64 protein-coding genes (2 of these 64 only partly in view) are annotated in these 57,671 nt (G+C 41.6%); all 64 read left to right on the plus strand.

Annotated features, from left to right (window positions below):
• Window positions 1-1,770, plus strand: the 3' portion of a protein-coding gene (gene smc / locus MHB66_RS07615; protein ID WP_046310911.1) for a chromosome segregation protein SMC. The gene continues 1,791 nt to the left of window position 1, outside the view; only the last 1,770 of its 3,561 coding nucleotides appear in the window; its start codon lies beyond the left edge, outside the window; its stop codon occupies window positions 1,768-1,770.
• 21 nt (window positions 1,771-1,791) lie between these two features.
• Window positions 1,792-2,778 (plus strand): signal recognition particle-docking protein FtsY, encoded by a 987-nt coding sequence (gene ftsY / locus MHB66_RS07620; RefSeq protein ID WP_024424194.1) that lies wholly within the window; start codon window positions 1,792-1,794, stop codon window positions 2,776-2,778.
• Window positions 2,779-2,921: 143 nt separating this feature from the next.
• Entirely contained in the window at window positions 2,922-3,254 is a 333-nt protein-coding gene (locus tag MHB66_RS07625) for a putative DNA-binding protein (RefSeq protein ID WP_012009935.1), read from the plus strand.
• A gap of 13 nt (window positions 3,255-3,267) precedes the next feature.
• Window positions 3,268-4,608, plus strand: a complete 1,341-nt coding sequence (gene ffh / locus MHB66_RS07630; RefSeq protein ID WP_034281763.1) for a signal recognition particle protein — start codon at window positions 3,268-3,270, stop codon at window positions 4,606-4,608.
• Window positions 4,609-4,713: 105 nt separating this feature from the next.
• Window positions 4,714-4,986 carry a 30S ribosomal protein S16 gene (gene rpsP, locus MHB66_RS07635; protein WP_008344841.1) on the plus strand — a complete coding sequence of 91 codons (273 nt, stop codon included), beginning with the start codon at window positions 4,714-4,716 and terminating at the stop codon, window positions 4,984-4,986.
• Window positions 4,986-5,231, plus strand: coding sequence for a KH domain-containing protein (locus tag MHB66_RS07640; protein WP_024424192.1), 246 nt, complete (start codon window positions 4,986-4,988; stop codon window positions 5,229-5,231). The genes rpsP and MHB66_RS07640 overlap by 1 nt, the downstream gene beginning before the upstream one ends.
• A 103-nt stretch (window positions 5,232-5,334) precedes the next feature.
• Window positions 5,335-5,721, plus strand: coding sequence for a YlqD family protein (locus MHB66_RS07645; protein WP_024424191.1), 387 nt, complete (start codon window positions 5,335-5,337; stop codon window positions 5,719-5,721).
• A gap of 8 nt (window positions 5,722-5,729) precedes the next feature.
• Window positions 5,730-6,254, plus strand: coding sequence for a ribosome maturation factor RimM (gene rimM, locus MHB66_RS07650; protein WP_024424190.1), 525 nt, complete (start codon window positions 5,730-5,732; stop codon window positions 6,252-6,254).
• The gene (gene trmD, locus MHB66_RS07655; RefSeq protein WP_024424189.1) at window positions 6,251-6,985 is read left to right on the plus strand and encodes a tRNA (guanosine(37)-N1)-methyltransferase TrmD; all 735 of its coding nucleotides are present in this window, start codon (window positions 6,251-6,253) and stop codon (window positions 6,983-6,985) included. The genes rimM and trmD overlap by 4 nt, the downstream gene beginning before the upstream one ends.
• Window positions 6,986-7,122: 137 nt before the next feature.
• On the plus strand, window positions 7,123-7,470 hold the full coding sequence (gene rplS, locus MHB66_RS07660) for a 50S ribosomal protein L19 (protein WP_008354510.1): 348 nt from the start codon (window positions 7,123-7,125) through the stop codon (window positions 7,468-7,470).
• 90 nt (window positions 7,471-7,560) lie between these two features.
• Window positions 7,561-8,409 carry a ribosome biogenesis GTPase YlqF gene (gene ylqF / locus MHB66_RS07665; protein WP_046310915.1) on the plus strand — a complete coding sequence of 283 codons (849 nt, stop codon included), beginning with the start codon at window positions 7,561-7,563 and terminating at the stop codon, window positions 8,407-8,409.
• Between the two features lie 76 nt (window positions 8,410-8,485).
• Window positions 8,486-9,250 carry a ribonuclease HII gene (locus MHB66_RS07670; RefSeq protein ID WP_046310918.1) on the plus strand — a complete coding sequence of 255 codons (765 nt, stop codon included), beginning with the start codon at window positions 8,486-8,488 and terminating at the stop codon, window positions 9,248-9,250.
• A gap of 26 nt (window positions 9,251-9,276) precedes the next feature.
• Window positions 9,277-11,016 carry a hypothetical protein gene (locus MHB66_RS07675; protein WP_046310920.1) on the plus strand — a complete coding sequence of 580 codons (1,740 nt, stop codon included), beginning with the start codon at window positions 9,277-9,279 and terminating at the stop codon, window positions 11,014-11,016.
• Window positions 11,013-11,288, plus strand: a complete 276-nt coding sequence (locus MHB66_RS07680; RefSeq protein WP_003211418.1) for a FlhB-like flagellar biosynthesis protein — start codon at window positions 11,013-11,015, stop codon at window positions 11,286-11,288. Before MHB66_RS07675 ends, MHB66_RS07680 begins: the two co-directional genes overlap by 4 nt.
• A 175-nt stretch (window positions 11,289-11,463) precedes the next feature.
• A complete protein-coding gene (gene sucC / locus MHB66_RS07685; protein ID WP_024426972.1) occupies window positions 11,464-12,624 on the plus strand; it encodes an ADP-forming succinate--CoA ligase subunit beta in 1,161 nt (386 codons plus the stop codon).
• Between the two features lie 22 nt (window positions 12,625-12,646).
• Window positions 12,647-13,549 carry a succinate--CoA ligase subunit alpha gene (sucD, locus tag MHB66_RS07690; RefSeq protein ID WP_007499624.1) on the plus strand — a complete coding sequence of 301 codons (903 nt, stop codon included), beginning with the start codon at window positions 12,647-12,649 and terminating at the stop codon, window positions 13,547-13,549.
• A 63-nt stretch (window positions 13,550-13,612) separates the two neighbouring features.
• Window positions 13,613-14,515: a DNA-processing protein DprA gene (gene dprA, locus MHB66_RS07695; protein WP_046310923.1), complete on the plus strand. Its 903-nt coding sequence runs from the start codon at window positions 13,613-13,615 to the stop codon at window positions 14,513-14,515.
• A 193-nt stretch (window positions 14,516-14,708) separates the two neighbouring features.
• Window positions 14,709-16,784, plus strand: a complete 2,076-nt coding sequence (gene topA / locus MHB66_RS07700; RefSeq protein ID WP_041108973.1) for a type I DNA topoisomerase — start codon at window positions 14,709-14,711, stop codon at window positions 16,782-16,784.
• 70 nt (window positions 16,785-16,854) lie between these two features.
• Window positions 16,855-18,159 carry an FADH(2)-oxidizing methylenetetrahydrofolate--tRNA-(uracil(54)-C(5))-methyltransferase TrmFO gene (trmFO, locus tag MHB66_RS07705; protein ID WP_024424183.1) on the plus strand — a complete coding sequence of 435 codons (1,305 nt, stop codon included), beginning with the start codon at window positions 16,855-16,857 and terminating at the stop codon, window positions 18,157-18,159.
• A 62-nt stretch (window positions 18,160-18,221) separates the two neighbouring features.
• Window positions 18,222-19,139 (plus strand): tyrosine recombinase XerC, encoded by a 918-nt coding sequence (xerC, locus tag MHB66_RS07710; RefSeq protein ID WP_034281771.1) that lies wholly within the window; start codon window positions 18,222-18,224, stop codon window positions 19,137-19,139.
• Window positions 19,140-19,153: 14 nt separating this feature from the next.
• Window positions 19,154-19,699, plus strand: coding sequence for an ATP-dependent protease subunit HslV (gene hslV / locus MHB66_RS07715; RefSeq protein ID WP_034281773.1), 546 nt, complete (start codon window positions 19,154-19,156; stop codon window positions 19,697-19,699).
• 16 nt (window positions 19,700-19,715) lie between these two features.
• Entirely contained in the window at window positions 19,716-21,116 is a 1,401-nt protein-coding gene (hslU, locus tag MHB66_RS07720; RefSeq protein ID WP_024424180.1) for an HslU--HslV peptidase ATPase subunit, read from the plus strand.
• A gap of 34 nt (window positions 21,117-21,150) precedes the next feature.
• Window positions 21,151-21,930 (plus strand): GTP-sensing pleiotropic transcriptional regulator CodY, encoded by a 780-nt coding sequence (gene codY / locus MHB66_RS07725; protein WP_007499612.1) that lies wholly within the window; start codon window positions 21,151-21,153, stop codon window positions 21,928-21,930.
• 288 nt (window positions 21,931-22,218) lie between these two features.
• Window positions 22,219-22,608 (plus strand): flagellar basal body rod protein FlgB, encoded by a 390-nt coding sequence (gene flgB, locus MHB66_RS07730; protein WP_046310927.1) that lies wholly within the window; start codon window positions 22,219-22,221, stop codon window positions 22,606-22,608.
• The gene (flgC, locus tag MHB66_RS07735) at window positions 22,608-23,060 is read left to right on the plus strand and encodes a flagellar basal body rod protein FlgC (protein ID WP_024424179.1); all 453 of its coding nucleotides are present in this window, start codon (window positions 22,608-22,610) and stop codon (window positions 23,058-23,060) included. The genes flgB and flgC overlap by 1 nt, the downstream gene beginning before the upstream one ends.
• Window positions 23,061-23,071: 11 nt before the next feature.
• Window positions 23,072-23,389 (plus strand): flagellar hook-basal body complex protein FliE, encoded by a 318-nt coding sequence (fliE, locus tag MHB66_RS07740; protein WP_034281774.1) that lies wholly within the window; start codon window positions 23,072-23,074, stop codon window positions 23,387-23,389.
• A gap of 49 nt (window positions 23,390-23,438) precedes the next feature.
• The gene (fliF, locus tag MHB66_RS07745; protein ID WP_024424177.1) at window positions 23,439-25,031 is read left to right on the plus strand and encodes a flagellar basal-body MS-ring/collar protein FliF; all 1,593 of its coding nucleotides are present in this window, start codon (window positions 23,439-23,441) and stop codon (window positions 25,029-25,031) included.
• 11 nt (window positions 25,032-25,042) lie between these two features.
• The gene (gene fliG, locus MHB66_RS07750; protein ID WP_034281776.1) at window positions 25,043-26,059 is read left to right on the plus strand and encodes a flagellar motor switch protein FliG; all 1,017 of its coding nucleotides are present in this window, start codon (window positions 25,043-25,045) and stop codon (window positions 26,057-26,059) included.
• Window positions 26,052-26,816 (plus strand): flagellar assembly protein FliH, encoded by a 765-nt coding sequence (fliH, locus tag MHB66_RS07755; RefSeq protein ID WP_034281779.1) that lies wholly within the window; start codon window positions 26,052-26,054, stop codon window positions 26,814-26,816. The genes fliG and fliH overlap by 8 nt, the downstream gene beginning before the upstream one ends.
• The gene (fliI, locus tag MHB66_RS07760) at window positions 26,813-28,129 is read left to right on the plus strand and encodes a flagellar protein export ATPase FliI (protein WP_046310930.1); all 1,317 of its coding nucleotides are present in this window, start codon (window positions 26,813-26,815) and stop codon (window positions 28,127-28,129) included. The genes fliH and fliI overlap by 4 nt, the downstream gene beginning before the upstream one ends.
• An 8-nt stretch (window positions 28,130-28,137) precedes the next feature.
• Window positions 28,138-28,581: a flagellar export protein FliJ gene (fliJ, locus tag MHB66_RS07765; RefSeq protein WP_024424173.1), complete on the plus strand. Its 444-nt coding sequence runs from the start codon at window positions 28,138-28,140 to the stop codon at window positions 28,579-28,581.
• A 12-nt stretch (window positions 28,582-28,593) separates the two neighbouring features.
• Window positions 28,594-29,295 (plus strand): MotE family protein, encoded by a 702-nt coding sequence (locus MHB66_RS07770; protein ID WP_046310932.1) that lies wholly within the window; start codon window positions 28,594-28,596, stop codon window positions 29,293-29,295.
• Window positions 29,296-30,621, plus strand: a complete 1,326-nt coding sequence (locus tag MHB66_RS07775) for a flagellar hook-length control protein FliK (protein WP_041117386.1) — start codon at window positions 29,296-29,298, stop codon at window positions 30,619-30,621. It begins immediately after the preceding gene.
• Window positions 30,621-31,067 (plus strand): flagellar hook assembly protein FlgD, encoded by a 447-nt coding sequence (gene flgD / locus MHB66_RS07780; protein ID WP_024426978.1) that lies wholly within the window; start codon window positions 30,621-30,623, stop codon window positions 31,065-31,067. The genes MHB66_RS07775 and flgD overlap by 1 nt, the downstream gene beginning before the upstream one ends.
• A 17-nt stretch (window positions 31,068-31,084) precedes the next feature.
• The gene (flgG, locus tag MHB66_RS07785) at window positions 31,085-31,876 is read left to right on the plus strand and encodes a flagellar basal body rod protein FlgG (RefSeq protein WP_024426979.1); all 792 of its coding nucleotides are present in this window, start codon (window positions 31,085-31,087) and stop codon (window positions 31,874-31,876) included.
• A 37-nt stretch (window positions 31,877-31,913) separates the two neighbouring features.
• Window positions 31,914-32,129 (plus strand): flagellar FlbD family protein, encoded by a 216-nt coding sequence (locus MHB66_RS07790; RefSeq protein ID WP_008344794.1) that lies wholly within the window; start codon window positions 31,914-31,916, stop codon window positions 32,127-32,129.
• Window positions 32,126-32,554, plus strand: a complete 429-nt coding sequence (gene fliL, locus MHB66_RS07795; protein WP_024424168.1) for a flagellar basal body-associated protein FliL — start codon at window positions 32,126-32,128, stop codon at window positions 32,552-32,554. Before MHB66_RS07790 ends, fliL begins: the two co-directional genes overlap by 4 nt.
• Before the next feature lie 32 nt (window positions 32,555-32,586).
• On the plus strand, window positions 32,587-33,585 hold the full coding sequence (gene fliM / locus MHB66_RS07800) for a flagellar motor switch protein FliM (protein ID WP_024424167.1): 999 nt from the start codon (window positions 32,587-32,589) through the stop codon (window positions 33,583-33,585).
• The gene (gene fliY / locus MHB66_RS07805) at window positions 33,575-34,696 is read left to right on the plus strand and encodes a flagellar motor switch phosphatase FliY (RefSeq protein WP_034281787.1); all 1,122 of its coding nucleotides are present in this window, start codon (window positions 33,575-33,577) and stop codon (window positions 34,694-34,696) included. The genes fliM and fliY overlap by 11 nt, the downstream gene beginning before the upstream one ends.
• Before the next feature lie 27 nt (window positions 34,697-34,723).
• A complete protein-coding gene (locus MHB66_RS07810) occupies window positions 34,724-35,086 on the plus strand; it encodes a response regulator (protein WP_007499584.1) in 363 nt (120 codons plus the stop codon).
• A gap of 57 nt (window positions 35,087-35,143) precedes the next feature.
• Window positions 35,144-35,764, plus strand: a complete 621-nt coding sequence (gene fliZ / locus MHB66_RS07815) for a flagella biosynthesis regulatory protein FliZ (protein WP_235362298.1) — start codon at window positions 35,144-35,146, stop codon at window positions 35,762-35,764.
• Window positions 35,757-36,422, plus strand: a complete 666-nt coding sequence (gene fliP / locus MHB66_RS07820; protein WP_008354479.1) for a flagellar type III secretion system pore protein FliP — start codon at window positions 35,757-35,759, stop codon at window positions 36,420-36,422. Before fliZ ends, fliP begins: the two co-directional genes overlap by 8 nt.
• 16 nt (window positions 36,423-36,438) lie before the next feature.
• Window positions 36,439-36,708 (plus strand): flagellar biosynthesis protein FliQ, encoded by a 270-nt coding sequence (gene fliQ, locus MHB66_RS07825; RefSeq protein ID WP_003211206.1) that lies wholly within the window; start codon window positions 36,439-36,441, stop codon window positions 36,706-36,708.
• A gap of 6 nt (window positions 36,709-36,714) precedes the next feature.
• Entirely contained in the window at window positions 36,715-37,494 is a 780-nt protein-coding gene (gene fliR, locus MHB66_RS07830; RefSeq protein ID WP_025092585.1) for a flagellar biosynthetic protein FliR, read from the plus strand.
• Entirely contained in the window at window positions 37,491-38,579 is a 1,089-nt protein-coding gene (gene flhB, locus MHB66_RS07835) for a flagellar biosynthesis protein FlhB (RefSeq protein ID WP_029707677.1), read from the plus strand. Before fliR ends, flhB begins: the two co-directional genes overlap by 4 nt.
• A gap of 29 nt (window positions 38,580-38,608) precedes the next feature.
• The gene (flhA, locus tag MHB66_RS07840) at window positions 38,609-40,642 is read left to right on the plus strand and encodes a flagellar biosynthesis protein FlhA (protein ID WP_034281791.1); all 2,034 of its coding nucleotides are present in this window, start codon (window positions 38,609-38,611) and stop codon (window positions 40,640-40,642) included.
• Complete coding sequence (gene flhF, locus MHB66_RS07845) at window positions 40,642-41,751, plus strand: flagellar biosynthesis protein FlhF (protein ID WP_046310940.1); 1,110 nt, start codon at window positions 40,642-40,644, stop codon at window positions 41,749-41,751. Before flhA ends, flhF begins: the two co-directional genes overlap by 1 nt.
• Window positions 41,745-42,650, plus strand: a complete 906-nt coding sequence (locus MHB66_RS07850; protein ID WP_051627337.1) for a MinD/ParA family protein — start codon at window positions 41,745-41,747, stop codon at window positions 42,648-42,650. The genes flhF and MHB66_RS07850 overlap by 7 nt, the downstream gene beginning before the upstream one ends.
• Window positions 42,647-43,720: a chemotaxis response regulator protein-glutamate methylesterase gene (locus MHB66_RS07855; protein WP_034281797.1), complete on the plus strand. Its 1,074-nt coding sequence runs from the start codon at window positions 42,647-42,649 to the stop codon at window positions 43,718-43,720. Before MHB66_RS07850 ends, MHB66_RS07855 begins: the two co-directional genes overlap by 4 nt.
• Before the next feature lie 5 nt (window positions 43,721-43,725).
• Window positions 43,726-45,753: a chemotaxis protein CheA gene (locus MHB66_RS07860; protein WP_041117392.1), complete on the plus strand. Its 2,028-nt coding sequence runs from the start codon at window positions 43,726-43,728 to the stop codon at window positions 45,751-45,753.
• A 24-nt stretch (window positions 45,754-45,777) separates the two neighbouring features.
• The gene (locus MHB66_RS07865; protein ID WP_024424157.1) at window positions 45,778-46,239 is read left to right on the plus strand and encodes a chemotaxis protein CheW; all 462 of its coding nucleotides are present in this window, start codon (window positions 45,778-45,780) and stop codon (window positions 46,237-46,239) included.
• A gap of 12 nt (window positions 46,240-46,251) precedes the next feature.
• Window positions 46,252-46,878 carry a chemotaxis protein CheC gene (locus MHB66_RS07870; protein ID WP_024424156.1) on the plus strand — a complete coding sequence of 209 codons (627 nt, stop codon included), beginning with the start codon at window positions 46,252-46,254 and terminating at the stop codon, window positions 46,876-46,878.
• Window positions 46,878-47,378 (plus strand): chemotaxis protein CheD, encoded by a 501-nt coding sequence (locus tag MHB66_RS07875; protein WP_024426989.1) that lies wholly within the window; start codon window positions 46,878-46,880, stop codon window positions 47,376-47,378. The genes MHB66_RS07870 and MHB66_RS07875 overlap by 1 nt, the downstream gene beginning before the upstream one ends.
• A gap of 24 nt (window positions 47,379-47,402) precedes the next feature.
• Window positions 47,403-48,170: a FliA/WhiG family RNA polymerase sigma factor gene (locus MHB66_RS07880; RefSeq protein WP_024424154.1), complete on the plus strand. Its 768-nt coding sequence runs from the start codon at window positions 47,403-47,405 to the stop codon at window positions 48,168-48,170.
• Between the two features lie 21 nt (window positions 48,171-48,191).
• Entirely contained in the window at window positions 48,192-48,731 is a 540-nt protein-coding gene (locus MHB66_RS07885) for a hypothetical protein (protein ID WP_024426990.1), read from the plus strand.
• Between the two features lie 155 nt (window positions 48,732-48,886).
• On the plus strand, window positions 48,887-49,621 hold the full coding sequence (gene rpsB, locus MHB66_RS07890) for a 30S ribosomal protein S2 (protein ID WP_024426991.1): 735 nt from the start codon (window positions 48,887-48,889) through the stop codon (window positions 49,619-49,621).
• 91 nt (window positions 49,622-49,712) lie between these two features.
• Window positions 49,713-50,594 (plus strand): translation elongation factor Ts, encoded by an 882-nt coding sequence (gene tsf / locus MHB66_RS07895; protein WP_046310945.1) that lies wholly within the window; start codon window positions 49,713-49,715, stop codon window positions 50,592-50,594.
• 134 nt (window positions 50,595-50,728) lie between these two features.
• Window positions 50,729-51,451, plus strand: a complete 723-nt coding sequence (gene pyrH, locus MHB66_RS07900; RefSeq protein WP_008344767.1) for a UMP kinase — start codon at window positions 50,729-50,731, stop codon at window positions 51,449-51,451.
• Window position 51,452: 1 nt separating this feature from the next.
• Window positions 51,453-52,010, plus strand: coding sequence for a ribosome recycling factor (gene frr, locus MHB66_RS07905; RefSeq protein WP_024424150.1), 558 nt, complete (start codon window positions 51,453-51,455; stop codon window positions 52,008-52,010).
• A gap of 130 nt (window positions 52,011-52,140) precedes the next feature.
• Window positions 52,141-52,923: an isoprenyl transferase gene (locus MHB66_RS07910; RefSeq protein WP_034281803.1), complete on the plus strand. Its 783-nt coding sequence runs from the start codon at window positions 52,141-52,143 to the stop codon at window positions 52,921-52,923.
• 12 nt (window positions 52,924-52,935) lie between these two features.
• The gene (locus MHB66_RS07915) at window positions 52,936-53,730 is read left to right on the plus strand and encodes a phosphatidate cytidylyltransferase (protein ID WP_024424148.1); all 795 of its coding nucleotides are present in this window, start codon (window positions 52,936-52,938) and stop codon (window positions 53,728-53,730) included.
• 39 nt (window positions 53,731-53,769) lie between these two features.
• Complete coding sequence (dxr, locus tag MHB66_RS07920; protein WP_046310947.1) at window positions 53,770-54,921, plus strand: 1-deoxy-D-xylulose-5-phosphate reductoisomerase; 1,152 nt, start codon at window positions 53,770-53,772, stop codon at window positions 54,919-54,921.
• 6 nt (window positions 54,922-54,927) lie between these two features.
• On the plus strand, window positions 54,928-56,193 hold the full coding sequence (gene rseP, locus MHB66_RS07925; protein ID WP_101677204.1) for an RIP metalloprotease RseP: 1,266 nt from the start codon (window positions 54,928-54,930) through the stop codon (window positions 56,191-56,193).
• A gap of 80 nt (window positions 56,194-56,273) precedes the next feature.
• On the plus strand, window positions 56,274-57,671 hold the 5' portion of the coding sequence (locus MHB66_RS07930) for a proline--tRNA ligase (protein ID WP_034281811.1). The gene runs 300 nt beyond the window's last position; only the first 1,398 of its 1,698 coding nucleotides appear in the window; it begins with the start codon at window positions 56,274-56,276; the stop codon falls past the right edge of the window.

The raw sequence follows: 57,671 nt of genomic DNA on the forward strand, positions 1-57,671 counted from the left end.
GCATTTATCGGCGTAGCGAGTCACCTTGTTTTCTTTGACGAAAAGTATCAAAAGGTGATTCAGAATTTGCTTGGAACTGTGCTGATCGTTAGAGACTTAAAAGGCGCCAATGAACTGGCGAAAATGCTTGGACATCGTTACCGCATCGTGACCCTTGATGGAGATGTCGTAAACCCCGGCGGTTCAATGACCGGTGGCGGCGTAAAGAAAAAGAACAACTCTCTTCTTTCAAGAAACCGGGAGATCGAAACGTTAACAAAGCAGCTCGTTGAAATGGAAGAGAAAACAACGATCCTTGAAAAGGAAACAAAAGAAACGAAGCAATTGATCGGAGCAAACGAAAGCCAATTAAACGAACTGCGTCAGCGCGGCGAAACGCTTCGTGAAAAGCAGCAAGATCTCAAAGGGAAGCTATACGAACTGCAAGTTGCAGAAAAAAATATCAATGCTCATCTTGAACTCTATGATCAAGAAAAAGAAGAATTGCAGCAGCGTTCTACTGAACTCGCGGAGAAGGACAAAAAGCAGGTCGCTCTTGAAGCCTCTATAGGTGAGAAACTGACGGCTCTTGATCAAGAAATCAATACATTAACAAAGCGTAAGCAGACGCAAAGCTCAACGAAGGAAACCATTTCTGCTGAATTAACTGAGCTGAAAATCTCGCTTGCCAAAAAAGAGCAGTCCTTAGCGAATGAACAAGAAAAGCTTTCGAGCTTAATGGCTGAATTAGAAGAAGCAGAACAGACGCTGATGGAAACAAAAGAAGATCTGTCACTCTTAACAAGTGAAATGTCATCTAGTTCAAGCGGAGCCGAACAGCTGGAAGAAGCGGCGAAAGAGAAGCTGGAAAACAAAAACAAAACAACCGCACTCATTTCAGAGCGCCGTAAGCAGCGTCTCGCTCTTTCTGAAACATTAGAATTTGCTGAACGTGAGCTTAAAGAACAAAAACGTTTGTATAAGCAGCTCACCACAAGCTTAAAAGATGAAGAAATTAAGCTTGGCCGTATGGAAGTCGAGCTCGATAACCTGATCGCTTATTTGAACGATGAATATGCTCTTTCATTTGAAGGAGCAAAAGAGATGTATCAGTTGACGTTATCGCCAGATGAAGCAAGAAAACGAGTGAAGCTGATCAAACTAGCCATTGAAGAGCTTGGAACAGTAAACTTAGGCAGCATTGACGAGTATGAACGTGTGAATGAACGCTATCTTTTCTTAACAGAACAGCGAAATGATCTGACAGAAGCGAAAAATACATTATTCCAAGTCATCGAAGAAATGGATCAAGAGATGACAAAGCGTTTCTCTGAGACATTCTCTCAAATCCGTAGGCACTTTGAATCTGTTTTCCAAGCATTATTTGGCGGCGGAAGAGCAGATCTTAAACTGACAGATCCAAATGATTTACTTAACTCTGGCGTTGATATTGTCGCGCAGCCGCCAGGGAAAAAACTGCAAAACTTAAGCCTTCTTTCAGGCGGAGAGAGAGCCTTAACAGCGATCGCTTTACTATTCTCTATCTTAAAAGTGAGACCTGTTCCATTCTGCGTGTTAGATGAGGTAGAAGCGGCGCTTGATGAAGCAAATGTTTTCCGTTTTGCGCAATATTTAAAGAAATACAGCCAGGAAACACAGTTCATTGTCATTACGCACCGCAAGGGAACAATGGAAGAAGCCGATGTGCTCTACGGCGTGACCATGCAGGAATCAGGTGTTTCTAAGCTTGTATCTGTCAAACTAGAAGAAACGAAAGAGCTTGTCCAGTAATTAAAGGAGGTTTTTGAACCAATGAGCTTTTTTAAGAAATTAAAAGAAAAATTTACGCAGCAAACCGATTCAGTATCAGAAAAGTTTAAAGATGGACTCGAAAAAACGAGAAACTCCTTCCAAGGAAAAGTAAATGAACTGATTTCCCGCTACCGCAAAGTCGACGAAGACTTTTTTGAAGAGCTGGAAGAGGTTCTGATCGGCGCTGATGTCGGTTTCACAACTGTGATGGAACTGATTGATGAGCTGAAAAAAGAAGTGAAATTAAGAAACATTCAAGACCCAAGCGAAGTACAAGCGGTCATTTCTGAAAAACTGGTTGATATCTACAATAGCGGAGAGGAACAAATCTCTGCGCTGAACATTGAAGACGGGCGTTTGAATATCATTTTATTTGTAGGCGTCAACGGTGTTGGGAAAACAACGACTATCGGCAAGCTTGCAAATAAGCTGAAAAATGAAGGGAAATCCGTCATTTTAGCAGCAGGTGATACGTTCCGTGCCGGTGCCATCGAGCAGCTTGAAGTGTGGGGAGAACGTTCAGGTGTTCCTGTCGTCAAACAAACGGCAGGCTCTGATCCAGCAGCGGTGATCTATGATGCCGTTCAATCAGCAAAAGCGAAAAATGCGGATGTCCTCATCTGCGATACAGCAGGAAGACTTCAAAACAAAGTCAACTTGATGAAAGAGCTGGAGAAGGTCAAGAGAGTCATTGAACGCGAGGTTCCAGATGCACCTCATGAAGTATTGCTCGCTCTTGATGCGACAACGGGTCAAAACGCCATGGCACAAGCTAAGGAATTTTCTAAAGCGACAAATGTGACAGGGATTGCTTTAACAAAGCTTGACGGTACTGCAAAAGGCGGAATTGTTCTTGCGATTCGAAATGAGCTGAACATTCCCGTGAAGCTTGTCGGTTTAGGTGAAAAGGTGGACGATCTGCAAGAGTTTGATGCAGAATCGTATGTGTATGGATTATTCTCAGACGTAATTGATCAACAAGACTAACAAAAAAATGCCGGCAAATCTGCTGGCATTTTTATTTATGCGTAGCTTCATGAAGTGACAAGATAAAAACTTGACACACAGAAGAGAACCGTGTAAACTTAGTTGATGTAAAGGGAATGAACTTAACAAAGGGGAGAGAGCCCATGACGCTTGAAAAAACAACGAGAATGAATTACTTGTTTGACTTCTATCAATCGTTGTTGACCGCAAAGCAAAAGAGCTACATGTCGCTTTACTACCTAGACGATTTTTCCCTCGGTGAAATTGCGGATGAATATGAAGTATCAAGGCAGGCTGTTTATGATAATATTAAACGGACTGAAGCGATGCTTGAACAATATGAAGAAAAGCTGCTCTTGTTTAAGAAATTTAAAGAGCGTAAAGAACTTCTCAAAAAAATGAGAGAGCTTGTAGCTGATTCTGCGCAAACAGAAGAAGCAGAAGCTTTAATTGAATCGCTTGAGAAATTAGATTAGGAGGCGGCACAGTATGGCATTTGAAGGATTAGCCGACCGACTGCAGCAGACGATTTCAAAAATCCGCGGCAAAGGAAAAGTGTCAGAACAAGATGTAAAAGAAATGATGCGCGAGGTACGCCTTGCCCTTCTTGAAGCTGACGTCAATTTTAAAGTAGTCAAAGACTTTGTGAAAAAAGTAAGTGAGCGGGCAGTTGGACAAGAGGTCATGAAAAGCCTTACCCCTGGACAGCAGGTCATTAAAGTTGTAAAAGAAGAACTCACTGAATTAATGGGCGGAGAAGAGAGTAAGATCGCTGTAGCGAAAAAATCTCCAACAGTCATTATGATGGTTGGTCTTCAAGGGGCAGGTAAAACAACCACAACAGGGAAGCTTGCCAATTTACTTCGCAAAAAACATAATCGCAAGCCGATGATGGTAGCTGCTGATATTTACCGACCAGCAGCGATCCAGCAGCTTCAAACGCTTGGGAAACAGCTTGATATGCCGGTGTTTTCATTAGGTGATCAAGTCAGCCCTGTCGAAATTGCCAAACAGGCAATTGAAAAAGCGAAAGAAGAACACCATGATTATGTCATTTTAGATACAGCAGGACGTCTTCATATCGATGAAGAATTAATGGATGAACTTCAGCAAGTAAAAGAAGTAGCAAATCCAGAAGAAATTTTCCTAGTTGTTGACTCTATGACAGGTCAAGATGCGGTCAATGTCGCGAAAAGCTTTAATGAACAGCTTGGTTTAACAGGTGTCGTTCTAACAAAACTAGACGGTGATACAAGAGGCGGTGCAGCACTTTCTATTCGAGCTGTCACCAATACGCCGATTAAATTCGCTGCACTAGGAGAAAAGCTTGACGCGATTGAACCATTCCATCCAGAGCGGATGGCATCAAGAATTCTTGGCATGGGAGATGTGCTCACGCTGATTGAAAAAGCACAGGCAAACGTCGACCAAGATAAAGCGAAAGAGCTTGAGCAAAAAATGCGGACAATGAGCTTCACGCTCGATGATTTCCTCGAGCAGCTTGGCCAAGTTCGAAATATGGGTCCACTTGATGAACTGATCCAAATGATGCCGGGAGCCGGTAAAATGAAAGGGCTCAAAAACGTCCAAGTAGACGAAAAGCAGCTCAATCATATCGAAGCGATCATTAAATCAATGACGACCGAGGAAAAAGAACAGCCAGAGGTCATCAATGCAAGCCGAAGAAAACGGATTGCAAAGGGAAGCGGAACATCTGTACAGGAAGTCAATCGCCTTTTAAAGCAATTTGATGAAATGAAAAAGATGATGAAGCAAATGACCAACATGTCCAAAGGAAAGAAAAAGGGCTTTAAATTACCATTTATGTAATTGGTTATACATGATAAAACCGTTGTTAAGAAAAAACACTTTACAAACCCTTTTATCATTGTTAATATACTATCTTGTTGAAATATTTTCGGAGGTGCTAGTAAAATGGCAGTAAAAATTCGTTTAAAACGTATGGGAGCAAAAAAATCTCCTTTCTATCGTATTGTTGTAGCAGATTCTCGTTCACCACGTGACGGTCGTTTCATCGAAACAGTTGGAACTTACAACCCAGTGGTATCACCAGCTGAGGTGAAAATCAACGAAGAATTAGCGCTTAAATGGCTTCAAAATGGTGCGAAACCATCTGATACAGTTCGCAATCTTTTCTCAAGCCAAGGAATTCTTGAAAAATTTCATAATGCGAAAAACAGCAAATAATGAATGAGCTGTCCTTGGAAGAATTGATTGTGTCCATCGTCGAGCCACTTGTTGATTTCCCTGAAGATATTCACGTATCTTCATTAGAAAAAGATGAGCAGGTGATTTACACACTGTCTGTCAATGCTGAAGATACCGGAAAAGTGATCGGAAAGCAGGGACGTACAGCAAAAGCGATACGAACAGTCATTTTTGCAGCAAGTGCAGAGTCTTCTAAGAAAGTTCAACTTGAGATTGCTGACTAAAAAGGGAGAGGGCTTAGGACCTCCCCTTTTTTTACACGTTTAAATCTATTTTTCGTTATACTGTAGAGGACAAATGCCTTCGGATAGGGGGACAAAAAGGAAGATGCAGATCATTCAACATGTCACCGTGATGCAAGTATTAACTGAAAGCAGTAAGGACAAACTGTTAACGACTTTTTTGGAGAAAAAAGAAAGACTAGAACGTGAATGCAATCAACTATATTTTCAACTAAAAAAACATGAAAAAGAACCACATCAGCAAGAAGCCATCCCTCAATTTCAAAAAGCGATCGATAAAAGGCAAGAGAAGATCCGGCAAATTGATTTTCAAGTAGAGCAGCTGCATATTTTGCCGCTTGGAAGTGAAATGAAAGAAACAGAAGTGGATGCACTGGTTGAAGTAAAAATAGGTGATAAATGGGATGACAAGATGCAAGATAATGTCATCGTCGTGAAAGACGGCACCATTGTGGAAATACGTCAGGGGTGATTTAGAACATGGAGCTAGAATGGTTGAATGTTGGAAAGATCGTCAATACACACGGAGTGCGCGGAGAAGTACGCGTCGTGTCAAAGACAGATTTCCCAGAAGAGCGCTACAAAAAGGGAAGCGTCCTCTATATTTTTAAGCAAGGTCAAAGCGAGCCGCTGAAAGTAACTGTCGCATCGCATCGCCAGCACAAACAGTTTGATTTGCTCACATTTGAAGAAATCAACTCATTAAATGAAGCAGAGCATTTGAAAGAATCAATCTTAAAGGTAGAAAAAGAACATCTTGGGTCATTAGACGAAGGAGAATTTTATTTCCACCAAATCATCGGCTGTGAAGTATACGATGAAGAGGACAAGCTGATCGGCCAAATCAAAGAAATCCTTACGCCAGGGGCAAATGATGTGTGGGTGGTTGGAAGAAAAGGCAAAAAAGATGCCCTCATTCCATATATACCATCTGTCGTCAAAAAGATCGATATCTCATCCAAAACCGTACACATTGAAGTGATGGAAGGACTTATTGACGAATGAAAATCGATTTCTTAACCCTTTTTCCTGAAATGTTCGAAGGTGTGCTTCACTCATCGATCTTAAAAAAAGCACAGGAGAAAGAAGCTGTCTCATTTCAAGTCGTCAATTTTAGAGAGTATTCGGATCATAAGCATAAAACAGTGGATGACTATCCGTATGGCGGTGGTGCTGGTATGGTACTGAAAGCGCAGCCCGTATTTGATGCGGTAGAAGATTTAACGAAGAAAGCAAGCACGAAACCCCGAATCATTCTTGTCTGTCCTCAAGGGGAAAGATATACACAAAAGAAAGCAGAAGAACTTGCAAAAGAAGAGCATCTTATGTTCATTTGCGGCCACTATGAAGGCTACGATGAGCGCATCAGGGAGCATCTTGTCACAGATGAGATCTCAATCGGAGATTTCGTCCTCACAGGCGGAGAGCTGCCAGCGATGATGATTGCAGACAGTGTGGTCAGGCTTTTGCCTCATGTGCTTGGAAAAGAAGCGTCTCACATCGAAGATTCATTCAGTACAGGTCTGCTTGAGCACCCGCACTATACAAGGCCGGCGGATTATAAAGGACTAAAAGTGCCGGATGTGCTCCTCTCTGGAAATCATGCCAAAATTGAAGAGTGGCGGCGCAAAGAATCCTTGAAGCGAACCTATACAAGACGGCCAGATTTGATCGATTCTTGCAAAACATTAACGGATGAAGAAAAAAGATGGCTTTGGCAGCTTCATAATGACTAGATTGTATTGCACACGGCATAGAGGTATGATATGATACTACTTGTGACTTGGACGGCTTGCTGATCCAAGTTTGAAAACGATGTTCCGCTGCAATGAAGAAAGAGGACATGAGCATCTGTTGGAAGGAGTTGAAAACGATGCAACATTTGATTGAAGAAATCACAAAAGAACAATTACGCACTGATCTTCCTGCGTTCCGTCCTGGTGACACTTTACGTGTACATGTTAAAGTTGTCGAGGGTACTCGTGAGCGTATCCAGATCTTTGAAGGTGTTGTAATTAAGCGTCGTGGTGGTGGAATCAGCGAAACTTTCACAGTTCGTAAGATCTCTTACGGTGTAGGCGTTGAGCGTACATTCCCTGTACACACACCAAAAATCGCTAAGATCGAAGTTGTACGTCACGGTAAGGTACGTCGTGCGAAACTTTACTACCTACGTGAACTTCGCGGTAAAGCGGCTCGTATCAAAGAAATCAGACGATAATGATATCAAAGGAAAGAGCTTGTTACCTGTAACAGGCTCTTTTTTTGTACAATGTATAGAGATAACAGGTAGAAGAAAGAAGGTGCACATATGACGATTCAATGGTTTCCAGGCCATATGGCAAAAGCAAGACGTGAAGTCACAGAAAAATTAAAACTCATCGACATCGTATTTGAATTAACCGATGCAAGAATTCCGATGTCCTCTAGAAACCCAATGATCGAAGAAATCCTTCAAAACAAACCCAAAATCATGCTCTTAAACAAAGCAGATAAAGCAGATCCTCGTATGACAAAGGAGTGGCAGGCGCACTTTGAGCAGCAAGGCGTTCGGTCACTTGCCATTAACTCAGTCGATGGACAAGGGTTAAATCAGATCATCACGACTTCAAAAGAAATTTTAAAAGAAAAATTCGACCGCATGAAAGCAAAAGGCGTCAAACCACGTGCCATTCGAGCACTGATTATCGGGATTCCCAACGTCGGAAAATCGACCTTAATCAATCGTTTAGCAAAAAGGAACATTGCCAAAACAGGAGACAGGCCTGGTATTACGACATCACAGCAATGGGTGAAGGTAGGGAAAGAACTAGAACTGCTCGATACCCCTGGAATCCTCTGGCCGAAGTTTGAAGATGAGCAGGTAGGACTCAGGCTTGCGGTGACTGGAGCGATCAAAGATTCGATCATCAACTTACAGGATGTCGCTGTGTATGCACTTCGTTTTCTAGAAGAGAATTACCCAGAGCGATTAAAAAAACGCTATGACCTAGCGGAGATACCTGAAGATACGGTTGAGCTGTTTGATGCAATTGGCACTAAGCGCGGCTGTCTAATGAGCGGGGGATTCATAAACTATGACAAAACCACCGAAATTATTATTCGGGATATTCGAACAGAAAAATTTGGTCCCCTCACTTTTGAGAAGCCTGAAAGCTAAAAGACACGCAGCTCATGCGGGTCTTTATTTTTTGCGAAAAACTGCCGATATAAAGAAGGAGGCTGCGAAAAAGCCTATGTACACGGTGAAGCAAATAAAAGAACTAATAGAAAAGCATGAAGGCGACGAGTCATACATTCGCGAGCTTGTGAAAGATGATACGAGAAAAAGTGTCCAAAAACTGATAGAAAAGTGGCGCAAAGAGAGAGAAAAGCAGCAAGCACTTCACGCAGCATGGCATGACATGCTGCAATTTGAAAACAAAGCAAAGGCGCAGGGATACACATGTATTGCTGGAATAGATGAAGCAGGAAGAGGACCGCTTGCCGGCCCAGTTGTGGCAGCAGCCGTTATATTAAAGGAAGAGACAGTCCTGCTCGGTTTAAACGACTCAAAGCAATTATCTGAGAAAAAAAGATTGGCTTATTATGATTTAATTCAAAAAGAAGCACTTGATATCGGAATCGGCATTGTTGATGCGGCTACGATCGATGAAATCAATATTTATGAAGCATCAAGACTGGCGATGGTAAGAGCTGTAGAGCAGTTAACTCATACACCTGATTATCTACTCATAGATGCCATGACACTCCCGCTTTCTACCCACCAAGAGAATATTATCAAAGGAGATGCAAAAAGTGCATCCATTGCAGCAGGTGCATGTATTGCGAAGGTGACAAGGGATCAAATGATGGGAGAGTACGGGCGTAAATATCCTGAGTATCAATTTGAAAAACATAAAGGGTACGGAACAAAAGAGCACCTGGCTGCGATTCAAACACATGGTGCTACCCCAATCCACCGATTATCGTTTGCGCCGGTGAAATCTGTTATATCATAAATTTTAATCTAAGGAGGCTGCCTGTGATGACAAGAGTTGAGGACATACATACAGCACTGAATAGCCGGCTGAATACGGCCGAATCGGTTCCATTAAACACCGAAGGGAAGGATAATGTTCATCGGCTGATTCTCGGCAAGGTACTAAAAATGCTTGGAGATGATACAGCCCTTGTTCAAATAGGCTCAACGAAAATAAAAGCACAGCTGGCGGCTCAGCTTAAAGCAGACGCGTTTTATTGGTTCCAATTTGAACAAGAGGGTGGAGGCAGCCTCAATAAACTAAGACCCGTTCAGCAATTTGATCAAGATCCTAAGACATTAAAGGATGCAGCAGCCAAACTATTAGAAGGTCTCTCACTGAAAAATGGGATTGAAAACATGCTGACGGCTACAGCTTTTTTAAAGGAAAAGCCGGTCATCAACGAAGGAGAGTTAAAAACGGCAGTGAAGTGGATCGAACAGCTTCAAGGAGCTGATGTGAAGAAAGGGCTCCAGGCACTTCTCTTTGCTTTAAAGAAAGATTTACCGATCCAGCAAGGGGTGCTTCAATCTATTTTAGCCGTAAAATCATCCTCTGCCCTTCACCAGGATATAACAGCGCTATTAAATCAATTAACACAGCTTCCGAAGCACACAGATGCCACACAGACCCTTATACAAGCCGTTCGGTCAGTTGTAGATGCAGAGACAGCTGTCCATGCAGAAAAGCTCTTATCGGTCCTTCTAGCAGCGAGAGAAGGCGTGGCGAAGCAAGACGGGAATTCACCAATAACGACTCCGCTCAATCCGTCTCAGCAAAAAGAAAATAGTCTTGCCTCAATTGTTCAAGAGCGTCAGCCGTCCCAAGTCCTTCAGACAAACGTGCAGCAGCAGTCAACAAGTCCAACAGCGCTGCAAATTCCGCTTCAGCAAATTGAGCGGATACTGACAAGCTTGATGAAACAAGGTGCAGACGGGCAGAAAGAGCCCAACTTAAAACAGCTCACAGCATTGCTGCAAGAGCTCCAGCAGGCAGGATCTCAGCCTGACGCAAAAGGAGCTGTGCTTCAAAAAGAGTTTCCCTTCCTGTCAAAAAGAGAGGCAAAAGCTTTGGCCCAGGTGGTGCAGCAGACTGAACCAACATTAAGCAATAAAACTGATGTGCTCGATTTACTTATGACGATGAAAAAGGCAATTGGTGTACGTGATGAAATCGGTATGCTGAAACTGCTCGAAAAAGGCAGCCAGGATGTCAAAAGTCAGGAGCTGCACCAATTAAAGCTTGTGCTGAATGATGTGAAGCAGGCGGATTTACCAGAGCCCATTAAAAAAGAAGTGGATCAATTATTTCATAGATTGAATGGGCAGTTATTTGTGCAGCAGGAGAACCAAACCGTCAGTCAAATGATGGTTTCCTATCCTCTTTTCTCAAAACATAGTGTTCAAGATTTAACCTTTATACTAAAGGGACATAAGAAAAAAGATGGCTCTATTGATATTTCTCAGTGCCGCCTGATGTTTTATCTAAACATGGAAAACCTTGAAGAAACCTTAATAGACTGTACGATTCAGCAAAAGGTCATGTCCATTACTGTCGAGACAGCCCATGAACTGCAAGGAACCATTAATCCGATGATTCCGGCTGTTCGGGAGAATTTAAATGCTCTAGGATACAGTTTAACGGGAATTACAGCAAAAAAGAGACAAGAGCCAGTAGATCCGTCTCAATTTCTAGATGAACACTTTCATAAAATCAGCGAGAAAGGGCTGGACTTACGAGTATGAAGGATTCAAAACCGCTTAGAAGAGCGGTCGCTCTGCATTACGATGAAGAAAAACAAAAGGCGCCAAAAGTCGTTGCAACAGGCAGCGGCTATGTGGCAGATCATATTATTGAAGAAGCAAAAAAGTCGGGAGTCCCAATCCAGGAAGACCGTAATTTAGTCGAACTCATGCGCCACTTAACATTAGATGAGGAGATCCCCGAAGCGTTATACGATACTGTAGCAGAAATTTTTTCGTTTATCTACAGATTAGATCAAAAAATGAAAAAATAAGGTAAAAAAGTGATTTGGCTGAAAAATTTATATTTTTAATAAAATAAAAGTTTGAATGTTTAGAAGGATTTTACGATTTTACATAGAACCCTAGACATTCTCTTTTTTATTCTTTAAAATGAAAGCGCAGTCTATTTTATAATTTTTGTTTCTACATATGTTGGGAGGATGGGAAATGAATATCCATGAGTACCAAGGAAAAGAAATCCTAAGAAAATATGGGGTTTCAGTTCCAAATGGTAAAGTAGCATTTACACCTGATGAAGCAGTGAAAGCATCAGAAGAGCTAGGGAGCTCTGTATATGTCGTAAAAGCACAGATTCATGCAGGCGGCCGTGGTAAAGCAGGCGGGGTAAAAATTGCAAAAACGAAAGATGAAGTGAAAGGGTTTGCAGAGGAATTGCTCGGCAAGACACTTGTCACACATCAAACAGGGCCTGAAGGGCGCGAAATAAAACGCTTACTTATTGAAGAAGGCTGCGATATTCAAAAGGAATACTATGTTGGACTAGTTTTGGACAGAGCGACATCAAGAATTGTATTGATGGCATCTGAAGAAGGCGGTACTGAAATTGAAGAAGTAGCAGAAAAAACGCCAGAAAAAATCGTCAAAGTGGTCATCGACCCAGCGATTGGCCTGCAAGGCTATCAGGCGAGAGAAGTAGCATTTAAAATTAATATTCCAACAAAATTAGTTGGCCAAGCTGTTAAGTTTATGACAAGCCTTTACAATGCGTTTATTGAAAAAGATTGTTCAATTGCTGAGATTAATCCACTTGTTGTAACAGGCGATGGAAAAGTCATGGCACTTGATGCAAAATTAAACTTTGATAGCAATGCCTTATATAGACAAAAAGATATATTAGAATACCGTGACCTTGATGAAGAGGATCCAAAAGAAATTGAAGCATCTAAATATGACTTAAGCTACATTTCTTTAGATGGAAATATTGGCTGTATGGTCAATGGAGCAGGACTTGCGATGTCTACAATGGATATCATCAAGCATTACGGCGGGGACCCTGCAAACTTCCTAGATGTTGGCGGCGGTGCAACAGCTGAAAAAGTAACGGAAGCATTTAAAATCATCTTATCTGATCAAAATGTCAAAGGGATTTTCGTGAACATTTTTGGCGGCATCATGAAATGTGATGTGATTGCAGAAGGTGTTGTTGAAGCGACGAAACAGGTCGGCTTAACATTACCACTTGTTGTACGTCTTGAAGGAACAAACGTTGAATTAGGGAAGAAAATCCTGAGTGATTCAGGCTTAAATATCACTTCTGCTGAGTCTATGGCTGACGGGGCAGAAAAGATTGTATCTTTAGTCAAGTAGAGCAGAAAGGCAGGGAACCTAAATGAGTGTATTTATTAATAAAAATACGAGAGTAATTGTTCAGGGGATTACCGGTTCAACCGCATTGTTCCATACAAAACAAATGATTGAGTACGGAACAAATATCGTTGGCGGTGTCACACCTGGAAAAGGTGGAACTGAAGTAGAAGGAGTTCCTGTATTTAATACTGTATCTGAAGCAGTGCAGACAACTGGAGCGAACGCTTCTGTTATCTATGTACCAGCACCATTTGCGGCAGATGCCATTTTAGAGGCTGTTGACGCAGAAGTCGATCTCGTCATTTGTATCACTGAACATATTCCAGTGCTTGACATGGTCAAAGTGAAACGGTATATGGAAGGGAAAAAGACAAGACTAGTTGGGCCAAACTGCCCAGGTGTCATCACACCTGAAGAATGTAAAATTGGTATCATGCCTGGCTACATTCATAAAAAAGGTCATGTGGGTGTTGTTTCTCGTTCTGGAACGCTTACATATGAAGCGGTACATCAGCTTTCAGAAGCTGGTGTTGGACAATCGACAGCTGTAGGAATCGGGGGAGACCCGGTAAATGGGACAAACTTTATTGATGTTTTAAAAGCATTCAATGAAGACCCTGAAACGCATGCTGTGATTATGATCGGTGAAATCGGCGGTACGGCTGAAGAAGAAGCAGCTGAGTGGGTAAAAGCAAATATGACTAAGCCAGTCGTTGGCTTTATTGGCGGTAAAACGGCGCCTCCAGGAAAACGTATGGGACATGCTGGTGCCATTATTTCTGGTGGTAAAGGAACAGCTGATGAAAAGGTAAAAACAATGCGTGAATGTGGAATTGAAGTGGCAGAAACACCATCTGTCATGGGAGAAACGTTGATTAAAGTATTAAAAGAGAAGAATCTCTTCGAAGCTTGTAAAACGCATTAATGACACAAGAAGACTTGTTCTTTGGCAAGTCTTCTTCTTTCTATCTTAAACTGGAGGAATGGTATGTACAACGTGTCCGAAAGAATGATTTTTCACCGCTTAAAAGGCCTCATCTCACCCTCATTATTAACAAAATGGTGGAAAGTCGATCCTGAGCTATATATAAATGAAGAAACACATCATTTTAAACAGGATCGAGAGTTACAAACGATCGACTTTACCCGCTTAAAAAAAGCTGAAGAAAATGAATTCCCCATTTTTCAACACATCGTTCAAGCCTATTTAAAGCAAAACATTCACATGATTCCCATCACATCACCCTTATATCCCAGCACACTAAAAAATATTTATGATCCTCCCCCTGTGTTATTCCTAAAAGGAAACGTATCATATTTAAATGAAGAAAAAAGTTTAGGTGTAGTCGGCACGCGAGTTCCATCGTCTTATGGAGAAGCATGTGTGAAGAAAATTGTTGGTGAGCTTGTAAAGGAAGATTGGATGATTGTCAGTGGTTTAGCTAAAGGAATTGATGGACTTGCACATAAAGAGTGCATCAGGAAAAAAGGAAAAACGATCGGCATTATAGCAGGCGGTTTTCAGCATTTATACCCAAAAGAGCATGAGCAAATGGCTCAATACATGGGCGAGCATCATTTGCTTTTGTCAGAGCACCCTCCTTATGTCAAACCAGAAAAGTGGCATTTTCCAATGAGAAATCGTTTAATTAGTGCACTGACGAAAGGAACCATCGTGATACAGTGCAAAGAAAAGAGCGGTTCTCTTATTACAGCCTATCAAGCACTTGAGCAAGGAAAAGAGGTATTTGCGGTTGCTGGATCCATCTTTGATCCTAATTCCACAGGTCCGGCAAGACTCATTCAGCAGGGAGCAAAGCTTGTTCATTCAACAAAAGATATTTTAGAGGAATTCTCCTTCCGCAGCGTTCAATATACTGAACCAACATAAAAATATCGTTTGACAAAAGACATCGGAATATTTAATAATAGTGAGGATTTAAGTTTACACTTTGTTTTTCGTGTTTATAATGATGTTCATCATAAAGAATTTTTAATAATTGCCTGTTAGATAGGTGCAATTAACATAAATATGAATTGGGAAATGTATAAAGAGAGAACACCTCTTAAGGGGGATTTTGAGTATGGCTGATTATTTAGTCATCGTTGAGTCGCCAGCAAAGGCGAAAACGATTGAGCGTTATTTAGGAAAAAAGTATAAAGTAAAAGCTTCAATGGGGCACGTAAGGGATTTACCGAAAAGTCAGCTCGGTGTTGATACTGAGCATGACTTCGAACCGAGATATATTACGATTCGCGGGAAAGGCCCGGTTTTAAAAGAATTAAAAACAGCGGCGAAAAAAGCAAAAAAAGTCTATCTCGCAGCTGACCCCGATAGAGAGGGAGAAGCGATTGCTTGGCATTTGGCACACAGCCTTGACCTTGACCTCTCTTCTGACTGCCGCGTTGTTTTTAACGAGATTACAAAAGATGCGATTAAGGATTCCTTTAAGCATCCACGTATGATCAATATGGACTTAGTTGATGCGCAGCAGGCAAGACGGATTTTAGATCGTCTCGTTGGGTATAAAATCAGTCCGATTTTATGGAAGAAAGTGAAAAAGGGCTTAAGTGCCGGACGTGTTCAATCAGTTGCACTCCGCCTGATTATTGATCGCGAGAATGAAATTAATGAATTTAAACCAGAAGAATACTGGACAATTGACGGTACATTCCTTAAAGGAAAAGAAAGCTTCGAAGCGAGTTTCTTTGGCCTCAATGGCAAAAAACATCCATTGAAAACAAAAGAAGATGTAAAAGAAATCCTTTCGAAATTAAAAGGAAGCAAATTCTCTGTAGAGAAAGTAACGAAAAAAGAGAGGAAACGTAATCCAGCCGTTCCGTTTACGACTTCTACTTTACAGCAGGAAGCTGCAAGAAAATTAAACTTCCGTGCGAAAAAAACAATGATGATTGCACAGCAATTATATGAAGGAATTGATCTTGGTAAAGAAGGTACAGTCGGTCTCATTACATATATGAGAACGGACTCAACACGTATTTCCAATACGGCGATTGAAGAAGTATCTGCTTTCATTGATCAGACGTACGGCAAGAATTTCTTAAACACAACAAAACGACCGGCCAAAAAGAATGAAAATGCACAAGATGCTCACGAAGCCATCCGCCCGACTTCTACGTTAAGAAAACCGGCAGATGTCAAGCATGTGCTAAGCCGCGATCAGCTTCGTCTGTATAAATTGATTTGGGAACGATTCGTGGCAAGCCAAATGGCGCCGGCTGTTCTTGATACAATGAGTGTGGATCTTGATCATAACGGTCTTACTTTCCGTGCGAATGGCAGTAAAGTGAAATTTCCTGGGTTTATGAAGGTTTATGTGGAAGGAAAGGACGACCAGCTAGAGGAAAAGGACAAAATGCTTCCTGATCTCAAAGAAGGGGATACAGTTCTTTCAAAAGATATCGAACCTGAACAGCACTTCACACAGCCGCCTCCGCGTTACACTGAGGCAAGATTGGTCAAAACACTTGAAGAGCTCGGTATAGGCCGTCCATCTACGTATGCACCAACATTAGATACGATTCAAAAGCGCGGCTATGTCGCACTTGATAATAAACGATTTACTCCGACAGAGCTTGGAGAGATTGTACTCAACTTAATCATTGAATTCTTCCCTGAAATCATTAACGTTGAATTTACAGCGAAAATGGAAAAGGAACTTGATAGTGTTGAAGAAGGTACGATCGAATGGGTTCGTATTATCGACAGCTTCTATCAAGACTTTGCAAAACGGGTAGAAAAAGCTGAAGCAGAGATGCAAGAAGTTGAGATTGAGCCGGAATACGCCGGAGTTGATTGTGAAGAGTGCGGACATCCGATGGTGTACAAAATGGGTCGATACGGTAAGTTCATGGCTTGCTCTAACTTTCCTGACTGCCGTAACACAAAACCAATTGTCAAAGATATCGGTGTCAAATGCCCGTCATGTCATGAAGGAAACATTGTTGAACGAAAATCGAAGAAACGCCGCATTTTTTACGGCTGTGATCGTTTTCCAGAGTGTGAATTCGTCTCTTGGGACAAACCAATTGAAAGAAAGTGTCCAAAATGCGAAAATATGCTTGTAGAGAAAAAGCTGAAAAAAGGCGTTCAAGTTCAATGTGTGAACTGTGATTATAAAGAGGAACAACAAAAATAGCGGTGAGCAGCCTTGTTCACCTGCTTTTTTATGTCATCAAACAGACCTTACGAAATAGGAGAGTTGTACAATGAGTCAATTTGTAAATGTGATCGGAGCCGGTTTAGCTGGAAGTGAAGCAGCATGGCAAATCGCTAAACGAGGCATTAAAGTCAATTTATATGAAATGAGACCTGTGAAACAAACGCCGGCTCACCACACAGATAAATTTGCGGAGCTTGTATGCAGCAACTCACTGCGTGCGAATGCTTTGACGAATGCAGTAGGTGTATTAAAGGAAGAAATGCGTCATTTAGATTCAGCTATTATCGCAGCAGCAGATGAAAGCTCAGTTCCTGCTGGCGGCGCGCTTGCAGTAGACCGTCATGAATTTGCAGCAAACGTGACAGACCGCGTGAAAAATCATCCGAATGTTACTGTCTTTCAAGAAGAGGTGCAGAGCATTCCAGAAGGTCCGACAATTATCGCGACTGGCCCGCTGACATCTGAAGCACTTTCCAAAGAATTAAAATCGTTAACAGGAGAAGAATATCTCTATTTCTACGATGCAGCAGCACCTATTCTAGAGAAAGACAGCATTGATATGGATAAGGTGTACTTGAAATCTCGCTATGACAAAGGAGAAGCTGCTTATTTAAACTGTCCAATGACAGAAGAAGAATTCGATCGTTTTTATGAGGCGCTCATTTCTGCTGAAACTGTACCATTAAAAGAATTTGAAAAAGAAATCTTCTTTGAAGGCTGTATGCCAATTGAAGTCATGGCGAAAAGAGGAAAGAAAACGATGCTGTTTGGTCCGATGAAGCCAGTAGGACTTGAAGATCCGAAAACAGGCAAAAGACCTTACGCTGTTGTTCAATTAAGACAGGATGATGCAGCAGGTACTTTATATAACATCGTTGGCTTCCAGACACATCTGAAGTGGGGCGATCAAAAGGAAGTATTCCGTTTGATTCCAGGTCTTGAAGAAGCAGAGATTGTCCGTTACGGCGTGATGCACCGTAATACATTTATTAACTCGCCAAGCCTTTTAAGACCGACTTATCAGTTTAAAAATAGAGATGATCTATTCTTTGCCGGACAAATGACAGGCGTTGAAGGGTATGTCGAGTCCGCAGCGTCGGGACTAGTGGCTGGTATTAACGCCGCTCGTTTTGTCAAAGGAGAAGAGCTTGTGACACTTCCGGAGGAAACAGCGATTGGCAGTATGGCTCACTACATCACATCGACAAACAAGAAAAGCTTCCAGCCGATGAATGCGAATTTTGGTTTGCTGAAAGATCTAGGAGTTCGAATTAAAAACAAACAAGAACGTTATGCAGAGTACGCTAAGCGTGCAATCGAAACTATTCAAACTATTTCGAAATCTCTGTAGTAAAACATTGCACGGAAAGCAAGATATGTGATACCATTTAAAAGCCTTAAAGAGGTGTAAAAATGACGAATAAACAGCGTCTTGTCCACTTATTCATTGAATATCTGCAAATTGAAAAAAACTATTCAGCTTTAACGATCTCAGGATATACAGAAGCCATTGAAGAGTTTGTCAGATTTATGAACATTCAAGGAATAGACGGTTTTGAAGAGGTATCCTATCAAGATACGAGAATTTATTTAACAGAAGCTTATGAAAAAGGCCTGACAAGAAGAACGATTAGTAAGAAAGTCTCTGCGCTTCGCAGCTTTTATAAATTTCTATTAAGAGAACAGCTTGTGAAAGAAAATCCTTTTTTACTCGTTAGCTTACCAAAGCAGGATAAGCGGATTCCTTCATTTTTGTATGAAGAGGAACTAAAAGAGCTTTTTACAGTTTCTGATGTCAGCACACCACTTGGGCAAAGAAATCAAGCCATTTTAGAACTTCTTTATGCAACAGGTATGAGGGTCAGTGAGTTATGTTCATTAAAAGAATCTGATCTTGATTTATCGATGGATACAGTGCTTGTTCATGGGAAAGGCAGCAAACAGCGGTATGTTCCTTTCGGGTCATATGCTCATGAAGCGCTCATTACTTATTTAGAGGATGGAAGGCAGAAGCTGAAAGCTAAGGGGAAAGACCGTGCTGATACTCATGTGTTTTTGAATCAGCGCGGGACGCCTCTTACAGACAGAGGTGTTCGATTCATTCTCACTGAATTAATGAAAAAGGCGTCAGGTACATTACATATCCATCCTCACATGTTGAGGCACACCTTTGCCACGCATCTCTTAAACGAGGGAGCAGATTTGAGAAGTGTTCAAGAACTTCTCGGTCATTCAAATTTATCATCTACACAGGTGTACACGCATGTATCAAAAGATTCTTTAAGAAACACGTACATGTCTCATCACCCAAGGGCTTTTAAACGATCCTAAAAGGAGGTTTTTTCATGTCATCATTTCATGCAACAACCATCTTTGCCGTTCAACATAAAGGAAAAAGTGCAATGGCTGGCGACGGTCAAGTTACTTTCGGGCAGGCTGTCGTGATGAAACACACAGCAAAAAAAGTGCGCCGTCTTTTCGGAGGCAAGGTGCTTGCAGGTTTTGCAGGTTCAGTAGCAGATGCTTTTACACTCTTTGAAAAGTTTGAAACAAAGCTTGAAGAATATGGTGGTAACTTAAAGCGGGCAGCCGTAGAACTAGCGAAGGAATGGCGAAGTGACAAGATGCTAAGGCAGCTTGAGGCTATGCTCATCGTCATGAATAAAGAAAGTATTTTGCTCGTCTCTGGAACTGGAGAGGTCATTGAACCAGATGATGGGATTTTGGCAATTGGCTCAGGCGGCAACTATGCGCTTAGCGCCGGGAGAGCTCTCAAAACCCATGCAGGTGATCATCTCACAGCGAGAGAAATTGCAAAGGCCGCTCTTGAAACGGCCGGAGAAATCTGTGTCTACACGAACGATCAAATCACTTTAGAAGAGCTTGAATAGAAAGGACATGAGACGTATGGAGAAAAAGCCGTTTACCCCAAGAGAGATAGTTGAAAAGCTTGATCAATACATCATTGGTCAGCTTGATGCGAAAAAAGCAGTGGCGGTGGCTTTAAGAAACCGTTACAGAAGAAGTCTTTTACATGATAAGCTAAAGGATGAAGTCGTTCCTAAAAACATTTTAATGATCGGCCCAACAGGTGTGGGGAAAACAGAAATTGCCCGCAGAATTGCTCGAATTTCTGGTGCGCCTTTTATTAAAGTGGAAGCGACGAAGTTTACTGAAGTGGGTTATGTCGGCCGTGACGTAGAGTCCATGGTGAGAGATTTAGTTGAAACAGCGATTAGACTTGTCAAAGAAGAAAAGATGAAAGATGTTCAAGAAGAAGCAGAAAAACAAGCAAATAAACGTCTTGTTCATTTACTTGTTCCTGGTAAGAAAAAGAGCCAGTCTGTGAAAAATCCTTTTGAGATGCTGTTTGGCGGTTCTGATGAAGATGACCGTGATCGAGATCATTCAAATGAAGAAGTGGAACTCGAATCGACAAGAAAGCGAATCGCTCATCAGCTGGCTATGGGAGAACTTGAAGATCATTACGTCACGATTGAAGTAGAAGAACAGCAGCCTTCCATGTTTGATATGCTTCAAGGCTCGGGTATGGAGCAAATGGGTATGAACATGCAGGATGCGCTCGGCAATCTCATGCCTAAAAAGAAAAAACGCAGAAAGCTGACTGTCAGAGAAGCAAGAAAGGCGTTAACGGCTGAGGAAGCTTCAAAACTGATTGATATGGATGAAGTCAGTCAGGAAGCGGTCTACAAAGCAGAGCAGCAAGGAATTATTTTTATCGATGAAATCGACAAAATTGCCAAAAGCGGTGGTGCATCATCTGCAGATGTTTCTCGTGAAGGGGTTCAGCGTGATATTTTACCGATTGTAGAAGGTTCAACTGTGATGACGAAATATGGTGCCGTTAAAACTGATCATGTGCTGTTTGTTGCAGCAGGTGCATTTCATATGGCAAAGCCATCAGATTTGATTCCGGAGCTTCAGGGACGTTTCCCAATCCGTGTAGAATTAGATAAATTAAGTATAGAAGACTTTGTGAAAATCTTAACGGAACCAGATAATGCATTATTAAAGCAATATAAAGCTTTACTTGAAACAGAAGGTATATCTCTTGAATTTTCTGACGATGCTATTCATAAGATTGCCGAAGTGGCTTATCATGTCAATCAGGAGACAGATAACATCGGTGCAAGAAGGCTTCATACCATACTTGAGAAGCTGCTTGAAGAGCTTTCATTTGAGGCGCCTGATATTACGATGGAGACAGTGACCATTACCCCTCAGTATGTCGAAGAGAAGCTAGGAAAGATTGCAAATAACAAAGATTTAAGTCAATTTATACTTTAACAAATGAATAAAGTAATCTAGGAGGATCATTATTATGGCGTTACTACAAAAAACAAGGATTATTAACTCAATGCTGCAAGATGCAGCGGGGAAACCAGTTAATTTTAAAGAAATGGCAGAAACACTAAGAGATGTCATTGATTCAAACATTTTCGTATTAAGCAGAAGGGGAAAGCTTCTTGGCTACTCCATTAATCAGCAGATCGAAAATGCACGTATGAAAAAAATGCTAGAAGATCGTCAGTTCCCTGAGGAATATACAAAGAGTCTATTCAATGTCCCTGAAACGTCTTCAAACCTTGATATTAACAGTGAATATACAGCTTTCCCGATTGAGAACCGTGACTTATTCCAATCAGGCTTAACAACAATTGTCCCAATTATCGGCGGAGGAGATCGTTTAGGTACGTTAATCCTGTCCCGCTTACAAGATACATTCACAGATGATGATTTAATTCTTGCTGAATACGGGGCAACAGTTGTTGGAATGGAGATTCTTCGCGAGAAAGCAGAGGAAATCGAAGAAGAAGCAAGAAGCAAAGCGGTTGTCCAAATGGCGATTAGCTCTCTTTCATATAGTGAGCTTGAAGCGATTGAGCACATTTTTGAAGAGCTGGATGGAAACGAAGGTCTTCTTGTCGCAAGTAAAATTGCAGATCGTGTAGGGATTACGCGTTCAGTGATCGTAAACGCCTTACGTAAGTTAGAAAGTGCAGGCGTAATCGAATCTCGTTCTCTTGGAATGAAAGGAACGTACATCAAAGTGTTAAACAACAAATTTTTAATTGAACTCGAAAATTTAAAATCTCATTAATCAAAAACCCTTTTTGGCCGAAATAAATGCTGAAAAGGGTTTTTTTATGTGAAAAAATGAGGATTTGTCCGAAAAATGTCACTCTTTTTTCCAAGAAACCCCTTACAAATCTGTAGTGCTTTGAATCTAGGCCTTTATACCTATTCGTAAAATAGATATATATTACGAGTTTTTTTTACATATACATCATAGACTTTAATCCTATTATTTCTTACAATGAACATATGGTTTTACAAATCTCGACATGATTAAATGGAATGAAATACATATGATTGGAGGTATATGGTTTTGGATATATTTTCTGGAACGATAAGCAACCTTGAGAATGCCTTGGGCAGAGCGAATGTTAAGCAAAAAGTCATAAGCAATAATATCGCGAATATAGATACACCGAACTACAAGTCGAAAAACGTCGCATTCCATGACATGCTAAATGATGCGTCAATCAAATTAGATGCTAAAAAAACGTACCAAGGTCACATTGATTTTTCAAAAACAGGGTCTAATTATTCAGTTGTTTCGAGCAACCGTACTTCTTATCAAGAAAACGGAAATAATGTCGATATTGATCAAGAGATGAGTGAACTCGCTAAAAACCAAATTCAGTATAATGCGCTGGTGGAAAGAATGAGCGGGAAATTCACTTCTCTTAAAACAGTTTTGACAGGAGGTAAGTGATGTCGATCTTTTCAGGAGTGAACGCTTCGGCCTCAGCATTAACGGCACAGAGGCTCAGAATGGACGTTGTATCCTCAAACCTTGCAAATATGGATACGACAAGAGCTAAACAGGTTGATGGCAACTGGGAGCCTTATAGACGTAAGCTTGTCACATTACAGCCGTCAGGTGAATCGTTTTCATCTATATTGAACTCAAGTATGAATTCGAGCGGCAAATTAGGAAACGGCGTCAAGGTAACAAAGATTACTGAAGACGAAACTCCATTCAACCTTCAATATGATCCTACAAATCCCGATGCCAATGAAAATGGATATGTTCAAACACCAAATGTCGATCCATTAAAAGAAATGGTCGACCTCATCAGCAGCTCAAGATCATATGAAGCAAACGTGACTGCTCTAAATGCGAATAAAAGCATGCTGATGAAAGCTTTAGAAATAGGAAAGTAAGGTGAAAACAATTGGTTAATGCAATATCTCCTTTCCAGCTTCAAACTGCTCAGCAAGCAAGTGAATTGACGAATGCAACGCCCATTCAGGCGGCTGCACCTAAAAGTCAAACGAATTTCTCTGATGTGCTGAAGAATTCCATTGAGGCATTAAATCAATCACAGCTGAAATCAGACCAGTATACAAATGCGCTTGCACAAGGAAAAGATGTCAATCTCGATGAAGTCATGATTGCTTCACAAAAAGCGAGTGTCACACTCACAGCTGCAACAGAGTTTCGAAATAAAGCAGTCGAAGCGTACCAAGAGATTATGAGAATGCAGATGTAGGAGGTGCTGGTGGACAAAAAAAGACTGAATGGAATGACCGGGGGTTAAGATGAATCGTACTTTAATGCAATTAAGAACAAAAACAGTTGAGTTTTGGCGAAATCGATCAAAATTACAAAAAATACTCATGATTGGCGGCGTTGCTGCCCTAGCAATCATTATTACGGTTGTTAGCATCTTTGCTTCTTCTGAAAAAATGGTTCCGCTCTTTAGAGACTTGTCTGAGGCAGAAGCTGGACAAATCAAACAGGAACTAGATGGCAAAAACGTTAAATCGGAACTTGCAAACAATGGAACAACGATTCTCGTTCCAGAAAAGCAAGCAGATTCTTTAAAAGTAACACTCGCATCCGAAGGGCTCCCTAAGACAGGCAACATTGATTATTCCTTCTTTGCAAACAATTCAGGCTTCGGTTTAACAGATAATGAATTTGATGTTCTGAAAGTAGACGCAACTCAGACAGAACTATCCAATCTGATCAACACAATTGATGGGATTAAAGATTCAAAAGTGATGATTAACCTGCCAAAAGATTCCGTTTTTGTTGGAGAAGAGCAAAGTAATGCATCAGCATCCATAGTGCTGCAAGTTGAGCCGGGCTACACGCTCACACCGCAGCAAGTAAAAGGCCTTTATCATCTTATTTCAAAAAGTGTGCCGAATTTAAAAACAGAAAACATTGTCATTATGGACCAAGATTCCAACTACTACGACTTAAACACCAGCTCCGATTCCTATGCAAGTGGAATGGATGCACAGCAGCAGAAAAAAGAGGAAATCGAAAAGAATCTTCAAAGAAAAATTCAGCAGCTGCTCGGAACAATGATGGGTCAAGATAAAGTGGCTGTATCGGTCACAACAGACATTGATTTTACTGAAGAAAAAAGAAAAGAAGACCTAGTAGAACCTGTTGATAAAGAAAACATGCAGGGGATTGCTGTCAGCGCTGAAAAGATTGCTGAAACTTATTCAGGTAACGGCGCAGCAGCTGGAGGCACCGCTGGAACAGGTGACGATGATGTCACAAATTATCAAGGTGCCGATGGAGCGAATGGAAGCGGAGATTACGAAAAGAGCGAAGATCGCATCAATTATGAAGTCAACCGCATTCATAAAGATATCAAAGAAAGCCCTTATAAAATTAGAGATGTTGGCATTCAAGCATTGGTCGAACCACCAACTGCAAACGATGTAAACTCTTTAACGGCTGAAAGACAAGATGATATCAAAAAGATTCTTTCAACGATCATTAGCACATCGATTGATAAAGAATACACAAATGGTCAAGCGCTCACTCAAGCCGACTTAGATAACAAAATCGTTTTATCTGTATCAAAATTAGACGGTAAACAGCAAACTGCGGCAGATAACCCTTCAAACAATATTCCAATTTGGGTTTATATTGTAGGCGGTGTGCTTCTACTTGCAATTATCGCTCTTATCATTCTTCTTGTACGCAAGCGTAGAAGAGATGAGGAAGAAGAGTTTGAGTTTGATGAACGTACACCAATCGATGTTCCTGATATCGACACTGAACCAGAAACAGAAGAAATGGTGAGAAAAAATCAGCTTGAAAAAATGGCAAAAGAAAAACCAGAAGACTTTGCTAAATTGCTACGCAGCTGGCTGTCCGAGGATTAGGAGGAATACACATGTCGAGAAAAGATCCAAATCGACTAACAGGCAGACAAAAAGCAGCAATCCTAATGATTTCCTTAGGGCTAGACGTGTCAGCATCTGTATACAAACATCTGTCTGAAGACGAAATAGAAAAATTAACATTAGAAATTTCCAATGTACGAAGTGTAGATACTGCTAAAAAAGATGAAGTCATCGAAGAGTTTCACAGCATTGCCATCGCGCAGGACTACATATCGCAGGGCGGTCTTATGTACGCAAGACAAGTGCTTGAAAAAGCGCTTGGTGAGGATAAAGCGGACAGCATCTTAAACAGGCTAACATCCTCTCTTCAAGTGAAACCATTTGATTTTGCTCGAAAGGCTGACCCAGAACAAATTTTAAACTTTATCCAGCATGAGCATCCACAAACGATAGCACTTATCCTTTCCTACCTGGATCCAGTGCAGGCTGGGCAAATTTTATCTGAGTTAGGCGAGGAAGTACAAACTGAGGTTGCGAGACGTATTGCCTTAATGGACCGTACATCTCCAGAGATCATCAATGAGGTGGAGCGTATTCTTGAACAAAAGCTCTCTTCAACCTTTACGCAGGACTATACGCAAACGGGCGGAGTCGAAGCGGTTGTAGAAGTGCTAAATGGTGTAGACCGTGCAACTGAGAAAACCATTTTAGACACACTTGAAATTCAAGATCCAGAGCTTGCTGATGAAATTAAGAAACGTATGTTTGTCTTTGAAGATATTGTCACTCTTGACAGCAGAGCGATTCAGCGTGTCATCAGAGATGTTGAAAATGATGACTTATTGCTCGCACTCAAAGTGGCAAGCGAAGAAGTCAAAGAAATTGTCTTCCGCAACATGTCACAGCGGATGGTCGAAACATTCAAAGAAGAAATGGAGTTTATGGGGCCTGTCCGGCTTAGAGATGTCGAGGAAGCACAAACCCGTATTGTCAGCATCGTAAGACGACTAGAGGAAGCTGGAGAAATCGTCATAGCTCGAGGCGGAGGAGACGATATCATTGTCTAGGATTATCAAACATGAAACATCTGTTATTCCTGAACAAGGGCGGCAAACGATTCCTTTACAGCAAGTAAACTTTAAAAGAGAACATCACGAAGAAGAGCTTGTCAATGAAACTGAAGCATCGCAGCTAGTACTCAGTGATGCAGAAGATCAAGCGAGCCGCATATTAGAACAAGCAAACAGTGAGCTGGAAAAAACAATGGCTGAAATCAATCAGCGCCGGACTGATTTTGAAGAGGAAAGAATGCAGCTCATTGAAGAAGCGAAACAAGCAGGTTATCAAGAAGGCTTCCAAAAGGGCGAAGCAGATGCGAATATGCAGTACCAAGCTATTCTTGATCAAGCAAATGACATCGTCAGTCTTGCAAGGCAGGATTACGAAGAAAAAATTGAAAGCTCTGCTGAGCAAATTGTAGAACTCGCTTTTGAACTCGCCAAACGCGTTTGGAATGCAGCTGAGGACACGAAAGATCCATTTTTGGCTCTTGTGAAGCAGGTCATTTCAGAAGTGAAAGAATATGATGATATTTCCATCTATGTTGACCCTGAACATTACGAGCATGTGATGGAATATAAAGACGAATTGATTAGAATCCTTCAGAAGGATACACACCTTGCCATTTACTCGGATGAAAAAGCGCCAAAAGGAACTTGTTACGTAGAAACAAGTTTTGGAAAAGTGGAAGCGAGTGTTGATACCCAAATGAATCAGTTGAAAGAAAAATTATTAGAAGTCATTGATTCAGGTGATCACAAATGAAAATGGATGTACTAAAAGAAACGATTGAAACTGCCGATCCTTATAAACGATTTGGTAAAGTCAATCGAGTGGTTGGGCTCATGATTGAATCTAAGGGGCCGGAGAGTTCGATCGGAGATGTTTGTCTCATTCATAAAAAAGGGAGCAAGCACCATCCAATAAAAGCAGAGGTCGTAGGGTTTAAAGATGAAAACATTCTGCTCATGCCTTATGTAGAAGCATCCAATATTTCACCAGGAAGTCTTGTTGAAGCGACGGGTGAGTCGCTGAAGGTCAAAGTAGGAACTGGATTAATAGGTGAAGTCGTTGATGCCTTCGGTCATCCGCTTGATGGCAGTATGCTTCCAAAGGGACTTGCACCTGTTTCGACAGATCAGTCACCCCCAAATCCAATGGACAGGCCGCCTATTCGAGAAAAGATGGGTGTTGGTGTTAGAGTCATCGACAGTCTGCTCACAGTTGGCACTGGTCAAAGGATCGGGATTTTTGCCGGAAGTGGTGTTGGAAAAAGTACCTTAATGGGGATGATTGCAAAGCAGACAGAAGCAGACCTGAATGTCATTGCCCTTGTTGGAGAGCGTGGCCGTGAAGTTCGTGAGTTTATTGAAAAGGATTTAGGTTCTGAAGGACTGAAGCGATCAATTGTTGTCGTTGCTACTTCTGACCAGCCTGCACTGACGAGACTGAAAGCTGCGTATACAGCAACAGCTATTGCGGAGTATTTCAGGGACAGAGGCAAAAATGTCATGTTCATGATGGATTCTGTTACGAGGGTCGCCATGGCGCAAAGGGAAATAGGACTCGCAACTGGCGAGCCGCCAACAACAAAAGGATATACACCTTCAGTGTTCGCTATACTGCCAAAATTGCTCGAACGAACTGGGACAAATCAGCTTGGTTCCATCACAGCGTTTTACACAGTGCTTGTTGATGGAGACGATATGAACGAGCCGATCGCTGATACAGTGAGGGGGATCCTTGACGGGCACATTGTACTTGATCGTGCTTTAGCCAACAAAGGACAATTTCCCGCTGTTAACATTTTGAAAAGTATCAGCCGTGTCATGAGTAATATCGCAAGTCATGATCACAAGGAAGCGGCTAACCGGTTCCGCCAGCTTTTGTCCACTTATCAAAACGCTGAAGACCTCATTAATATTGGAGCATATAAAAAAGGCTCCTCCAAAGATATTGATGAGGCCATGCAGGCTTATCCTCATCTGATTTCATTTTTGAAGCAGGATGTAGAAGAGGCTGTATCTATTGAAGACAGTGTGAGTTTATTGCTCAGTTTGATGAATAGAGAGGATTGACAAAAACAGTGAGATATCAATACAAATTTCAAAAGCTCCTAGAACTGAAAGAAAGTGAAAAAGACAAGTCACTCGCAGCGTACCAACAATCCGTTTCGGCATTTGAGCAAGTCGCTGAAAAACTCTATGAAAATATGAGTAAAAAAGAGCTAATGGAAAAAAGCAAAGAAGAAAAGCTGAGAAGTGGAATGAGTGTTCAAGAAATGCGTCATTACCAGCAATTTGTGACCAACTTAGATAACACCATTCAGCATTATCAGCAGCTTGTGATCATGAAACGTCACCAAATGAATGAAAAACAATCTGATTTAACTGAAAAAAACATTGAGTTTAAAAAGTTTGAAAAAATGAAAGAAAAGCAATTTGAAAAGTTCTCCCTTGAACATAAGGCAATTGAAATGAAAGAAATGGATGATATCTCTATCAGCCAATTCATGTTTCAAGGACATTAGGAGTCGAGATGAATGCCTAAGAAGGAAAAAACGAAGGAATCAGGCGGCGGGAAATTTCAATGGATCTTGTTTATTGTCATCATCCCATTGATTGTGCTTGTGATTGTCACTGGCACGATCCTTTATATGGCAGGTTTTGATCTAAAAAAACCGCTCCAAAACATTCCGGTGATTAGCAGCTTAGTTGGTTCAGATGACACCTCAAAAACGTCATCTTCACCTAATGATCAAAGTGATGCAGAGTTGAAAGAACTGAAAAAGACCATTAAAGAGCAAAAAAATGAGCTCGATATTGCACAAAAAGATTTGAAAACAAGTGATGAAGAGATTAAAAGATTGAATCAAAAAATCAACTCACTTGAAAAAACATCTGAAAATGATGCAAAGAATACGTCAGCCAATGACAGTTCATCGAATAACGGCTCATCGAATAACAGCAGCTCATCAAATAACACGTCAGGTAATAACTCAGCAGCGGCTTCCTCTAATCAGCAGACAAAAGGAAAGGTCGCCAGCATTTATGAAAGCATGGACCCAGGGAAATCCGCCAAAATTTTATCAGAATTAAGTGATAAAGAGGCGTTAAAAATCCTTGAAGAGCTGAGCAAAAATAAACTGACAGACATATTATCAAAACTGACACCTCAGAAGGCAGCAACGTTTACAAAAGAGCTTGCCAAAAAAGAAGAAAGTGAAAATGGGGGTGGACAATAAGTGAAGCTATTGGATATTGGAGCCTTACAGCAATCTTCTCAAGGTCTCTCAGGGCTAAAAGGAGACGGCGCTGCATCTGCACGCGGTTTGTTTAAACAATTGCTTAGCGGAGCAGGCGCTCAAAGCGGTCCTGTTCATGCTGAAACAGCCGCTCTTGCCTCTCTTTCTATCAATGATGCGATGCAAATTGTTGAAAAATGGATGCAATCACCTGAAGAAGGAATGAGCGCAGACTTACTCAGTGCGCTTCAAACACTACAAGGTCAAACGCTTGAATCATCTGATCTCAAGTCACTTGAAGAACTATTTCAAAAAATGGAATCTTCCATTTACGGTGATCAAGCTGAAAAGCCAGGTTCTGAGCATAGTGAACAGCTCATACAAGTCCACTTTTTCATCTATCAGTTGCTCAATCAACAGCCGCTCAGCTTTGATGCGAAACTTGTGCAGGATATTGAAGGGAAAGGTCAAGACTTTATCCACTTTCTTTCTAAAAACGGGGTAGATGAAAAACTCATTCAGCAAGTAAAAGAGCAGTTCTTCTCGCAGGGTTCAGCGCCAAAGCTGAATTCGATGACTCAAAGTGAGCTAAAGCACTTTAATCAGCTAATCGACCATATGATGGCGAATGCGAAAGGGTCTGACAAAGAGTGGAAAATTTCACTAGGAGAGTTGAAGGAACTAATCTCTCCAAAACAAGAATCTACACTCGCTTCTCCGGCAAAAGGGAATGCATCTCTTGAGTGGCTCATCAAAAAAGAAGTCGTTAAAGGACAAAGCGCTGCTGCACCAGCTTCTGAAAAAATAATGACCCACTCGCTTCTGCCAGGTCATAAGCAGTTTTTCCAACTGCAGTCAGCGGCTCCTGTTCAGCAGACCCAAACGACTGATGAAAAGCCAGGAACGGTTGATCAGCAAATTCTAAACACGTGGAAGCAAATGAAATTCACGCCGTTTGGTAATTCAAGCGGACGCTTTACCGTTCGATTAAATCCTGAAAATCTTGGATTCATTACCATTCAGCTAACGAAGCAAAACGGTATGTATGCGAGTAAAATTACAGCCTCGACGCAAGCAGCGAAAGAGCTGTTAGAGCATCATCTGCCGCAGCTCAAGCAGGCGCTTCCAAATATGTCGGTTCAAGTGGACCGTTTCCATATACCGCTTCAATCAAATGAGCAGCCGTTATTTGGACAGTTTAGTGAAGAAAACAAGCAGCAGCAGCCAAAAGGACAGAATTTCCAGCAGACTGATGAACAGGAAACAGAATTCCAAGATGTACTGGATGCTCTTGTTGGGTCAGATGAAGAAGAGGAGGAGATCTAATGGCAACAGTTGATGCTACGAATAGAACAGCCGCACAAGCAGACACTTCTTCAAAAGCAGAAAAGAAAACAGATACGCTTGGCAAAGATCAATTCTTGAAAATTTTGCTCACGCAGCTTCAAAACCAAGATCCGACAAACCCGCTTGATGACCGTGAGTTTGTCACGCAGCTTGCGACATTTTCATCTTTAGAACAGCAAACCAATATGAACGATTCGATCACCAAGTTGAATCAGCTCATGTCTACATTTGTTGCACACCAAGATCCGTTTACGACGTATGTAGGCTGGATTGGTAAAGAAGTATCGGGCAAATTGGATGATAAAGAGATATCGGGCACTGTGAAGTCTGTTAAAAACATAGACAATGAATACTTACTTGTTTTAGAAGATGGAACGAAAATCAGCCCTTGGGATGTTACAGCAGTTGGAGAAAAAACGAAGTAATTCGAGGAGGAAAATAAATGTTACGCTCACTTTACTCAGGAATTAGCGGAATGAAAAACTTCCAATCAAAATTAGATGTGGTAGCCAACAACGTAGCCAACGTCAATACACACGGATACAAAAAAAGCCGTATCACGTTTAAAGATATGGTCAGCCAAACCATTGGAAGTTCAGGTGGACCAACGAACAACTCTGGTTCAATCAACTCAAAACAAATTGGTTTAGGGTCATCTTTATCTTCTATTGATAAAATCATGTCAGCGGGATCTTCTCAAAATACAAATGAACCTTACGACTTCTATATCAATGGCGATGGGTTTTTCCGTATTGAAAGTCAAGGAGAAATTCTTTATACAAGAACAGGGAATTTCGACACTGATTCAGAGGGAAGCTTAGTCACCCCTGATGGAAATTATCTACTTGGAATGAATGGACAAAAGATAACGATTCCAGATGGCGTTTCAAGTGTAAGTGTTGGTCCAGATGGAACGGTTTCGGTTGTTGAAAACAACGTATCTAGAAATGTTGGACAGATTTCACTCGTATCTTTCCGTAACGCTGGAGGATTAGACAAAGTTGGTGACAACCTTTACCGCCAAACGTTAAGCTCAGGTGCACCAAGTAATCCTATCGTACCTGGTGAAGAAGGAACTGGCGTGATCCAAACAGGGAAACTTGAAATGTCAAACGTTGATTTAACAGACGAGTTTACCGAAATGATTATCGCGCAGCGTGGATTCCAATCGAATGCAAAGACGATTACAACATCTGATGAAATTCTGCAAGAGCTTGTGAATCTGAAACGATAGGAGGTAGGGGGAGCGGATGCTCGCTTCTCTGCTTAATATGATTGAAGTGACAAGATTAAATGGCAAAGGATTTATGCTGAACGCTCTCCATATCGAGCAAATCGAAAGTTTTCCAGACACGACCATTACTTTGGCCAATGGAAAGAAATTCGTTGTGAAAGAAGATGAGGAGCAGCTTCAAGAGAAAATCATTTCTTTCTACAGAAAAATCCAAGTCATTTCATTGAATCAAGGAATAGAGGAGTTTGAATGAAGAAGAAATTAGTCGTAGTAATGCTAATCATGATTATTGCCATCGTCGGAATTGGAGCAGGCATCTTTTTTCTGCTGAATGGGTCAGACGAAGCAAAAGCTGAAAAAGAGCCAACAGCAGATGAAGTCGTAAAAGCTTCTGTTGAAATTCCTGAGATTATCACCAATTTAAAGTCTGAAGGAAATGCTGTCAAACTTGTCCTGAATATTGAAACGGACTCTGAAAAAGCAAAATCAGAGCTTGAGAAAAGAAGTTTCCAAGTAAAAGATGCTGTAATCGACATTTTATCAGACACGAATGCAGATGAACTTGATGGCAAAAAAGGCAGAGAACATTTTAAAACACAAGTCAAAAACAAAGTGAATAACTATTTGCAAGATGGCAAGGTGAAAGAAGTATATATAACCTCCTTTAATCTGCAATAGAGGCGATTAATTAACGCGATGGAGGTGAAGAAATGTCAGGAGAAGTGCTTTCCCAGAATGAGATCGACGCATTATTATCCGCCATCTCAACAGGCGAAATGGATGCAGAAGAGCTGAAAAAAGAGGAAACGACGAAAAAAGTGAAGGTGTATGACTTTAAACGTGCACTGCGCTTTTCAAAAGACCAGATTCGAAGTTTAACAAGGATTCATGATAACTTCGCTAGACTGCTCACCACGCATTTTTCAGCGCAGCTAAGATCATATATTCAAATTACTGTCAGCTCGGTTGACCAAGTACCGTACGAAGAATTTATTCGTTCGATTCCTAATATGACATTATTAAACTTATTTTATGTCAGCCCGCTTGAAGGAAGAATCATGCTTGAAGTAAACCCAACAATCGGCTATGCGATGATGGACAGGCTGATGGGCGGGATTGGCATTAGTCATAATAAGACAGAATCACTTACAGAAATTGAAACAAAGATTATCTCAAACATGTTTGAGGGAGCTTTGGAAAATTACAGAGAAGCGTGGCAGTCCATAACCGACATCGAGCCTGAAATGGCAGATTTCGAGGTAAATCCCCAGTTTGTTCAAATGGTGTCACCAAACGAAACAGTTGTCGTCATTTCTCTTAATACACAGATTGGCGAGGTAAGCGGGGTTATTAACCTATGTATTCCTCACGTTGTATTAGAGCCTATTATTCCGAAGCTGTCTGTACACTACTGGATGCAGTCTGAACGAAATGAACCAAAACAGCAAGAAACAAAGGCCATTGAAAAACGGATTATGAAGGCAAAAATACCGGTAGTCGCAGAGCTGGGACAATCGGAAATGACGGTGGAAGAGTTTTTGAATTTGGAAATTGGTGATTGTATTGCCTTGGACAAACCAGTAAATGCGCCTCTTACTGTTATGGTCGGAAATAAACCGAAATTCTTGGGACAGGCCGGCCGCGTGAATCGGAAACAGGCGATTCAAATTCTAGATCACGACATAAGAGGTGAAGAAGATGGAGAATAACGGAAGTAAATTATCACAAGACGAAATCGATGCGCTCCTTAAAGGAGGCAGCAATGACGATATAGAGCCTGATACAGTCCTTTCTGCAATGGAGCAAGATGCTATTGGAGAAATCGGAAATATTTCATTCGGCAGCTCTGCAACAGCACTTTCAACCCTATTAAATCAAAAAGTGGAGATTACAACTCCAACTGTTACAGTGATTCAAAAAAGTATGCTGAATGAGGAATTTCCTCATCCGTATGTTGCTATTGAAGTGAATTATACGGAAGGCTTCAGCGCAAGTAACCTGCTTGTCGTCCAGCAAACAGATGCAGCAGTTATTGCGGACTTAATGATGGGTGGAGACGGGACAAATGCTGACCCTTCTTTAAGCGAAATTCACTTAAGTGCAGTACAAGAAGCAATGAACCAAATGATGGGTTCTGCTGCGACATCCATGTCGACTGTCTTTAATAAAAAGATTGATATTTCTCCGCCGCGCGTCGAATTACTTGATGTGAAAGAAGGAGAAGGGACAGACCGCATTCCAGCTGAAGAAATGCTTGTCAAAGTATCCTTCAGATTAAAAATAGGTGAACTCATCGATTCAAATATTATGCAGCTTTATCCTATTACATTTGCGAAGGATTTAATCGCAGAATTAACAGATCCTGCGCAAGAAGAAGAGCCGGTTCAAGAAGAAGTGAGTGCACCTGAACCTCAGCCGGCAGCTCCGCAAACGCAGTCTGCCCCAGCGCAGCAAGCAGCACCGCCGAAAAGACAGGCGAAGCCAAAGCCGGCAGCACCTGTAAATGTGACGCCAGTTGAATTTGAATCGTTCAGTGAGCCTCAGCATACAACAAACCAGCTTGGAAACCTTGACATGCTGATGGACATTCCGCTTTCCATTACGGTGGAACTTGGAAGAACTCAGCGCAGTGTAAAAGAAGTTCTTGAGCTTTCAGCAGGAAGTATCATTGAACTGGACAAACTTGCTGGTGAGCCAGTAGACATCCTAGTTAACAAACGAATCGTCGCCAAAGGGGAAGTCGTTGTCATTGATGAGAACTTTGGTGTTCGTGTGACTGACATTTTAAGCCAGTCAGAAAGACTTTCTAATTTAAAATAAACAAACATACAGGGAGAGAATAAGTAAATGGCTACTAAGGTATTAATCGTAGATGATGCAGCATTCATGAGAATGATGATCAAGGATATTCTTGTAAAAAACGGATTTGATGTAGTAGGAGAAGCAGAAAACGGCGCACAAGCAGTTGAAAAATATAAAGAAACATCTCCTGATCTTGTCACAATGGATATCACAATGCCAGAAATGGACGGAATCACTGCACTAAAAGAAATTAAACAAATCGATGCTTCTGCAAAAATCATCATGTGTTCTGCAATGGGGCAGCAGTCAATGGTTATTGACGCGATCCAAGCAGGTGCAAAAGACTTTATCGTGAAGCCATTCCAGGCAGACCGCGTACTTGAAGCAATTAATAAAACGTTAGGCTAAAAAAGGGTGTAAGATTTGTTGAAAAAACGTTTGATATGTATAGCAATGATCAGTTTTATGCTTTTCTTGACGATGCAGCCTGCCTCACTGTTTGCCGAAACGAAAGATCCTGAGAATGGCACAGTGAATGACTGGCTCAAAGGTGAGAAAGAAAGTAAAAAGGATACAGAGAAGAAAACCACTGACAATCAAACGAATCCGGCAGAAGAAGTTCCCTCTTCTTCTGTCTCCATTATGGATTTTGTCAAAATGATTGGTGCCTTACTTTTTGTCATCCTGCTTATTTATGGTTTAGTGAGATTTGTTGGTAAGCAAAACCGCTTACTCAAACCATTTCGCTATGTTGAAAATATCGGCGGAACGACAGTCGGACAAAACCGTTCAGTCCAGCTGATCAAAGTGGGAAAACGAGTATTAGTTGTCGGCGTAGCAGACTCAATCCAGCTGCTAAAAGAAATTGATGATGAACAAGAATGTGAAGCGATCGTGAAACAATATGAAGAAGCGATGGAAAGCAAAACCGATTTACCAAAAATAGTTCAAAAATTCACATCGCAGATAAAGAAACATGATCAGCCGACCACTTCTTCTTTTTCAGCCAATTTAAAGGCGCAGCTAGCCGAATTGAAAAAGACCCAATCAGAAGTCAGAAAGAAAGGCCCGAAACAAAATGAATGAGTTTATTGATTTATTTAATTCCAGCGGTGCAGGAAATATCAGCACATCTGTCCGTCTTCTTTTACTTTTAACAGTATTTTCGGTTGCACCGGGCATTCTCATTTTAATGACGTGTTTTACACGGATTGTGATTGTTCTTTCATTCGTCAGAACATCACTTGCAACCAACTCAATGCCGCCAAACCAAGTGCTTGTTGGACTTGCGTTGTTTCTCACATTTTTTATCATGGCACCCACGTTCTCACAGATTAATAAAGAGGCGCTGACGCCGCTTTTAAATGATGACATCACGTTAAATCAGGCGTATGAAAAAGCCGAAGTGCCTATTAAAGAGTTTATGAGTAAACATACAAGACAAAAAGATTTGGCTTTATTTCTTAGCTACGCAAAAATGGATACACCTGAATCGATTAAAGATATTCCTTTAACGGCGATGGTTCCCGCTTTTGCCATTTCAGAATTAAAGACGGCATTTCAAATTGGTTTTATGATCTTTATTCCATTTTTAATTATTGACATGGTGGTCGCAAGTGTTCTGATGTCAATGGGGATGATGATGCTTCCGCCGGTTATGATATCGCTCCCTTTCAAAATATTGTTATTTGTTTTAGTCGATGGATGGTATTTGATTGTTAAATCTTTGCTGCAAAGCTTTTAGAGTAGGTGCTTAAAACATGAGTTCAGAATTTGTCATTACGATGGCTGAAAGATCAGTGTATGTGGTATTGCTTGTGAGTGGGCCGCTTCTTGCGCTCGCACTCATTGTGGGACTGATTGTCAGTGTGTTTCAGGCGACAACCCAAATTCAAGAACAGACGCTTGCGTTTATTCCTAAGATTGTTGCAGTACTCATTGGACTTGTTGTGTTTGGTCCATGGATGCTTTCAACAATCGTGTCCTTTACGACAGAGCTGTTCTCGAATTTAGATCGATTTGCAGGTTAATAAGCGATGTCAATTATAGAATTATTCCCTGCTTTTCTTTTAGTTTTTATTCGGATCACCGCTTTTTTTGTGACAGTACCGCTTTTAGCGCATAGAACGATCCCGGCTGTACACAGAGTTGGATTCTCACTGTTTTTAGCTGTCATTAGTTTTAGCACCATAAAAGAACCGCCAGCACTCGACATAGACGGTCTTTATATGATGCTTGCGGTGAAAGAAGCAATGGTCGGACTTCTGCTTGGGCTGATTGCATACATCATGGTGTCCGCTGTTCAAATTGCCGGCTCATTCATTGATTTTCAAATGGGTTTTGCGATTGCCAATATTATTGATCCGCAAACAGGGGCGCAGACGCCGCTGATGGGACAGTTTTTTTATACGGTCACATTGCTGTTGATGCTGGCAACAAACGCACATCACCTGCTGCTTGATGGAATCTATTACAGCTTTCAATACATTGCAGTTGATCAATACGCATTGAATTTCGGCAGTGAATCCTTTGCTTACTTTATCGCAAAGAGTTTCAACCAAATGTTTATCATCGCCTTTCAAATCTCGGCACCTGTCGTGGCAAGTCTGTTTTTAGTCGACTTGGCGCTGGGGATTGTGGCACGTACAGTTCCGCAAATGAACGTATTTGTGGTTGGACTTCCTATTAAAATAGGTGTGAGTTTTATTATGATCATCATCTGTATGGGCGTCATCTTCGGTGTTGTCCAAAATACATTTGAAACGATTGTACTCACCATGAGGAATTTCTTAGCATTGGTCGGTGGTTCGTCATGATGACAAGGCTTAGACTAGACTTGCAATTTTTCGCAGGTGAAAAAACAGAAAAAGCAACGCCGAAAAAAAGGCGGGATTCACGTAAAAAAGGACAGGTTGCCAAAAGCACCGACGTCAATACAGCCATCTCATTTCTATTAATCTTTTTATCATTCTTTTTTATTGGGCCTTTTATGAAAGAGCGGATTATCGCGCTCATAGAACGTTTTTATTCAACAACCATGCTAATGAAAGTTAGCACATCTAATATTCATCAATTATTCTTGGAATTGCTTCAGGAAACAGGGCTCCTCCTCATGCCTATCCTTGGTGTTGGTATGCTGGCGGGCATTATCAGTAACTATTTACAAGTCGGCTTTCTCTTTTCACCAGAAGTGATCAAACCGAAATTAGAAAAGCTTGACCCAATCAAAGGGTTTAAACGGATATACAGTATTCGAGCCCTCGTAGAGCTATTAAAATCCATTTTGAAAATTGGTTTTGTAGGCTTTGCGACATTTATTGCTCTTTGGATGCACTTTGACGAAATTCTGCGGCTTCCTTTATTAACAGCAGAGGAAACCCTTCATTTCGTTGCAAATATGACCTTAATTATGGGGCTGTATGCTGCTGGTGCTCTTCTGATTTTAGCAGGGCTTGATTATATGTATCAGAAATTTGATTATGAAAAAAACTTGCGGATGTCCAAACAAGACATCAAAGATGAGTATAAAAAATCAGAGGGTGACCCGCTCATCAAATCAAAGATTAAACAGCGTCAGCGGGAAATGGCCATGAGACGGATGATGCAGGAAGTCCCAAAAGCGGACGTCATCATTACAAACCCAACCCACTATGCCATTGCTTTAAAATATGACGAAGAAAAAATGGACGCGCCCTTTGTTGTGGCAAAGGGAACGGATATTTTGGCTTTGAAAATTAGAACGATTGCGAAAGAGCACGATATCATGACCGTAGAAAACCGGCCGCTCGCCCGCGCGCTCTATGATCAGGTCGACATCGACCAAGCGGTGCCGGAAGAATACTTTAAGGCCATCGCAGAAATTTTAGCTTACGTCTATAAAACGAAACAAAAGATTTTATGAATTTTTGGTTTTAAAAGGAGAGAACAGGCATGTCAGCAAGAGATTTATCTGTTTTATTCAGTGTTATTTTAATTGTGGCGATGCTGGTCATACCGTTTCCGCCAATGCTATTAAGTATTTTAATCATTATTAATATTTCTCTTGCGCTTATCGTGCTTCTCACCACAATGAACATGCAAGAACCACTGCAATTTTCAATTTTTCCATCATTGCTTTTGCTCTTAACGCTGTTTCGTTTAGGGCTTAACATCTCTACAACACGTTCTATTCTTTCAACAGGAGATGCTGGAAAGGTTGTAGAAACGTTCGGTTCATTTGTTGTTGGAGGAAATATCCTCGTGGGTCTCGTTGTTTTCCTTATCCTGATTATCATTCAGTTTATTGTTATCACAAAAGGGGCAGAGCGTGTATCAGAGGTTGCGGCAAGATTTACTCTCGATGCGATGCCAGGTAAACAAATGAGTATTGACGCAGATTTAAATGCAGGTATGCTGACAGAAAGTGAAGCAAGAAACCGCCGTGAAAAAGTAGCGAGAGAAGCAGACTTTTATGGAGCGATGGATGGTGCAAGTAAGTTCGTTAAAGGGGATGCCATCGCAGGTATTATCATCGTCATTATTAATATTATTTTTGGAATCATTATTGGGATGCTTCAGCAAGGAATGTCGATTCAAGAATCAGCTTCCCACTTTACGCTATTAACGGTAGGAGACGGGATTGTTTCACAAATTCCTGCACTTCTCATTTCAACAGCAACAGGGATTGTCGTCACAAGGGCTGCTTCTAATGGGAACCTTGGTTCAGATATCACTGAACAACTGTTTGCATTCCCTGCTATGCTTTACGTCACAGCAGGCACGATCTTCCTTCTTGGGCTGTTTACGCCAATCGGCGTACTTTTGACAGGACCGATCGCAGGTTTACTTGCCCTCGGCGCATACTTGATGTCGAAAAACAAACAAGACCAAGAAGAAATTGAAGAGGTACTGGAGGAACAGGCAGAGGTAGAAGAGATGAAAAGTCCAGAAAGTGTCATTCATCTCCTGCAAATGGATGCCATTGAATTTGAATTTGGCTACGGCCTCATCCCGCTCGCTGATGCAAACCAGGGCGGTGACCTGTTAGACCGGATTGTGATGATCCGAAGGCAGCTTGCCCTTGAACTTGGTCTCGTCATTCCAGTCGTCCGAATCCGGGACAATATTGCACTGAACCCAAATGAATACCGGTTGAAAATTAAAGGGAACGAAGTAGCAAAAGGAGAGCTGCTGCTTGATCATTACTTAGCGATGTCCCCAACGCCTGATGATGATCCGATTGAAGGAATTGAAACAATCGAACCATCCTTTGGCCTGCCGGCTAAATGGATATCAGAAGCAGAAAAAGATCAGGCTGAGATGCTAGGCTATACGGTTGTGGATCCAGCGTCTGTTGTGTCTACTCACATCACAGAAAAGATTAGACAAAACACACACGAGCTGCTCGGACGCCAAGAAACGAAGCAATTAATCGATCATCTGAAAGAAAGTTACCCTGTCTTAGTGGATGAGGTAACGCCAAATCCGCTGGCAGTCGGTGATATTCAAAAAGTACTGGCGAAGCTGCTGAAAGAAAAGGTCTCTATCCGAAACCTTGTCACCATTTTTGAGACGCTTGCAGACTACGGAAAATTAACGACTGATACAGATTTATTAACAGAGTATGTGAGACAGGCGCTGGCAAGACAGATTACCGCACAGTATGCAAGAGAAAATGAATCACTCAAAGTCGTGACATGCTCAGGCCGAGTAGAAAAGGTGATTGCAGACAGCGTTCAGCAGACAGAGCATGGCAACTACTTATCGTTAGATCCAGAATCCTCTGAAAGTGTGATTCAATCAGTGGCGAGAGAAATTGAACAGCTTTCGCTTCGTCAGGAAACGCCGGTTCTATTATGCTCACCTCCTATAAGAATGTACGTTAAGCAGTTGTTAGAAAGATATTTCCCAGATTTACCGGTACTATCTTATAACGAACTAGAAGCGAATGTGGAAGTACAGAGCATCGGAGTGGTGGATATCTAATGAAAATGAAAAAAATCACAGCAAATTCTATGCAGGAGGCAACGATTCAAATCAGGCAGCAGCTTGGGAAAGATGCCGTTATTTTAAATTCTAAAACCGTTGTCAAACGCAAACTGTTCGGTTTGAAGAAACAGCAAATGGTCGAAGTGATTGCAGTGCTGGATCAAGATTTCGAGGAAAGAGCTGGTAAAGGGTTAAACCCTGCACCGCCTCTTCCAGTGTTGCCAAAAAAGGAAAAGCTCCCCGAAGAGCCTTCATTTGTTCCCAAGGCGTCGAAACCAGCGCCTTCTCATACCCAGCCTTTAGAATATGTGAGGAATGAACGGCATGCGGGTATTCTGCCTGATCCTCTTATGGCAATCGATCAAAAGCTAAAGGATCAAGGGCTTGATGATGCCATTCGAGACGAATGCCTGAAGGGTCTTTTAACAAAGGGCGCAGTTAAAGATGATCACATAAATAAAGAGCTTGAACAACTGCTGACAAATATGCTGCCAGCTAAAACCTCTGATGAGCCGATGATTTCGTCAAAATACATTGTACTGTTCGGTTCAACCGGAGCTGGTAAAACGACAACGATTGCAAAGCTGGCTGCTAAAACGGCTATTCAGCAGCAAAAGAAAATCGCTTTTATTACAACCGATACGTACCGGATTGCAGCGATCGAACAGCTGAAAACATATGCTGAACTTCTGAATGCACCGCTTGAGGTTTGTTATTCGAGAGAGGATTTTGTAAAAGCCCAAGAGACCTTTAAAGAATATGATCATATTTTCATCGATACAGCAGGCCGTAACTTTAAAGAAGAAGCGTATATCAAAGAGCTGACCGACATTATTCCATTTGATGAGAGCATTCAAAGTTTTCTCGTGATGAGTGCTACATCGAAGTATCAAGACATGAAAGCCATGGTCAAACGCTTTGAGCACGTTCCAATCAATCAATTCATTTTTACAAAAGTAGATGAAACGGACACGATGGGAACCATTTTTCAAATCATTGCTGACTCTCAAATCAAACTTGGTTTTTTAACAAATGGTCAAAATGTGCCTGAGGATATTCTTGAAGGTTCTCCTCTTGAACTTACAAGGATGGTTTTACAATCATGAAGCCTGACCAAGCAGAAGGATTAAGAAAACTAGTTCAGCAGAGTCAAATCATCACACCTTCTCCTCTTAACGCCAGCGGACAGGCAAAGACCATTGCCGTCATGAGCGGTAAAGGCGGGGTAGGTAAATCGAATTTGACCCTGAATATGGCACTGTCTATCGCAAGTACAGAGAGAAGAGTGTTAGTGATTGATCTTGATTTTGGGATGGGGAATATTGATATTTTACTAGGGAAAACATCGACTAGTTCTATATTAGATGTTCTCGTTAGAAAAAAATCCTTCCAAGCAGCCATGACAAAAGGAACGGACAATCTATATTACATTTCTGGCGGAAGCGGGCTTGAACAGCTGTTTTCTTTAGATAAAGATCAATGGTCGTTCTTTTTGGAAGAGATGGAAAGAATCATGCAGGACTTCGATTGTATCTTTTTCGATATGGGTGCCGGCTTGTCAAAAGATCAGCTGCCTTTTGTCTTATCGGCAGGAGAAGTGGTCGTTGTGACTACGCCAGAGCCAACATCCATCATGGATGCCTACAGCGCGATTAAACACTTAGCCATTCATCAGTTTGAACGGTCTGTGCAAATCATTGTCAATCGGTGCAAAACCCCGTCAGAAGGGTCTGAAACCTACCGGAAATTAGCAGGAGTGGTCACATCTTTTCTTCATAGAAAACTTGTATTTGCTGGCGCTGTGCCTGATGATCCTGCGGTTCCTAAAGCAGTATCAGAACAAATTCCATTTTATATGAAGCAGCCTCATTCAAGGCTGAGTAAAACCATTAAGATGCTGGCAGAAACACTATATCATCAGCAGATAAGAGAGGCACGGAGAGAACAGCATACGTTTATAGATAAGTTGTCCTCTTTTTTTAAAAGGAGGAAGGTGGACTCATGATTAGAGTGCTAGTAGTAGATGACTCGGCCTTTATGAGAAAGCTCATTAGTGATTTTCTAAGTGCCGAGCAAGAAATAGAAGTCGTCGGAACGGCGCGAAATGGGGAAGATGCCTTAAAACGGATCAAGGAACTGAATCCAGATGTTGTCACGTTAGATGTGGAAATGCCTGTTTTAAATGGAACAGAAGCATTAAAACAAATTCTGGCTGAACACGACCTTGCCGTGATTATGGTGTCAAGCCAGACAAAGCAAGGAAAAGATTTAACCATCCATTGCTTAGAACTCGGTGCTTTTGACTTTGTGACAAAGCCTTCGGGAAGTATTTCTCTCGATTTGCACAAAGTGAGGGGGCAAATTGTAGAGCGGGTACTTGCAGCAGGACTGTCAAGGAAACGCACTGAAGAGAAGGTGTCTCCTAAGCCGGTGATAAAGCCGCCAAGTCCAGTGGCTGCACCCCGGCTGCCATCTGTAAAAGGCAGCTCACTCCGAAAGATTATTACTATCGGAACATCTACAGGAGGACCAAGGGCACTTCAACGAGTCGTAACGAAGCTGCCTAAGGACATCGAGGCCCCTATATTGATTGTGCAGCATATGCCAGCAGGATTCACGGCATCACTTGCTACTAGGTTAGATCATTTATCACAAATTACGATTAAAGAAGCGCAAGATGGAGACATCGCGAAAAATGGAGTGGCTTACATAGCTCCTGGTGGAATGAATATGTCACTTCATGACCAAGGGGGATCACTTGTCATCAGGCTGTCCCCTGAAGACACGGAAAGCCGGCACAAACCATCTGTTAACTATTTATTTGAATCCATCAGCAGCATAAAGGGTTACGAGAAAATCGCTGTCATTATGACAGGTATGGGCAGTGATGGTACTGAAGGTGTCAAAAAAATGGTCGCAAGCGGTCATACGAAAGTCATTGCAGAAAAAGAAGAATCATGTGTTGTTTTCGGAATGCCTAAATCAGTCATTAAAGCAGGCCTTGCACATGAAACAAGGCATGTGGATGACATCGCACATGCAATTATTAGCTCCATGAAAAAAGAGAGGGCGTGAACACGTTGGATGTAAACCAGTACTTAGATATCTTTTTAGATGAAAGCAGAGAACACTTACAAACTTGTAATGAAAAACTTCTTGATTTAGAAAAGAACCCAACCGACTTGCAGCTAGTGAATGATATATTCAGAGCGGCTCATACATTGAAAGGAATGAGTGCAACGATGGGCTTTGATGATATGGCTCATTTAACGCATCATTTAGAAAACATGTTTGATGCTATCCGTAATGAACAAATGATTGTCACTCCTGAGTCAATGGATACGATGTTCGAAGCACTCGATCATCTTGAAGCAATGGTTCAATCGATTGCAGAAGGAGGAGACGGGAAACGTGATGTCACAGAGATTAGTAAAAAGCTAGATGTGACAGGAAGCCATGCTGAGGCAGCTTCTAGCGTTGAAACAGCAGATGCATCAGCTGCTGCTAATGACTTAGATTATAACGAATTTGAACGTACGGTTCTTGATGAAGCGAGAGAGCAAGGCTTCAAATGCTATGAACTTAACGTGACATTAAGCGAAGCGTGCTTACTAAAAGCTGTTCGTGTCTATATGATTTTTGAAAGACTAAATGAAGCAGGCGAGGTTGTCAAAACCGTTCCAAATGCAGAACTGTTAGAATCAGAAGATTTTGAATCTGAATTCAGCATTTCTTATCTTTCTAAACAGCCGATGGACGAAGTGCAGAAAATCGTCACGGCGATCTCAGAGGTTGAGAAGGTTGAGATCTCTGAAGTCTCCGCATTTGAAGAAGCAGCTCCGGCTGAAAAGCAAGAGGTGCAGCCTGAACAGAAAAAAGAAGAAACATCCGTTCCTGCTGTAAAAGCGCCAGCAAATGATGCGCCAAAAGCAAATGGCAATAACGGTGCAGCTGCCGGCGGCACGAAAACAATTCGTGTCAACATCGACCGTCTTGATTCTCTTATGAATCTATTTGAAGAACTTGTGATTGATAGAGGCCGATTGGAACAGATTGCTAAAGAACTAGAAAATAACGAACTCACAGACACAGTCGAAAGAATGACTCGTATTTCTGGAGACCTGCAATCAATCATCCTGAACATGAGAATGGTACCTGTGGAAACTGTCTTTAACAGATTCCCGCGTATGATTCGTCAATTGACGAAAGAGCTTAATAAGAAAATTGAACTGATTATTGAGGGTGCTGAGACAGAGCTTGATCGAACAGTGATCGACGAGATTGGAGATCCGCTGTTGCACTTACTTAGAAACAGTCTAGATCACGGGATTGAATCACCAGAAGAACGTGTGAAAAAAGGCAAGCCGGAAAAAGGTACGGTTCTATTAAAAGCGTATCATAGCGGAAACCATGTCTTCATTGAAGTAGAAGATGATGGAGGCGGGATTAACCGTAAAAAGGTGCTTGAAAAAGCGTTAGAGCGCGGGGTTATTACAGAAAGAGAAGCAGAAACGCTTGAAGATCATCAAATTGATTCATTGATCTTTGCAGCAGGATTCTCTACAGCTGATACGATTTCTGACATCTCAGGCCGCGGTGTAGGTCTTGACGTTGTGAAAAACAAGCTGGAATCACTTGGCGGATCTGTGAGCATTAACTCAACAGAAGGACAGGGTTCACTATTTTCGATCCAGCTTCCGCTTACATTATCGATTATTTCCGTTCTTCTTGTAAAACTAGAAGAGGAAACATTTGCGATTCCGATTTCTTCTATTATTGAAACGGCGGTCATTAAGAAAAGTGACATCCTGCAAACGCATGATCGTGAAGTGATTGATTTCCGCGGATTTATCGTACCGGTCGTGTACTTGAAGAAACAATTCCACGTACCAAATGCGAATGAATTAGAGGAAGAACTGCACATCATTGTTGTTCGTAAAGGAGACAAGCTGACAGCATTTGTGGTCGATTCGTTTATTGGTCAGCAAGAGGTTGTATTGAAATCACTAGGAGATTATCTGCCTAACGTATTTGCGATATCCGGCGCAACGATCCTAGGTGACGGTCAAGTTGCACTCATCGTTGACTGTAATGCACTGATCAAGTAAAAAACAATAGAGGAGCGGTCTGAAATGAGTACAGATATCAAAACTGGCGAAAAGATGATTGTGTTTATCGTAAACAAAAAAGAATACGCCATTTCAGTATCAGAAGTAAAGTCCATTGAAAAATGGCAGCAGCCGACAAGAGTTCCTGGCGTTGCCCCTTATATATGCGGTGTTATTAATTTACGCGGTGTCGTGACGCCTGTCATTGACCTGAGAGTCAGACTTGGTTCTACTGACAACGAGATTACAGATGAAACAAGAATGATCATTGTACAAGTTGGTGACATTGAAGTCGGCTGGATTGTTGATGAAGCAAATGATGTCATAACCGTCCATCAGGAAGAAGTAGAATCTTCTCCTGAATCAGCTGAAAAAGAAGGACAGTCATGGGTGACAGGTATCATTAAGCATGATCAGCGTCTTTTCAATATCATTCATGCCGGTGCTGTCCTCGACAAGAGCGTTCAAGGTGCACCTGTTCATTAAGGGGGATGTGAAATGAGCATTTTCAACGAAATTAAAGATGAACAGCTAGATATTTTAGGAGAGGTTGGGAATATCGGGGCAGGCCACGCAGCGTCTGCTCTTGCCAACCTATTGGATCGCAAAATAGATATGGCTGTTCCTTTTGTCAAGGTTCTCTCGTTTGAAGATTTAATGGATTTCTTTGGCGGTGCAGACCTTCCTGTTGCAAGCATTTTCCTGCGAATGGAAGGGGATTTAACCGGCTCAATCTTTTTCATTATGCCGTTTGAGCAAGCAGAGCAATTTGTAAGAGAGCTTGTCCAGGATCCGGCATTTGATATTGATACGATTCATGAACATGAGATGGGGACGTCAGCACTTCATGAACTTGGAAATATTTTAGCGGGCTCTTATTTATCAGCCCTTGCCGATTTAACCAAATTGCAGCTTTACCCAAGTGTTCCAGATGTCACGCTCGATATGTTCGGGGCTGTCATTAGTGAAGGGTTGATGCAATTCAGTCCTCTTGGCGATCAGGCGATTGTGATTGATACATCTATTTTTGATGATCAAAATAAGCAAGAGCTGAAAGGAAATATGTTTCTATTACCAGACTTTGAATCGTTTGAAAAACTATTCAAAGCATTAGGTAACCTATAATGAACGTGCAAATTCCCGCAGTTGTAAAGGTTGGTATTGCGGATGTTCAGCTTGTTAAATCACCGGACCGCATTCGGACATCCGGTCTTGGTTCCTGCGTAGGGCTTGTCTTGTTTGATCAAGACAAAAGGCTGGCAGGCCTTGTCCATGTTATGCTTCCAGATTCCTCTCTTTCAAAAGGGGCGGTGGAGAACTTGGCTAAATATGCAGATACAGGTGTCAAGCATACAATTGATCTGCTCTTAAAAGCAGGCGCGCGCAAACATGCGCTAAAGGCAAAACTTGCTGGCGGGGCGGAAATGTTTAAGTTTAAGTCAACCAATGATCTAATGAGAATTGGACCTAGAAACGTTTCAGCTGTAAAAGAACATCTGTCTCTTCATCATATCCCGATTATTAGTGAGGATACAGGCGGAAACAGTGGCCGTACAATTGAATTCGATCCGCTTACGGCAGAGCTTGAGATCCGTACTGTGAAGCAAGGCATTATGAAGATATAACTAAGGAAGTATAGGGGGATAAAGATGCAATCCTTAAATTACGAAGATCAGGCGCTATGGGCTAGATGGAAAGAGTGGAAAGACCCAGCTGCTGGAGATGATCTTATGCGCCGCTATATGCCGCTCGTCACATATCATGTTGGAAGAATTTCCATCGGTCTCCCGAAGTCAGTGCATAAAGAAGACTTGATCAGTCTAGGGATGCTCGGTTTATATGATGCCCTTGAAAAATTTGATCCCGGAAGAGATCTGAAGTTTGATACATATGCATCCTTCAGAATCCGCGGGGCCATTATCGACGGTCTTCGTAAAGAGGACTGGCTGCCTCGTACATCAAGAGAAAAAACAAAAAAAGTAGAAGCGGCTATTGAAAAGCTTGAACAGCGGTATTTGCGTAATGTGACGCCGACAGAGGTGGCTGAGGAACTCGGCATGAGTGAACAGGATGTCGTCACAACGATGAATGAAGGATTCTTTGCAAATCTGCTCTCAATTGATGAGAAGCTGCATGATCAAGAAGACGGAGAGAACGTCCAAGTCATGATTCGCGACGAGAAGTCTGTGACTCCAGAAGAGAAAATGCTGAAAGATGAATTAATTGAACAGCTTTCTGAAAAAATCACAGAGCTTTCAGAAAAAGAAAAGCTTGTGATCAGTCTTTTCTATAAAGAAGAACTGACATTAACAGAAATCGGTCAAGTGCTCAATTTATCTACCTCGCGCATTTCGCAAATTCATTCAAAGGCCTTGTTCAAGCTTAAGCATCTGCTTGATAAAGCCATTCAATCTTAAAGAGTTAGTGAGTGAAAAAATATGTTATGGCTGATTAGCTTCATGCTTCATGCTGCACTTATTTATTTTGTGATTATTTTATATACGAGAATGAATTCGCTGAAGGCAACAGAACAAAAGCAGCGAGAACTTCTAGAAGAAACGGAAAATACCCTGGCTGCATTTTTGATGGAGGTCAAAGAAGAGAATGACAAACTATCAAAAGTGGCAGCCGCTTCCCCTGATTTTTCTGCTGAAGAGCTGAAATCGGATCTTCAGACACCAAAGCAGCCACAACCACCAATTGAATCCCAGCAATCGGTCGAAAGTGAAGATCCCGTACCGGAGCACCTGTCGGCTCTCCTTAGCGAAGTTGAGGTGCAGGAAGAGAAGGTAAACGAACCCGTTCCACAACTCGAAACAGAGGCTTCTATGCCTTCTAAAAGTGAAATAGAAGAAACATTCGAGGACCAAGTGAAGACCCTATATGATGAAGGGCGGTCACTAGAAGAAATAGCGAAAGAAATGAAAACTGGCAAGACAGAAATCGAGCTTTTATTAAAATTTAGCGGAAAGCTGTAAAGGATTCTTGATTGTCAGTCCATCATGTGTTATATTATTTCTTGGTGTTAAATACACACGCTTAATGATTCGTATGAAGGTGCTGCCGTGGCGCAGTTTTATGTGAACATGACTTAAGCGGAGGAAAAAAAACCATTATATTAGGAGGCAACAAAATGTCAGTTATTTCTATGAAACAATTGCTAGAAGCTGGTGTTCACTTCGGTCACCAAACTCGCCGTTGGAACCCAAAAATGAAGCGTTACATCTTTACAGAGCGTAACGGTATCTACATCATCGACCTTCAAAAAACGGTGAAAAAAGTAGAAGAAGCTTACAACTTCACGAAAAACCTTGCTGCTGACGGAGGAAAAATCCTTTTCGTTGGTACGAAAAAGCAAGCACAAGATTCAGTGAAAGAAGAAGCAATCCGTTCTGGTATGTTCTATGTGAACCAACGCTGGCTTGGTGGAACTTTAACAAACTTTGAAACAATCCAAAAACGTATTAAACGTTTAAAAGATATTGAAAAAATGCAAGAAAACGGTACGTTCGAAGTTCTTCCTAAAAAAGAAGTCGTTCAACTGAAAAAAGAATTAGAGCGTCTTGAAAAATTCCTAGGCGGAATCAAAGACATGAAGAGTCTTCCGGATGCACTTTTCATTATCGACCCTCGTAAAGAGCGTATTGCAGTTGCAGAAGCTCGTAAATTGAATATCCCAATCATCGGTATCGTTGACACAAACTGTGATCCAGACGAAATTGATGTTGTGATCCCTGCAAACGATGATGCAATCCGTGCTGTAAAACTTCTAACTGCTAAAATGGCAGATGCGATTCTTGAGTCTAAACAAGGCGAAGAAGAAGCTGTTGTAGAAGAAACGACAGAAACTGAAACAACAACTGCGTAACCTATTCAAAAGGTGATAAGAGGGAAATGCCTTTTATCACCTTTTTTTCACCTAGTAATCCGTGTTTTAACATAGAAGGAGGAAATGTAAAATGGCAATTACTGCTCAATTAGTTAAAGAACTGCGTCAAAAAACTGGTGCAGGTATGATGGACTGTAAAAAAGCGTTAACAGAAACTGATGGTGACATCGAGAAAGCAATCGACCTTCTAAGAGAAAAAGGAATCGCAAAAGCTGCGAAAAAAGCAGACCGTATTGCGGCAGAAGGATTAACTCTTATCAAAACTGACGGCAACACAGGCGTGATCCTAGAAGTGAACTCTGAGACTGATTTCGTTGCGAAAAACGAAGGATTCCAAGCACTTCTTAACGAACTTGCTGATCATTTGCTTGCTGCTAAACCTGCAACACTTGAAGAAGCTCATGCTTCTAAAATGGAAAACGGTTCAACAGTTGAAGAGTATATCACATCTGCAATTGCGAAAATCGGAGAGAAAATCACTCTACGCCGTTTCTCTGTCATCACAAAAGAAGATAATGCTGCATTCGGTTCTTACCTGCACATGGGCGGACGTATCGGTGTGTTAGCTGTTCTTAACGGAACAACTGACGAAGAGCTTGCAAGAGACATCGCTATGCACGTTGCAGCTGTAAACCCTAAATACATTTCTCGTGACCAAGTGTCAGAAGAAGAAGCAAACCGTGAGCGTGAAGTATTAACACAGCAAGCTCTTCAAGAAGGAAAGCCTGAAAACATCGTAGCTAAAATGGTAGAAGGCCGTCTAAACAAATTCTTCGAAGAAATTTGCTTACTTGACCAAGCGTTCGTTAAAAACCCAGATGAAAAAGTGAAACAAGTTGTAGCAGCGAAAAACGCAACTGTTCAAACTTATGTTCGCTATGAAGTGGGCGAAGGTATCGAAAAACGTCAAGACAACTTTGCTGAAGAAGTTATGAGCCAAGTGAAAAAATAATGTTTGAAAAGCTCTCTGGGGCTTTTTTAGGGAGCACAAGCACTGTGTTCCCTATTTTTTAGAGGATATTGATTTACAAAAGACAGTTTCTTACGCATAATAAGAGACGGTATAGTTTACACTTGGAGGTTATCATGAGCAAACCGAAATATAATCGCATTGTACTGAAGCTAAGTGGCGAAGCACTAGCGGGTGATGCTGGAAATGGAATTAACCCAACTGTCATTCAATCAATTGCAAAGCAAGTAAAAGAAATTGCAGAGCTCGATGTTGAAGTTGCAGTCGTTGTAGGCGGAGGAAACCTTTGGCGCGGAAAGACAGGCAGTGATCTAGGAATGGACCGTGCAACAGCAGACTACATGGGGATGCTGGCAACAGTGATGAACTCACTGGCGTTACAGGACAGCCTAGAAACGCTTGGCATTCAGTCTAGAGTGCAAACCTCTATCGAAATGAGACAGGTTGCAGAACCATACATAAGAAGAAAAGCGATCCGTCATCTTGAAAAGAAACGTGTCGTCATTTTTGCTGCAGGAACAGGAAACCCTTATTTCTCTACAGATACTACGGCAGCACTTCGTGCAGCAGAAATCGAAGCAGATGTCATTTTAATGGCGAAAAATAATGTAGATGGTGTCTACAGTGCTGATCCTCGTACAGATGCGGATGCAGTAAAATATGATAAGCTTTCATATCTTGATGTACTTAAAGAAGGGCTTGCTGTAATGGATTCTACTGCGTCCTCATTATGTATGGACAATGACATTCCATTAATCGTATTCTCCATTATGGAAGAAGGAAATATTAAACGTGCCGTAAACGGCGAATCAATCGGAACGATCGTGAGGGGGAAATAACGTGTCAAAAGAAGTGTTGAACCAAACGAAAGAAAAAATGGAAAAAGCCGTACAAGCCTACGGACGTGAGCTTGCAACTGTTCGTGCTGGCCGTGCAAATGCTTCACTGCTTGATAAAGTGACAGTGGATTATTACGGTGCACAAACACCGCTTAACCAAATTGCGTCGATCACAGTGCCAGAAGCACGTATGCTGATTATCACACCTTACGATAAAACAGCAATCGGTGATATCGAAAAAGCGATCCAAAAGTCTGACCTTGGCATCACGCCAACAAGTGACGGAAATGTGATCCGCATTGCGATTCCTGCGCTGACAGAAGAAAGACGTAAAGAGCTTGTGAAAGTCGTGAAAAAATACTCAGAAGAAGCAAAAGTAGCTGTTCGTAACGTGCGTCGTGATGCAAACGATGATTTGAAAAAGCTTGAGAAAAATGGGGAGATCACTGAAGATGAATTAAGATCATCGACAGAGGATGTTCAAAAATTGACAGATGAATATGTCGCTAAAATTGATGACGTGACGAAAGATAAAGAAAAAGAAATCATGGAAGTTTAAGAAAAAACTATGTACAATAGATAATAGTGAAAAGACCCTCTTCATGTTTACAGGGGGTTTTTTTGTTAATACTGTTGATGACTATATTATTTAGCGGGAACGCAACCTTTTTGGGTGATGGAGGAATCTCATGCTCAATATACTCAAAAATTGGAAGAATCAGCAAACAGCAGCTTCCAACTTAGAAAGCCTGACAAAAGAAGACATATTAAATGGAGAAATTCCTGAACATATCGCCATTATCATGGATGGGAACGGAAGATGGGCGAAAAAACGTGCTCTTCCACGGGTAGCAGGTCATCATGAAGGAATGAAAGTCGTCAAGCGCATGACAAAGCTTGCAAATGAGCTGAATGTCAAAGTGCTGACTTTGTATGCTTTCTCTACGGAAAATTGGAAACGTCCAAAATTAGAAGTAGACTTTTTAATGAAACTTCCTGAAGAATTTTTAAACATCTACCTGCCTGAACTCATCGAAGAAAATGTCCGTGTGCGTTTAACAGGTGATCCAGACGGCCTCCCGCAGCATACGAAAAAAGCGGTAGAGAACGCAGTAAAGAGTACGGCGAACAACGACGGACTCATTTTGAACTTTGCGCTCAACTATGGTGGGCGCACAGAAATCGTCTCCGCATGCAGACAAATTTCTGAAAAGGTCAAAGAAGGTAAGCTTCGAGCAGAAGACATCACAGAAGAGATGTTTTCAGCTTATTTAATGACAGAATCTCTTCAAGATCCGGATTTGCTCATTCGCACGAGTGGAGAAATTAGATTAAGCAACTTTATGCTTTGGCAAATTGCGTACAGCGAGTTTGTCTTTACGGATGTGCTTTGGCCTGACTTTTCTGATGAGCACCTTATAGGCGCTATCGGGGAGTACCAGCGCCGCGGCCGGAGGTTCGGTGGAATTTAGAGGGTGGTGCAGATGAAACAAAGAATTTTGACGGGTGTTTTGGCAGCTGCAGTCTTTTTGCTTGCAGTTATATATGGACAGATGCCATTTACCCTGCTGATTTATTTAATGGGAAGTGTCGCTCTCTTTGAGCTTTTAAGAATGAAAAAGATCTCGATTTTCAGCTTTCCTGGTATTGTCAGCTTAATATTGCTTTGGCTTTTAATGGGCGGAGACAACAGCTTCTTCCCAAACGTGGACGCATCAAAAATGCAGATTGCTTTATTTGCAGTCTTAATACTTTTAACTTATACAGTTTTGAGCAAAAACTCTTTCACATTCGATGAGGTTGCTTTTGTTGTATTAGCCACATTATATATTGGCGTTAGTTTCTATTATTTTATCCAAATTAGAGGCTTATATGGCATGAGTGCGATCTTCTTCGCAGCAGTGATTATTTGGTCTACTGACTCAGGAGCCTATTTTATTGGGAAATCTATGGGGAAACGAAAGCTTTGGCCAGAAATCAGCCCAAACAAAACAGTAGAAGGATTTATCGGCGGAATCGTCACAGCGGTCGTGTTGTCACTTGTGTTTCAGGCGGTTACAGGATTTTTGCCATCATATCTGCTTGTGATGTTTATTACTCTTTTACTCAGTATCTTTGGACAGCTAGGCGACCTTGTGGAATCTGCTTTAAAGCGTCATTATCACGTGAAGGATTCAGGGACAATTCTCCCTGGCCATGGCGGGATTTTGGACAGGTTTGACAGCTTTTTATTCGTTCTGCCGTTTTTATACTTACTGCTCGCAACGTTTGCCAGCTAACCTCATAGAAACTTATTGAACGAGAGAAGGAGTGGCAATTTGAAATATATTTCGCTATTAGGCGCAACAGGATCAATTGGAGAACAAACGTTAGATGTGATCAGTCAGCACCCGGACAAGTTTAAGCTGAAAGCCATGACATTTGGCAGAAATATAGCAAAGGCGATTCCGATCATTGAGCGCTTTCAGCCTGAATTCGTCGGCTGTGTAGACGAAGAAACCTATCACACGCTAAAAAATCATTCATTTGCATACGATGTGAAGCTGGCTGCTGATGATGAAGCCAACATCGAGGCAGCGACCTATGATGCAGTGGACGTAGTGGTCAATGCACTTGTAGGGAGTGTTGGACTTGTTCCAACATTAAAGGCCATTGAACAAAAAAAGACGATTGCTCTCGCAAATAAGGAAACACTTGTGACAGCTGGTCATATAGTAAAAGAGTACGCTAAAACATATGATGTACCTTTACTTCCTGTCGATAGTGAGCATTCCGCTATTTTTCAATGCCTGCAAGGTGAACAAGCTAAAAATATTGAACGCTTAATCGTGACAGCTTCAGGTGGTAGTTTCCGAGATAAAAAACGAACTGAACTTGAAGGTGTTACGGTTGAAGAAGCGCTGAACCACCCGAACTGGTCGATGGGAGCGAAAATCACCATTGATTCAGCGACGATGATGAATAAAGGGCTCGAGGTGATCGAGGCACATTGGTTGTTTGATATCCCTTATGAACAAATTGATGTGCTGCTACATAAAGAGAGCATTATCCATTCGATGGTGGAATTTCACGACAAAAGCGTCATGGCTCAGTTAGGGACACCTGACATGAGAGTGCCTATTCAATATGCACTCACATACCCTGACAGGGCGCCGTTACAAGAAGCGAAATCATTGAACCTTTGGGAGATTGGACAATTGAATTTCCAGAAAGTGGATTTTGACAGGTATCGCTGCTTACATTTTGCTTATGAATCAGGTAAAATAGGAGGGACAATGCCTGCTGTACTTAATGCAGCAAATGAAATGGCAGTCGATGCATTTCTGAAAGGCAAAGTAACGTTCCTGCAAATTGAAGAATTGATTGAAAAGGCACTAATCAGACATCATGTGATTTCAACGCCTAGTTTGCAAGATATCCATGAAGTGGACAAAGATACACGAGACTTTGTTCAATCAATCCTCACATAAGGTGGTATGTTCGTGAATACAGTGATTGCGTTTATTATTATTTTTGGAACGCTCGTTTTTTTCCACGAGCTTGGCCATTTAATTATGGCGCAGCGCGCGGGGATTTTATGCCGCGAGTTCGCAATTGGTTTTGGGCCGAAGATTTTCTCCTTTAAACGAAAAGAAACCGTTTATACCATTAGACTTCTCCCTATTGGCGGATTTGTTAAAATGGCTGGAGAGGACCCTGAAGTTATCGAAATTAAACCAGGTCATACAGTGGGGCTCTTATTCAATGAGCAAAATGAAGTAGAAAAGATCATTTTAAATGATAAAGAAAAATATCCTGATGCACTTGTCATCGAAGTTGAGCAGATTGATTTAGATCATGCTATGAGAATCTCGGGATATGAAGCTGGAAATGAAGATATTCTGACTGGCTACAATGTCAGTCAAACAAGCTTCTATATTGCAGATGGTGAAGAAATTCAAATCGCACCATACAATCGTCAATTCGGTTCAAAAACGGTTTGGCAGCGAATTAAAGCTATCGCAGCTGGACCGATTATGAACTTTATTCTAGCGTATGTGATTTTGGTTGCTTTAGGTTTTATTCAAGGGGTAACCGTTGATGATCCTGTACTCGGTAAGCTGACGAAAGACGGCCGGGCGGCTGAGGCTGGACTCATGCAGGGAGATCACATCGTGTCCATTAACGGCGAGAAAATGAATTCTTGGACAGATGTCGTTCAAACAGTTCAAAAGAACCCTGAGAAAAAAATGAATGTCGTCATTGACCGAGACGGCAAGGAAAGCACTGTGCAGGTTGTACCAGAAGCTGTGAAAGCAGATGGGAAAAGCATTGGCCGTTTCGGATCATATCCGCCAACGGAAAATGGATTTTTGAAAGTTATTTCATCCTCTGGAACAACTGTCGTTTCAACGGCAGGTCTGATCTTAACGAACTTGCAAAAAATTGTCACAGGACAATTTTCACTAGACATGTTAGCAGGTCCTGTTGGAATTTATGACATGACAGGAGAAGTAGCCAAACAAGGTGTGTTAACATTAATGCAGTTTGCGGCGTTCCTCAGTATCAACCTAGGCATCGTGAATTTGTTACCGATTCCTGCATTAGACGGAGGACGTTTACTATTCTTATTTGTTGAAGCCATTCGCGGTAAACCAATTAATCGTGAGAAGGAAGCACTTGTTGTCTTTATCGGTGTTGCTTTCCTCATGCTGTTAATGTTAGTGGTAACGTGGAATGACATTCAGCGGTTATTTTTATAAAAACCATTCTCTCTTGTTTCTCATTCCGGGAAACAAGAGTTTTTGTGAGAAGTCCTATTTCATAAATGAGGTGTAACGACATGAGACAATCCCTGACTTTTATTCCAACTCTTCGAGAGGTGCCGGCAGATGCTGAGGCAAAAAGTCATCAACTCTTAGTAAGAGCTGGGTTTATTAGACAAAATACAAGTGGAATCTATCATTATCTGCCGCTTGCGCATAAAGTCATTCAGCATATTCAATCGATCGTCCGCAAGGAAATGGAAAAGGCAGGCGCAGCTGAGCTGCTAATGCCAGTGCTGCAGCAGGCAGAAATGTGGCAAGAGTCAGGAAGATGGTATACATACGGTCCAGAACTGATGCGTATGAAGGATCGCCACGGACGCGAATTTGCGCTTGGCCCAACCCACGAAGAAGTGATCACATCATTAGTACGCAGCGAAGTGAAATCGTATAAGAAGCTACCTTTAACACTATATCAGATTCAATCAAAATTCCGTGATGAACAGAGACCACGCTTTGGACTGCTGCGCGGACGTGAATTTATCATGAAGGATGCATACTCATTCCATTCTTCACCAGAAAGCCTTGATGAGACATACAACAAAATGTTTACGGCTTACTCTAATGTGTTCTCAAAAGTGGGTCTCAATTTTAGACCAGTCATTGCAGATTCAGGGGCAATGGGTGGAAAAGATACGCATGAGTTCATGGCGCTCTCAGAAGTCGGAGAGGATACCATCGCTTATTCTGATACGTCCTCATATGCCGCGAATATCGAAATGGCTGAGGCTGTATATCACGGAAAAGAAGCAAATCCTGCGGACTTCAAAGAGCTTGAAAAAGTCCATACTCCGCAAATGAAAACCATTCAAGATGTGGCTGGCTTTTTAGAAGTTGACCCTTCTGCTTGCATTAAATCTGTTTTGTTTAAAGCAGATGATGCGTATGTTCTGATCCTAACTAGAGGCGATCATGAAGTAAATGATGTGAAAGTGAAAAACTTGGTAGGAGCACAGCTTGTCGAGCTTGCTTCACGCGAAGAAGTGCTGAAAGTTATTGGAACTGAGCCTGGATTTGTTGGACCTGTTAAACTGGAAGCAGAAGTCGATATTTATGCGGACCTTGCTGTGAAGGGAATGACAAATGCTGTCGCTGGTGCAAACGAAGCGGATTATCATTATGTCAATGTCAATCCTGCACGTGACGTGTCAGTAAAAGAATTCACAGATCTTCGCTTGATTCAAGAAGGAGATGTTTCTCCAGATGGGGAAGGCACAATCCAATTTGCAAAAGGGATTGAAGTAGGACAAGTCTTTAAACTGGGCACTCGTTATTCTGAGTCGATGGATGCAACGTACCTCGATGAGAATGGTCGTGCGCAGCCAATGATTATGGGCTGCTATGGCATCGGCATCTCTAGAACGCTGTCAGCGATTGTTGAACAGCATCACGATGAGAAAGGAATCATTTGGCCG

The organism is Bacillus sp. FSL L8-0167 (assembly GCF_038630295.1).
Lineage (GTDB): Bacteria > Bacillota > Bacilli > Bacillales > Bacillaceae > Bacillus > Bacillus safensis.

Excerpts from the sequence above, each read along its gene's own strand:
- MHB66_RS07855 (WP_034281797.1), top strand. The coding sequence starts at position 42,647 with ATGATTAGAGTGCTAGTAGTAGATGACTCGGCCTTTATGAGAAAGCTC.
- fliM (WP_024424167.1), top strand. The coding sequence starts at position 32,587 with ATGTCAGGAGAAGTGCTTTCCCAGAATGAGATCGACGCATTATTATCC.
- hslU (WP_024424180.1), top strand. The coding sequence starts at position 19,716 with ATGGAGAAAAAGCCGTTTACCCCAAGAGAGATAGTTGAAAAGCTTGAT.
- sucC (WP_024426972.1), top strand. The coding sequence starts at position 11,464 with ATGAATATCCATGAGTACCAAGGAAAAGAAATCCTAAGAAAATATGGG.
- codY (WP_007499612.1), top strand. The coding sequence starts at position 21,151 with ATGGCGTTACTACAAAAAACAAGGATTATTAACTCAATGCTGCAAGAT.
- MHB66_RS07865 (WP_024424157.1), top strand. The coding sequence starts at position 45,778 with ATGAGTACAGATATCAAAACTGGCGAAAAGATGATTGTGTTTATCGTA.
- fliR (WP_025092585.1), top strand. The coding sequence starts at position 36,715 with ATGTCAATTATAGAATTATTCCCTGCTTTTCTTTTAGTTTTTATTCGG.
- fliP (WP_008354479.1), top strand. The coding sequence starts at position 35,757 with ATGAATGAGTTTATTGATTTATTTAATTCCAGCGGTGCAGGAAATATC.
- sucD (WP_007499624.1), top strand. The coding sequence starts at position 12,647 with ATGAGTGTATTTATTAATAAAAATACGAGAGTAATTGTTCAGGGGATT.
- ftsY (WP_024424194.1), top strand. The coding sequence starts at position 1,792 with ATGAGCTTTTTTAAGAAATTAAAAGAAAAATTTACGCAGCAAACCGAT.
- hslV (WP_034281773.1), top strand. The coding sequence starts at position 19,154 with ATGTCATCATTTCATGCAACAACCATCTTTGCCGTTCAACATAAAGGA.
- fliY (WP_034281787.1), top strand. The coding sequence starts at position 33,575 with ATGGAGAATAACGGAAGTAAATTATCACAAGACGAAATCGATGCGCTC.
- dprA (WP_046310923.1), top strand. The coding sequence starts at position 13,613 with ATGTACAACGTGTCCGAAAGAATGATTTTTCACCGCTTAAAAGGCCTC.
- MHB66_RS07885 (WP_024426990.1), top strand. The coding sequence starts at position 48,192 with ATGTTATGGCTGATTAGCTTCATGCTTCATGCTGCACTTATTTATTTT.
- fliF (WP_024424177.1), top strand. The coding sequence starts at position 23,439 with ATGAATCGTACTTTAATGCAATTAAGAACAAAAACAGTTGAGTTTTGG.
- MHB66_RS07625 (WP_012009935.1), top strand. The coding sequence starts at position 2,922 with ATGACGCTTGAAAAAACAACGAGAATGAATTACTTGTTTGACTTCTAT.
- MHB66_RS07875 (WP_024426989.1), top strand. The coding sequence starts at position 46,878 with ATGAACGTGCAAATTCCCGCAGTTGTAAAGGTTGGTATTGCGGATGTT.
- flhA (WP_034281791.1), top strand. The coding sequence starts at position 38,609 with ATGTCAGCAAGAGATTTATCTGTTTTATTCAGTGTTATTTTAATTGTG.
- rplS (WP_008354510.1), top strand. The coding sequence starts at position 7,123 with ATGCAACATTTGATTGAAGAAATCACAAAAGAACAATTACGCACTGAT.
- flgC (WP_024424179.1), top strand. The coding sequence starts at position 22,608 with ATGTCGATCTTTTCAGGAGTGAACGCTTCGGCCTCAGCATTAACGGCA.
- fliG (WP_034281776.1), top strand. The coding sequence starts at position 25,043 with ATGTCGAGAAAAGATCCAAATCGACTAACAGGCAGACAAAAAGCAGCA.
- MHB66_RS07675 (WP_046310920.1), top strand. The coding sequence starts at position 9,277 with ATGACAAGAGTTGAGGACATACATACAGCACTGAATAGCCGGCTGAAT.
- topA (WP_041108973.1), top strand. The coding sequence starts at position 14,709 with ATGGCTGATTATTTAGTCATCGTTGAGTCGCCAGCAAAGGCGAAAACG.
- rpsP (WP_008344841.1), top strand. The coding sequence starts at position 4,714 with ATGGCAGTAAAAATTCGTTTAAAACGTATGGGAGCAAAAAAATCTCCT.
- MHB66_RS07640 (WP_024424192.1), top strand. The coding sequence starts at position 4,986 with ATGAATGAGCTGTCCTTGGAAGAATTGATTGTGTCCATCGTCGAGCCA.
- MHB66_RS07645 (WP_024424191.1), top strand. The coding sequence starts at position 5,335 with ATGCAGATCATTCAACATGTCACCGTGATGCAAGTATTAACTGAAAGC.
- MHB66_RS07770 (WP_046310932.1), top strand. The coding sequence starts at position 28,594 with ATGCCTAAGAAGGAAAAAACGAAGGAATCAGGCGGCGGGAAATTTCAA.
- flhB (WP_029707677.1), top strand. The coding sequence starts at position 37,491 with ATGATGACAAGGCTTAGACTAGACTTGCAATTTTTCGCAGGTGAAAAA.
- fliL (WP_024424168.1), top strand. The coding sequence starts at position 32,126 with ATGAAGAAGAAATTAGTCGTAGTAATGCTAATCATGATTATTGCCATC.
- tsf (WP_046310945.1), top strand. The coding sequence starts at position 49,713 with ATGGCAATTACTGCTCAATTAGTTAAAGAACTGCGTCAAAAAACTGGT.
- ffh (WP_034281763.1), top strand. The coding sequence starts at position 3,268 with ATGGCATTTGAAGGATTAGCCGACCGACTGCAGCAGACGATTTCAAAA.
- ylqF (WP_046310915.1), top strand. The coding sequence starts at position 7,561 with ATGACGATTCAATGGTTTCCAGGCCATATGGCAAAAGCAAGACGTGAA.
- flgD (WP_024426978.1), top strand. The coding sequence starts at position 30,621 with ATGGCAACAGTTGATGCTACGAATAGAACAGCCGCACAAGCAGACACT.
- xerC (WP_034281771.1), top strand. The coding sequence starts at position 18,222 with ATGACGAATAAACAGCGTCTTGTCCACTTATTCATTGAATATCTGCAA.
- pyrH (WP_008344767.1), top strand. The coding sequence starts at position 50,729 with ATGAGCAAACCGAAATATAATCGCATTGTACTGAAGCTAAGTGGCGAA.
- rimM (WP_024424190.1), top strand. The coding sequence starts at position 5,730 with ATGGAGCTAGAATGGTTGAATGTTGGAAAGATCGTCAATACACACGGA.
- fliQ (WP_003211206.1), top strand. The coding sequence starts at position 36,439 with ATGAGTTCAGAATTTGTCATTACGATGGCTGAAAGATCAGTGTATGTG.
- trmFO (WP_024424183.1), top strand. The coding sequence starts at position 16,855 with ATGAGTCAATTTGTAAATGTGATCGGAGCCGGTTTAGCTGGAAGTGAA.
- fliI (WP_046310930.1), top strand. The coding sequence starts at position 26,813 with ATGAAAATGGATGTACTAAAAGAAACGATTGAAACTGCCGATCCTTAT.
- MHB66_RS07810 (WP_007499584.1), top strand. The coding sequence starts at position 34,724 with ATGGCTACTAAGGTATTAATCGTAGATGATGCAGCATTCATGAGAATG.
- flgG (WP_024426979.1), top strand. The coding sequence starts at position 31,085 with ATGTTACGCTCACTTTACTCAGGAATTAGCGGAATGAAAAACTTCCAA.
- MHB66_RS07870 (WP_024424156.1), top strand. The coding sequence starts at position 46,252 with ATGAGCATTTTCAACGAAATTAAAGATGAACAGCTAGATATTTTAGGA.
- MHB66_RS07790 (WP_008344794.1), top strand. The coding sequence starts at position 31,914 with ATGATTGAAGTGACAAGATTAAATGGCAAAGGATTTATGCTGAACGCT.
- MHB66_RS07915 (WP_024424148.1), top strand. The coding sequence starts at position 52,936 with ATGAAACAAAGAATTTTGACGGGTGTTTTGGCAGCTGCAGTCTTTTTG.
- flhF (WP_046310940.1), top strand. The coding sequence starts at position 40,642 with ATGAAAATGAAAAAAATCACAGCAAATTCTATGCAGGAGGCAACGATT.
- MHB66_RS07880 (WP_024424154.1), top strand. The coding sequence starts at position 47,403 with ATGCAATCCTTAAATTACGAAGATCAGGCGCTATGGGCTAGATGGAAA.
- MHB66_RS07670 (WP_046310918.1), top strand. The coding sequence starts at position 8,486 with ATGTACACGGTGAAGCAAATAAAAGAACTAATAGAAAAGCATGAAGGC.
- fliZ (WP_235362298.1), top strand. The coding sequence starts at position 35,144 with ATGCTTTTCTTGACGATGCAGCCTGCCTCACTGTTTGCCGAAACGAAA.
- trmD (WP_024424189.1), top strand. The coding sequence starts at position 6,251 with ATGAAAATCGATTTCTTAACCCTTTTTCCTGAAATGTTCGAAGGTGTG.
- rpsB (WP_024426991.1), top strand. The coding sequence starts at position 48,887 with ATGTCAGTTATTTCTATGAAACAATTGCTAGAAGCTGGTGTTCACTTC.
- MHB66_RS07680 (WP_003211418.1), top strand. The coding sequence starts at position 11,013 with ATGAAGGATTCAAAACCGCTTAGAAGAGCGGTCGCTCTGCATTACGAT.
- rseP (WP_101677204.1), top strand. The coding sequence starts at position 54,928 with ATGTTCGTGAATACAGTGATTGCGTTTATTATTATTTTTGGAACGCTC.
- MHB66_RS07910 (WP_034281803.1), top strand. The coding sequence starts at position 52,141 with ATGCTCAATATACTCAAAAATTGGAAGAATCAGCAAACAGCAGCTTCC.